The 57671-nt window shown below is 67.8% G+C and carries 51 protein-coding genes and 2 tRNA genes (2 of these 53 running past the window's edge); 23 read left to right on the plus strand and 30 right to left on the minus strand.

Annotated elements, in window-relative coordinates; all coding sequences use genetic code 11:
• The 8 genes from ACF1B9_RS09150 to pknB form a co-directional block, all read left to right on the plus strand.
• Positions 1 to 866, plus strand: the 3' portion of a protein-coding gene (locus ACF1B9_RS09150) for an FhaA domain-containing protein (RefSeq protein WP_391741328.1). The gene continues 7 nt to the left of window position 1, outside the view; 866 of the gene's 873 nt are visible here — the last part of the coding sequence; the start codon falls outside the window, past its left edge; it ends in the stop codon at positions 864 to 866.
• A gap of 10 nt (positions 867 to 876) precedes the next feature.
• A complete protein-coding gene (locus ACF1B9_RS09155) occupies positions 877 to 1392 on the plus strand; it encodes an FHA domain-containing protein (RefSeq protein ID WP_093895021.1) in 516 nt (171 codons plus the stop codon).
• 129 nt (positions 1393 to 1521) lie between these two features.
• Positions 1522 to 3006 carry a Stp1/IreP family PP2C-type Ser/Thr phosphatase gene (locus ACF1B9_RS09160; protein ID WP_391741326.1) on the plus strand — a complete coding sequence of 495 codons (1485 nt, stop codon included), beginning with the start codon at positions 1522 to 1524 and terminating at the stop codon, positions 3004 to 3006.
• Between the two features lie 23 nt (positions 3007 to 3029).
• The gene (locus tag ACF1B9_RS09165; RefSeq protein ID WP_391741325.1) at positions 3030 to 4439 is read left to right on the plus strand and encodes an FtsW/RodA/SpoVE family cell cycle protein; all 1410 of its coding nucleotides are present in this window, start codon (positions 3030 to 3032) and stop codon (positions 4437 to 4439) included.
• Entirely contained in the window at positions 4436 to 5893 is a 1458-nt protein-coding gene (locus tag ACF1B9_RS09170; protein ID WP_391741324.1) for a peptidoglycan D,D-transpeptidase FtsI family protein, read from the plus strand. The genes ACF1B9_RS09165 and ACF1B9_RS09170 overlap by 4 nt, the downstream gene beginning before the upstream one ends.
• Before the next feature lie 233 nt (positions 5894 to 6126).
• Positions 6127 to 6543, plus strand: coding sequence for a hypothetical protein (locus tag ACF1B9_RS09175; protein ID WP_376274357.1), 417 nt, complete (start codon positions 6127 to 6129; stop codon positions 6541 to 6543).
• Positions 6544 to 6696: 153 nt separating this feature from the next.
• Entirely contained in the window at positions 6697 to 7590 is an 894-nt protein-coding gene (locus ACF1B9_RS09180; protein WP_391741323.1) for a hypothetical protein, read from the plus strand.
• A gap of 184 nt (positions 7591 to 7774) precedes the next feature.
• Entirely contained in the window at positions 7775 to 9787 is a 2013-nt protein-coding gene (gene pknB, locus ACF1B9_RS09185) for a Stk1 family PASTA domain-containing Ser/Thr kinase (protein WP_391741322.1), read from the plus strand.
• A gap of 132 nt (positions 9788 to 9919) precedes the next feature.
• On the opposite strand, the gene ACF1B9_RS09190 is transcribed toward pknB, so the two are convergent.
• From ACF1B9_RS09190 to ACF1B9_RS09215, 6 genes are read right to left on the minus strand one after another with little or no spacing between them, the layout of a single operon-like run.
• Positions 9920 to 10648 (minus strand): class E sortase, encoded by a 729-nt coding sequence (locus ACF1B9_RS09190; protein WP_391741321.1) that lies wholly within the window; start codon positions 10646 to 10648, stop codon positions 9920 to 9922.
• Between the two features lie 27 nt (positions 10649 to 10675).
• On the minus strand, positions 10676 to 12115 hold the full coding sequence (locus tag ACF1B9_RS09195; RefSeq protein ID WP_391741320.1) for a class E sortase: 1440 nt from the start codon (positions 12113 to 12115) through the stop codon (positions 10676 to 10678).
• Complete coding sequence (locus tag ACF1B9_RS09200) at positions 12112 to 12750, minus strand: aminodeoxychorismate/anthranilate synthase component II (protein ID WP_376274372.1); 639 nt, start codon at positions 12748 to 12750, stop codon at positions 12112 to 12114. The genes ACF1B9_RS09195 and ACF1B9_RS09200 overlap by 4 nt, the downstream gene beginning before the upstream one ends.
• A complete protein-coding gene (locus tag ACF1B9_RS09205) occupies positions 12747 to 12929 on the minus strand; it encodes a hypothetical protein (protein ID WP_351072028.1) in 183 nt (60 codons plus the stop codon). The genes ACF1B9_RS09200 and ACF1B9_RS09205 overlap by 4 nt, the downstream gene beginning before the upstream one ends.
• Positions 12930 to 12986: 57 nt before the next feature.
• Complete coding sequence (locus ACF1B9_RS09210) at positions 12987 to 13685, minus strand: class E sortase (protein WP_391741319.1); 699 nt, start codon at positions 13683 to 13685, stop codon at positions 12987 to 12989.
• Positions 13686 to 13711: 26 nt separating this feature from the next.
• Complete coding sequence (locus ACF1B9_RS09215; RefSeq protein WP_391741318.1) at positions 13712 to 14479, minus strand: DUF881 domain-containing protein; 768 nt, start codon at positions 14477 to 14479, stop codon at positions 13712 to 13714.
• Positions 14480 to 14620: 141 nt separating this feature from the next.
• On the opposite strand from ACF1B9_RS09215, the gene crgA reads away from it, so the two are divergent.
• Positions 14621 to 14875 (plus strand): cell division protein CrgA, encoded by a 255-nt coding sequence (crgA, locus tag ACF1B9_RS09220; protein ID WP_391741317.1) that lies wholly within the window; start codon positions 14621 to 14623, stop codon positions 14873 to 14875.
• Positions 14876 to 15271: 396 nt separating this feature from the next.
• On the opposite strand, the gene ACF1B9_RS09225 is transcribed toward crgA, so the two are convergent.
• Together ACF1B9_RS09225 and ACF1B9_RS09230 are read right to left on the minus strand one after the other, a co-directional pair.
• Positions 15272 to 16174, minus strand: a complete 903-nt coding sequence (locus ACF1B9_RS09225) for a rhomboid family intramembrane serine protease (RefSeq protein ID WP_391741315.1) — start codon at positions 16172 to 16174, stop codon at positions 15272 to 15274.
• 155 nt (positions 16175 to 16329) lie between these two features.
• Positions 16330 to 16857 carry a peptidylprolyl isomerase gene (locus tag ACF1B9_RS09230; protein WP_391741313.1) on the minus strand — a complete coding sequence of 176 codons (528 nt, stop codon included), beginning with the start codon at positions 16855 to 16857 and terminating at the stop codon, positions 16330 to 16332.
• A 424-nt stretch (positions 16858 to 17281) separates the two neighbouring features.
• Between ACF1B9_RS09230 and ACF1B9_RS09235 the strand changes: the two genes are divergently transcribed.
• Entirely contained in the window at positions 17282 to 18016 is a 735-nt protein-coding gene (locus ACF1B9_RS09235; RefSeq protein ID WP_391741311.1) for a DUF5324 family protein, read from the plus strand.
• A gap of 66 nt (positions 18017 to 18082) precedes the next feature.
• Here ACF1B9_RS09235 and ACF1B9_RS09240 read toward each other — a convergent pair.
• A tRNA-Ala gene (locus ACF1B9_RS09240) sits at positions 18083 to 18155 on the minus strand.
• 170 nt (positions 18156 to 18325) lie between these two features.
• Here ACF1B9_RS09240 and ACF1B9_RS09245 point away from each other — a divergent pair.
• Positions 18326 to 18874 (plus strand): DNA-binding protein, encoded by a 549-nt coding sequence (locus tag ACF1B9_RS09245; RefSeq protein WP_189543011.1) that lies wholly within the window; start codon positions 18326 to 18328, stop codon positions 18872 to 18874.
• Positions 18875 to 19089: 215 nt separating this feature from the next.
• The gene (locus ACF1B9_RS09250; protein ID WP_391741309.1) at positions 19090 to 20442 is read left to right on the plus strand and encodes a serine/threonine protein kinase; all 1353 of its coding nucleotides are present in this window, start codon (positions 19090 to 19092) and stop codon (positions 20440 to 20442) included.
• Positions 20443 to 20530: 88 nt separating this feature from the next.
• Here the strand turns inward: ACF1B9_RS09250 and ACF1B9_RS09255 are convergent, their stop codons facing one another.
• The 3 genes from ACF1B9_RS09255 to ACF1B9_RS09265 form a co-directional block, all read right to left on the minus strand.
• The gene (locus tag ACF1B9_RS09255; RefSeq protein WP_391741307.1) at positions 20531 to 21916 is read right to left on the minus strand and encodes a hypothetical protein; all 1386 of its coding nucleotides are present in this window, start codon (positions 21914 to 21916) and stop codon (positions 20531 to 20533) included.
• Positions 21916 to 22851, minus strand: a complete 936-nt coding sequence (locus tag ACF1B9_RS09260) for a VWA domain-containing protein (RefSeq protein WP_391741306.1) — start codon at positions 22849 to 22851, stop codon at positions 21916 to 21918. The genes ACF1B9_RS09255 and ACF1B9_RS09260 overlap by 1 nt, the downstream gene beginning before the upstream one ends.
• A gap of 313 nt (positions 22852 to 23164) precedes the next feature.
• Complete coding sequence (locus ACF1B9_RS09265; RefSeq protein WP_003958712.1) at positions 23165 to 23299, minus strand: DLW-39 family protein; 135 nt, start codon at positions 23297 to 23299, stop codon at positions 23165 to 23167.
• A gap of 323 nt (positions 23300 to 23622) precedes the next feature.
• Here ACF1B9_RS09265 and ACF1B9_RS09270 point away from each other — a divergent pair, with 323 nt between their 5' ends.
• Positions 23623 to 23994, plus strand: coding sequence for a DUF6344 domain-containing protein (locus tag ACF1B9_RS09270; protein ID WP_391741305.1), 372 nt, complete (start codon positions 23623 to 23625; stop codon positions 23992 to 23994).
• Positions 23995 to 24494: 500 nt separating this feature from the next.
• Here ACF1B9_RS09270 and ACF1B9_RS09275 read toward each other — a convergent pair.
• The 9 genes from ACF1B9_RS09275 to dnaA form a co-directional block, all read right to left on the minus strand.
• A tRNA-Ile gene (locus ACF1B9_RS09275) sits at positions 24495 to 24571 on the minus strand.
• Positions 24572 to 24641: 70 nt separating this feature from the next.
• On the minus strand, positions 24642 to 25232 hold the full coding sequence (locus ACF1B9_RS09280) for a DUF3566 domain-containing protein (protein WP_391741303.1): 591 nt from the start codon (positions 25230 to 25232) through the stop codon (positions 24642 to 24644).
• Positions 25233 to 25325: 93 nt separating this feature from the next.
• Complete coding sequence (gene gyrA, locus ACF1B9_RS09285; RefSeq protein WP_391741302.1) at positions 25326 to 27959, minus strand: DNA gyrase subunit A; 2634 nt, start codon at positions 27957 to 27959, stop codon at positions 25326 to 25328.
• A 46-nt stretch (positions 27960 to 28005) separates the two neighbouring features.
• Positions 28006 to 30093 (minus strand): DNA topoisomerase (ATP-hydrolyzing) subunit B, encoded by a 2088-nt coding sequence (gyrB, locus tag ACF1B9_RS09290; RefSeq protein ID WP_391741300.1) that lies wholly within the window; start codon positions 30091 to 30093, stop codon positions 28006 to 28008.
• Between the two features lie 400 nt (positions 30094 to 30493).
• A complete protein-coding gene (locus ACF1B9_RS09295) occupies positions 30494 to 31066 on the minus strand; it encodes a DUF721 domain-containing protein (protein WP_391741299.1) in 573 nt (190 codons plus the stop codon).
• Positions 31063 to 32193: a DNA replication/repair protein RecF gene (gene recF / locus ACF1B9_RS09300; RefSeq protein ID WP_391741297.1), complete on the minus strand. Its 1131-nt coding sequence runs from the start codon at positions 32191 to 32193 to the stop codon at positions 31063 to 31065. The genes ACF1B9_RS09295 and recF overlap by 4 nt, the downstream gene beginning before the upstream one ends.
• Positions 32194 to 32279: 86 nt before the next feature.
• Complete coding sequence (gene gnd / locus ACF1B9_RS09305) at positions 32280 to 33158, minus strand: phosphogluconate dehydrogenase (NAD(+)-dependent, decarboxylating) (protein WP_351072263.1); 879 nt, start codon at positions 33156 to 33158, stop codon at positions 32280 to 32282.
• Positions 33159 to 33289: 131 nt separating this feature from the next.
• On the minus strand, positions 33290 to 34420 hold the full coding sequence (dnaN, locus tag ACF1B9_RS09310; protein WP_351072338.1) for a DNA polymerase III subunit beta: 1131 nt from the start codon (positions 34418 to 34420) through the stop codon (positions 33290 to 33292).
• Between the two features lie 1116 nt (positions 34421 to 35536).
• Entirely contained in the window at positions 35537 to 37339 is a 1803-nt protein-coding gene (gene dnaA / locus ACF1B9_RS09315) for a chromosomal replication initiator protein DnaA (RefSeq protein ID WP_391741296.1), read from the minus strand.
• A 381-nt stretch (positions 37340 to 37720) separates the two neighbouring features.
• Here dnaA and rpmH point away from each other — a divergent pair, with 381 nt between their 5' ends.
• The 9 genes from rpmH to ACF1B9_RS09360 all read left to right on the plus strand — a co-directional run bounded on the left by rpmH (position 37721) and on the right by ACF1B9_RS09360 (position 44589).
• Positions 37721 to 37858, plus strand: a complete 138-nt coding sequence (gene rpmH, locus ACF1B9_RS09320; protein WP_030930485.1) for a 50S ribosomal protein L34 — start codon at positions 37721 to 37723, stop codon at positions 37856 to 37858.
• 18 nt (positions 37859 to 37876) lie between these two features.
• Positions 37877 to 38248 carry a ribonuclease P protein component gene (gene rnpA, locus ACF1B9_RS09325; protein WP_351072269.1) on the plus strand — a complete coding sequence of 124 codons (372 nt, stop codon included), beginning with the start codon at positions 37877 to 37879 and terminating at the stop codon, positions 38246 to 38248.
• A complete protein-coding gene (gene yidD, locus ACF1B9_RS09330; protein WP_391741295.1) occupies positions 38245 to 38604 on the plus strand; it encodes a membrane protein insertion efficiency factor YidD in 360 nt (119 codons plus the stop codon). Before rnpA ends, yidD begins: the two co-directional genes overlap by 4 nt.
• Positions 38605 to 38607: 3 nt before the next feature.
• Positions 38608 to 39858: a membrane protein insertase YidC gene (gene yidC, locus ACF1B9_RS09335; protein ID WP_391741294.1), complete on the plus strand. Its 1251-nt coding sequence runs from the start codon at positions 38608 to 38610 to the stop codon at positions 39856 to 39858.
• A 14-nt stretch (positions 39859 to 39872) separates the two neighbouring features.
• A complete protein-coding gene (locus tag ACF1B9_RS09340; protein WP_114245516.1) occupies positions 39873 to 40382 on the plus strand; it encodes a R3H domain-containing nucleic acid-binding protein in 510 nt (169 codons plus the stop codon).
• 109 nt (positions 40383 to 40491) lie between these two features.
• Positions 40492 to 41208 (plus strand): 16S rRNA (guanine(527)-N(7))-methyltransferase RsmG, encoded by a 717-nt coding sequence (gene rsmG, locus ACF1B9_RS09345; RefSeq protein ID WP_351072276.1) that lies wholly within the window; start codon positions 40492 to 40494, stop codon positions 41206 to 41208.
• Between the two features lie 285 nt (positions 41209 to 41493).
• A complete protein-coding gene (locus ACF1B9_RS09350; RefSeq protein ID WP_376283908.1) occupies positions 41494 to 42570 on the plus strand; it encodes a ParA family protein in 1077 nt (358 codons plus the stop codon).
• Positions 42567 to 43667, plus strand: a complete 1101-nt coding sequence (locus ACF1B9_RS09355; protein ID WP_391741293.1) for a ParB/RepB/Spo0J family partition protein — start codon at positions 42567 to 42569, stop codon at positions 43665 to 43667. The genes ACF1B9_RS09350 and ACF1B9_RS09355 overlap by 4 nt, the downstream gene beginning before the upstream one ends.
• 304 nt (positions 43668 to 43971) lie before the next feature.
• On the plus strand, positions 43972 to 44589 hold the full coding sequence (locus ACF1B9_RS09360) for a GNAT family N-acetyltransferase (protein WP_351072282.1): 618 nt from the start codon (positions 43972 to 43974) through the stop codon (positions 44587 to 44589).
• A 75-nt stretch (positions 44590 to 44664) separates the two neighbouring features.
• Here the strand turns inward: ACF1B9_RS09360 and trxA are convergent, their stop codons facing one another.
• The 7 genes from trxA to ACF1B9_RS09395 all read right to left on the minus strand — a co-directional run bounded on the left by trxA (position 44665) and on the right by ACF1B9_RS09395 (position 54310).
• The gene (trxA, locus tag ACF1B9_RS09365) at positions 44665 to 44997 is read right to left on the minus strand and encodes a thioredoxin (protein WP_351072285.1); all 333 of its coding nucleotides are present in this window, start codon (positions 44995 to 44997) and stop codon (positions 44665 to 44667) included.
• Positions 44998 to 45043: 46 nt separating this feature from the next.
• Entirely contained in the window at positions 45044 to 46006 is a 963-nt protein-coding gene (gene trxB / locus ACF1B9_RS09370) for a thioredoxin-disulfide reductase (RefSeq protein ID WP_391741290.1), read from the minus strand.
• Between the two features lie 132 nt (positions 46007 to 46138).
• Complete coding sequence (locus tag ACF1B9_RS09375) at positions 46139 to 47092, minus strand: hypothetical protein (protein ID WP_391741288.1); 954 nt, start codon at positions 47090 to 47092, stop codon at positions 46139 to 46141.
• The gene (gene sigM / locus ACF1B9_RS09380; RefSeq protein ID WP_391741287.1) at positions 47089 to 47793 is read right to left on the minus strand and encodes an RNA polymerase sigma factor SigM; all 705 of its coding nucleotides are present in this window, start codon (positions 47791 to 47793) and stop codon (positions 47089 to 47091) included. Before sigM ends, ACF1B9_RS09375 begins: the two co-directional genes overlap by 4 nt.
• Before the next feature lie 167 nt (positions 47794 to 47960).
• The gene (locus ACF1B9_RS09385) at positions 47961 to 49673 is read right to left on the minus strand and encodes a protein kinase family protein (protein WP_391741286.1); all 1713 of its coding nucleotides are present in this window, start codon (positions 49671 to 49673) and stop codon (positions 47961 to 47963) included.
• 127 nt (positions 49674 to 49800) lie between these two features.
• Positions 49801 to 51963 carry a murein biosynthesis integral membrane protein MurJ gene (murJ, locus tag ACF1B9_RS09390; RefSeq protein ID WP_391741285.1) on the minus strand — a complete coding sequence of 721 codons (2163 nt, stop codon included), beginning with the start codon at positions 51961 to 51963 and terminating at the stop codon, positions 49801 to 49803.
• Between the two features lie 49 nt (positions 51964 to 52012).
• A complete protein-coding gene (locus ACF1B9_RS09395; protein ID WP_391741284.1) occupies positions 52013 to 54310 on the minus strand; it encodes a DUF6049 family protein in 2298 nt (765 codons plus the stop codon).
• Positions 54311 to 54493: 183 nt separating this feature from the next.
• On the opposite strand from ACF1B9_RS09395, the gene ACF1B9_RS09400 reads away from it, so the two are divergent.
• Positions 54494 to 55936: a CCA tRNA nucleotidyltransferase gene (locus ACF1B9_RS09400; RefSeq protein ID WP_391741283.1), complete on the plus strand. Its 1443-nt coding sequence runs from the start codon at positions 54494 to 54496 to the stop codon at positions 55934 to 55936.
• Between the two features lie 161 nt (positions 55937 to 56097).
• Here the strand turns inward: ACF1B9_RS09400 and ACF1B9_RS09405 are convergent, their stop codons facing one another.
• Both ACF1B9_RS09405 and ACF1B9_RS09410 read right to left on the minus strand, forming a co-directional pair.
• Entirely contained in the window at positions 56098 to 57366 is a 1269-nt protein-coding gene (locus ACF1B9_RS09405) for an MFS transporter (protein WP_391741282.1), read from the minus strand.
• A 123-nt stretch (positions 57367 to 57489) separates the two neighbouring features.
• On the minus strand, positions 57490 to 57671 hold the end of the coding sequence (locus tag ACF1B9_RS09410; RefSeq protein WP_351072308.1) for an inositol-3-phosphate synthase. 901 nt of this gene lie beyond the right edge of the window; the window shows 182 of its 1083 coding nt (coding positions 902-1083); its start codon lies off the right edge, out of view — the gene reads right to left on this strand; the stop codon is at positions 57490 to 57492.

The raw sequence follows: 57671 nt of genomic DNA on the forward strand, positions 1-57671 counted from the left end.
TCATGAAGCGTTTCGAGCAGCGTCTCGAAGGTCTGGTCAACGGCACCTTCGCCAAGGTCTTCAAGTCCGAGGTCCAGCCGGTCGAGATCGCGGGAGCCCTCCAGCGCGAGTGCGACAACAACGCAACGATCTGGAACCGCGAGCGGACCGTCGTCCCCAACGACTTCATCGTCGAACTCAGCACCCCCGACTACGAGCGACTCAGCCCGTACTCCGGCCAGTTGGGCGACGAACTCTCCGGCCTGGTCCGCGACTACGCCAAGCAGCAGCGGTACACCTTCATGGGCCCCATCAAGGTCCATCTGGAAAAGGCCGACGACCTCGACACCGGGCTCTACCGGGTACGCAGCCGCACCCTGGCGTCGAGTTCGTCACAGCAGCAGGAGCCCCAGGGCCGGCCGGGGCAGCAGGGCCAGCCCCCATACCCGGGCCCGGGGCGGACCCCGCAGTCCACCGGCGGCTACGGCTACCCACCCAGCTCCGCCCCGCCCATGCCCGCGGCTCCGCCGCCGGGCGCCGGCAGGCCCGGAGCACCCAGTTCCGACCGGCACCCGCCGGCCGGACCCAGCCCCCTGCCGAACGCGCAGGTGCGGCGCTGGATCGAGATCAACGGCACCCGCCATCAGATCTCCCGCCCGACGCTGGTGCTGGGACGCAGCACCGAAGCCGACGTGCGGATCGACGACCCCGGCGTATCGCGTCGGCACTGTGAGATCCGGACCGGAACGCCCTCGACGATCCAGGATCTCGGGTCCACCAACGGCATCGTGGTGGACGGGCAGCACACAACCCGCGCTACGCTCCGCGACGGCTCGCGGATCGTCGTGGGCAGCACCACCATCGTTTACCGGCAAGCCGAAGGGTGAAGCGGGGGCAATGTCAGAGCTGACCCTGACGGTCATGCGGCTAGGTTTCCTGGCTGTTCTGTGGCTGTTCGTGATCGTGGCCGTCCAGGTCATCCGCAGCGACCTGTTCGGAACGCGCGTCACGCAGCGCGGCTCACGCCGCACCGCGACCGACGCACGACCGCCACAGGCGCGCCAGAATGCCGCGGCACCGCCGCAGCAGCGCCAACAGCCCGGCCGCCAGCGCCGGGGGGCACCCACAAAGCTGGTCGTCTCCGAGGGCACGCTCACCGGCACCACGGTGGCGCTCCAGGGACAGACCATCACGCTGGGCCGGGCCCACGACTCAACGATCGTCCTGGACGACGACTACGCGTCCAGCAGGCATGCCAGGATCTACCCCGACCGTGACGGCCAGTGGATCGTCGAGGATCTCGGGTCCACCAACGGCACGTATCTCGACCGGACCCGACTCACCACCCCGACACCTGTTCCGCTGGGCGCGCCGATCCGGATCGGCAAGACCGTCATCGAGCTGCGGAAGTAGTACGACAATGAGCGAGCGGAGCGAGCGAGTCGCGGCGGCCCGGGCAACGGACCCGGCCCGGCTCCCGACCGGAGGGTGGGCAGTGTGGCTCGAGACCGGCTGTACCCCGAGCCGACGGGCGAGGTGCGTATGAGTCTTTCCCTGCGCTTCGCCGCCGGATCGCACAAGGGCATGATCCGGGAAGGCAACGAGGACTCCGGCTACGCCGGTCCGCGCCTTCTCGCCATCGCCGACGGCATGGGCGGCCAGGCAGCCGGCGAGGTCGCCAGCTCCGAGGTGATCTCCACGCTCGTCCAGCTCGACGACGACGTCCCGGGCTCGGACATCCTCACTTCCCTCGGTACGGCGGTCCAGCGTGCCAACGACCAGCTGCGCATGATGGTCGAGGAGGACCCCCAGCTCGAAGGCATGGGCACCACGCTCACCGCCCTGCTCTGGACCGGCCAGCGCCTCGGCCTCGTCCACGTCGGCGACTCCCGCGCGTACTTGCTGCGCGACGGCGTACTCACCCAGATCACCCAGGACCACACCTGGGTGCAGCGGTTGGTGGACGAGGGCCGGATCACCGAGGAAGAGGCCACCACGCACCCGCAGCGCGCCCTGCTGATGCGTGCGCTGGGCAGTGGCGACCATGTCGAACCCGATCTCTCCATCCGTGAGGTCCGGGTCGGCGACCGCTATCTGATCTGCTCCGACGGGCTCTCCGGTGTCGTGTCCCACCAGACGATGGAAGAGACCCTCGCCAGTTACCAGGGCCCCCAGGAGACCATCCAGGAGCTGATCCAGCTCGCCCTGCGCGGCGGCGGCCCGGACAACATCACCTGCATCGTCGCCGACGTCCTCGACGTCGACGGCAACGACGCCCTGGCCGGACAGCTCAATGACACCCCGGTCATCGTCGGCGCGGTCGCCGAGAACCAGGCCGCCCAGCTGAACGACGGCGGCGCCATGCAGACCCCCGCCGGACGAGCGGCCGGCCTCGGCCGCCCCGTCCAGCCGCCCGCGGGTGGCTTCGGCCCGCCCGGAAGCGGCGACGACGTCGGCTACGACGGGGTGCCGGACGGCTCCTTCGACGCCTACACCGACGATGACTTCGTCAAGCCCGGTGGCGGCCGCAAGTGGCTCAAGAGGTCCTTCTACATCGTGCTCACGCTCGCCGTCCTCGGCGGTGGTCTCTACGGCGGGTACCGCTGGACGCAGAACCAGTTCTACGTCGGCGCGAAGAACGAACACGTGGCGCTGTTCCGCGGCATCAGCCAGGACCTGGCGTGGGTCTCGCTCTCGGAGGTCGAGAAGGACCACCCCGAGATCGAACTCAAGTACCTCCCGCCCTACCAGCGCAAGCAGGTCAAGGCGACCATCGCCGAGGGCGACGTCGCCTCCGCCCGCGAAAAGATCAGCGAACTCGCTCTCCAGGCATCCGCCTGCAAGAAGGACGCCCAGCGACGTGCGGCCGAGAAGGCCAGCTCCGACGAGGGCCAAGCCCGGGGTACCGGCTCGGACGTCACCAAGACGTCCGGTGCCACCAAGACCAAGCCGACCGAAACTCCCACTCCTGGTCCCAGCCTCTCGGAGGAAGAGAAAAAGCTGGTCCCGCAGTGCGGTAAGCAGTAAAGCCGTAGGGGGCCTTCAGCACCATGAGCGTTGTCACCAACACGACCACGATCGGCGCGATCGACGCACCGAGCCGCCGCAACACCGAGCTTGGACTGATGGTCTTCGCCATCGCCATCTCGGTGTTCGCGTACGCCAATGTCGGACTCGCCATGGACGGCAAGCTCCCGTCCGGCATGTTCGGATACGGAGGCGGGCTCATCCTGCTCGGCGGCGTCGCCCACCTCGTGGTACGCAAGTTCGCGCCGTACGCGGACCCGCTGCTGCTGCCGCTGGCGACCCTGCTGAACGGCCTGGGGCTGGTGCTGATCTGGCGGTTGGACCAGTCACCGAGGCTGATCCAGCGTGCGGAGTATCTCTACGGGGCGTACAGCCCCGACGCCCCCAAACAGCTGCTCTACTCGGCGATCGGCGTCGCTTTCTTCGTAGCCGTGCTGGTGATCCTGAAAGACCACCGCATCCTCCAGCGCTACACCTACATCTCGATGGCCGTGGCACTGGTCCTGCTGATCCTGCCGATGTTCTTCCCCGCGGTGAACGGCGCGAAGATCTGGATCAGCCTCGGCCCGTTCACGATCCAGCCGGGGGAGTTCGCCAAGATCCTCATCGCGGTGTTCTTCTCCGGCTATCTCATGGTGAAGCGCGATGCGCTGGCCCTGGCCAGCCGCCGCTTCATGGGGCTGTATCTGCCGCGTGGACGCGACCTCGGCCCGATCATCACCATCTGGGCCCTGTCGATCCTGATCCTGGTCTTCGAGACCGACCTCGGCACCTCCCTGCTGTTCTTCGGCCTCTTCGTGGTGATGCTGTACGTCGCCACGGAGCGGACCAGCTGGATCGTCTTCGGTCTGCTGATGTCCGCGGTGGGCGCGGTGGGTGTGGCGTCCTTCGAGCCGCATGTCCAGCAACGGGTGAACGCCTGGCTCGACCCGTTCGCCAAGGCGACGATGGCGCAGAGCGACCAGATCGCCCAGTCGCTGATGTCTTTCGGTTCCGGCGGCACGCTCGGCACCGGACTGGGCCAGGGCCACTCGGACCTGATCATGTTCGCCGCCAACGCCGACTTCATCCTCTCCACCGTCGGTGAGGAGCTGGGCCTGGCCGGGATGATGGCCGTCCTGCTGATCTACGGCCTGATCGTCGAGCGGGGCATCCGCACGGCACTCGCCGCCCGTGACCCCTTCGGCAAGCTGCTCGCCGTCGGGCTGTCGGGGGCCTTCGCCATCCAGGTCTTCGTGGTCGCGGGCGGAGTGATGGGGCTCATCCCGCTCAGCGGTATGACCATGCCGTTCCTTGCGTACGGCGGCTCGTCCGTGCTGGCCAACTGGGCGCTGATCGCCATTCTGATCCGGATCAGCGACACCGCCCGTCGCCCCGCCCCGGCCCCCGCCCCGTCCTCCGACGCCGAGATGACCCAGGTGGTCCGACCTTGAACAAGCCCCTCCGCCGGATCGCGATCTTCTGCGGCGTCCTCATCCTCGCCCTGCTCGTGCGGACCAACTACCTGCAGTACGTCCGCGCCGACGAACTGAACAGCCGGGACGAGAACCGCCGCGTCCGCATCGAGCGTTACGCGCACGAGCGCGGCAACATCATCGTCGACGGCAACCCCGTCACGGGTTCCGTCGAGACCAAGGGCAGCGACTTCAAGTACAAGCGGGTCTGGAAGAACGGCCCGATGTGGGCCCCTGTCACCGGTTACTCCTCGCAGGCCTTCGACGCGACACAGCTCGAAAACATCGAGGACGGCATCCTCACCGGCAACGACGACCAGCTCTTCTTCGACCGCACGCTGTCGATGTTCACCGGCGAGAAGAAGCAGGGCGGCAATGTCGTCACCACGCTCAACGGCGACGCTCAGAAAGCCGCCTTCAAGGGGCTCGGCAACAAGAAGGGAGCGGTGGTCGCCCTCGATCCACGGACCGGTGCGATCCTCGCGCTCGCCAGCACCCCCTCGTACGACCCCTCGGTCTTCGCGGGCAACTCCGACAAGGACAGCAAGGCGCGCCAGCAGCTCCTGAACGACAAGGACAAGCCGATGCTCAACCGGGCATTGCGCGAAACCTACCCGCCCGGTTCGACCTTCAAGGTCGTGACGGCCGCCGCAGCCCTGGAGAACGGCCTCCATTCCGACATCGACGCCAAGACGGACTCCCCGCTGCCCTGGCGGCTGCCGCTGTCCACCGACAACCTCGCCAACGAGGGCAACATCCCGTGCGAGAACGCTTCGCTCCGCGAGGCGCTTCGAATCTCCTGCAACACCGTCTTCGGCAAGATGAGCGACGACCTCGGCAACGACAAGATGATCGAGGAAGCGAACAAGTTCGGCTTCAACAAGGAGATCTTCACTCCGGTCCGCGCCGTCGCGAGCGTCTACCCGAAGGACAACCGGCCGCAGAACGCCATGGCGGGCATCGGCCAGGCCTCCAACCGTGCCACCCCGCTCCAGATGGCCATGGTCGCCGCCGCGGTCGCCAATGACGGCAAGCTGATGCAGCCGTACATGGTCGCCCAGCGCCAGGCACCCAATCTGGACGTGATCTACACCCACGAGAAGGAGCAGTTCAGCCAGCCGCTCTCGGCCGAGAACGCTCAGAAGCTCCAGCAGATGATGGAGACCGTGGTCCAGAACGGCACCGGCCGCAACGCGCAGATCCCCAACGTCACGGTCGGCGGCAAGACCGGTACCGCCCAGCACGGCCTCAACAACAGCGAGAAGCCGTACGCCTGGTTCATCAGCTACGCCAAGACCAAGGCGGGATCTCCTGTCGCCGTGGCCGTCGTGGTGGAGGACGGCGCCGCGGTCAGCGATGACATCTCGGGTGGTGGCCTGGCCGCGCCGATCGCCCGGGACGTGATGAAGGCAGTCCTGGCACGCAGCAGGTAGGCCTTCCGCACCCTGCCCGCCCACTCGCACCCGGTCGTCGTACGCGTACGGCCGGGTGCGAGTGCGTGCGCGCATGATCTCCGTCACACCGAGTGTGGACTCCTTACCCTGCGGGGTCGGGCTGGTTACGCTCCCAAGATCAACCGGTTGAGATGGACACGGCAAAGAATTCCGTTCACAAAAACGGTCGGCGCTTTCCATCGGAACTGGCCAGTCCAGGGAGGGGTACCCACATGAAGAAGGCATTTTCCCTGCTCATAGCCGGCGTTTCCGCGGCTGCGGCCGTCACCATTACGACGGCCACTCCGGCCGCTGCCGACACCTGCATGTCCGGAGCGGACAAGGGCGGCTACGAGCTCTACTTCAACTCGAACCAGAGCAGCGCATGGCAGGGGTGGGCCTGGAACGACCCCAGCTTCGGTGACGACTACTTCATGTGCCGGGGCAACGGCAGTGGCTACACCCAGATCGTGAAGAACAACGCGGCGTACGTCGTGAACTGGAACAACTCCAGCAGCGTCCGCATTTACTACAACTCGAACTACCAGGGTGCGTACCAGACGTTCGGCAAGGTGTTCAGCAGCTCCTACGCCGGCCCGCTCAACAGCACGCTGAAGAACAACAACGCGTCCGCCCAGTACGTTTCGTAATGCCCGTCGGCGAGTTGCCGCCGGCCTCGGCGGCAACTCGCCGTCCCCATCCAGCGACCGGGACACGAATCAGAAATGCCACGCTCAGCTCCAGCAGGATGGTCCACCGCGCGTCCGGCCGTCACCCGGCGGATCGCCGCGACCCTCGTTCTCATGGTCGGTGCGGCGGCGTGCGGCAGCAGCGGCGACGCGGAAGGCCCGGCCCAGCCCACGCGAAGGGCCTCATCGGTCGTCGAAGAGGCGGATCCCGCGCCGGTACGGGCCATCCCCGAGAATCCAGTGGCACGGGACCTGAAACTTCCTCTCGACGCCTACATGATCGACAGTGCCCGGTCCCGGCAAATTTTCCTGGCAACCGAAGAGCTGAAGCAGAAATGCATGCGGGAGCAGGGATTCGACTACGTTCCCGAAAAACCCATCCCCCCAGCCGGACCACTCGGAAACGAGCTGCGCTACGGAAGCGCTGACGCGAAGATCGCCGCCACGTACGGGTACCGGTTGCCACCGGAACGTGATCCGAGCGCCCAGAAGAAGCCGCCGACCGAGAACAAGGGGCTCTCGGACAAGGCATTCAAGGCGCTCACCGGACTCAAGCCGGGAGAACGCCCGAAGGCGACCACTCTCGGAAACTCCGACCGCGGTTGTGTGGGCACGGCGGAACGAAAGCTGGCGGAGGGTGCCCCGGACATCGGCGATGGAATGGCCGCGCAAATCCTTTCCCAGGAAAGCTTCATACGGTCCATGGACGACCAGCGCGCCAAAAAGGTCTTCGCTTCCTGGTCCGGGTGCATGAAGAAAAAGGGCTTCGACTTCAAGACGCCCATGGACCCCGCGAAGGAATTCACCGCCGCGGGACCGCCGACCACCGTCGAGAAATCCACCGCGACGGCAGATGTGGAATGCAAGCAGAAGTTCAATGTCGTGGGTGTCTGGTATGCAACGGAGACGGCCTACCAGAACGGCTCAATCCGTAAGAATGCCAACCAATTGGACAAATTGCGTATATACAACGAGGCCATAGTGAAAGCCGCATCATCTCTGAACTGACATGGTCAGAGCCGCTGCACGGCCCGTGCGGACGTCACAGGACCCGCACCCGCCAACGCCCGCCGAGCAGGACCGTTTGTACCGGTCGCGTATCGGCTCCGGGCAGCGCCGGGTTTGATTTGCCTCGACGGGTACCGTATTCCAGGCACCCGTACGTGGACGGTTCAGGGAGAGGTCTACCGCTATGGAAGAGCCGCGTCGCCTCGGCGGCCGGTACGAGCTGGGCTCGGTGCTCGGTCGTGGTGGCATGGCCGAGGTCTACCTCGCACACGACACCCGGCTCGGCCGCACCGTAGCTGTGAAGACGCTGCGGGCCGATCTGGCCCGCGATCCGTCCTTCCAGGCCCGGTTCCGCCGTGAGGCCCAGTCCGCCGCTTCGCTCAACCACCCGGCGATCGTCGCGGTCTACGACACCGGCGAGGACTACGTCGACGGGGTCTCCATCCCGTACATCGTGATGGAGTACGTCGACGGGTCGACGCTCAGGGAACTTCTGCACTCCGGCCGCAAGCTGCTGCCCGAGCGCACCCTGGAGATGACCGTCGGCATCCTCCAGGCGCTGGAGTACTCGCACCGCGCGGGCATCGTCCACCGTGACATCAAGCCGGCGAACGTCATGCTGACGCGCACCGGCCAGGTCAAGGTCATGGACTTCGGTATCGCCCGCGCCATGGGCGACTCCGGTATGACGATGACCCAGACCGCGGCAGTCATCGGCACCGCCCAGTACCTCTCCCCGGAGCAGGCCAAGGGCGAGCAGGTCGACGCACGCTCCGACCTGTACTCCACCGGCTGTCTGCTCTACGAGCTGTTGGCGGTCCGGCCGCCGTTCGTCGGTGATTCCCCGGTCGCGGTGGCCTACCAGCACGTACGCGAGGAGCCTCAGCCGCCGAGCAACTTCGACCCCGAGATCACGCCCGAGATGGACGCGATCGTGCTGAAGGCCCTCACCAAGGACCCCGACTACCGCTACCAGTCGGCCGACGAGATGCGCGCCGACATCGAGGCGTACCTGGACGGCCGGCCGGTCGCCGCCACCGCGGCGATGGGCGCACCTGGTTACGGCGGCTACGAGGGGTACGGCAACGACCAGCCCACCACCGCGCTGCGCGCCGCGGACCAGAACGGCGCGCCCACGTCCATGCTGCCCCCGGTCAACCCGGACGACGGCGGCTACGGCCACGACGACCGCCCGGACCGGCGTCGCCAGAAGAAGAGCAACACCTCGACGGTCCTGCTGATCGTCGCCGGCGTCCTGGTGCTGATCGGCGCGATCCTGATCGGCCGGTCGGTGTTCAGTGACAACAAGGGCGACGGCGGCAAGGTCGATGTACCGAACATGGTCGGCTCGACCCTGAAGGAAGCACAGAAGCTCGCGGACAACTCCGACGTCGTCCTCAAGGTCGGCTCGCGCGAACCCTGCGAGGATCAGCCCAAGGGCAGGATCTGCAGCCAGACACCGACCCCGGACCACAAGATGGCGGAGAAGGACACCGTCACGGTCGTCGTCTCCACCGGCGCCCCCAAGGTCGAGGTCCCGGACGTCGTGGAGAAGACGGAGGACACCGCCCGCAAGGACCTTGAGGCCAAGGGCTTCACGGTGAACGTCACCACGGTCGAGTCCGAGAAGACCGCGGGTACGGTCGTCAAGCAGGACCCCGACGGTGGTGCGAAGGCCGAGAAGAACTCCGAGGTCACGATCACGGTCGCCAAGGAGGCCACCCAGAAGGTGCCGAACGTGGCCGAGCGGGAATACGACGCCGCGGTGGCTCAGCTCAACGGCGTGGGCTTCAAGAACGTCTCCAGGACCGACGTCGATTCGGAGAAGCCGGCAGGCCAGGTGATCAGCCAGAACCCGCCCGCGGACTCGATGCAGCCGCTGACCGCCCAGATCGTGTTGACGGTCTCGAAGGGCCCGCAGCAGCCGGCGCAGGTAGCGGTTCCCGAAGTCAGGGCCAAGAGGGTTTCCGAGGCCAAACAGCTTCTGGCTCAGGCCGGCTTCACGAACATCCAGTTCGCGAACGGCAGTTCCCCGGACGACAACGCCATCGTCTCCGGCATCGACCCACAGCCGGGTACCCAAGTGGACCCAAGCACTCCCGTCACACTCACGACAGTGGGTGGCAACGGCAACGGGAACGGCAACGGGAACGGGAACGGCAACATCTTCGACGGCCTGTCCGGCGGGCGGCACTGACCCCCGAACCGCACCGACCGCCATCGGGCCCCGGCACCTCAACGGTGACCGGGGCCCTTTGCCGACCCGGCAGACCACGACAACCGCGTCGTTACGTTCGGATCGAGCCGGGCGTGATCCGAACGGGAGGCCCTAACGCAGCTCCGCCGGCTTCGTGCGGTCCTTGTCCACCTTCTCCGTACGCACCAGCTCGCCCCACACGATGTAGCGGTACTTCGACGTGTAGACCGGCGTACAGGTCGTCAACGTGATGTAGCGGCCGGGCTTCTTCGCTCCCGAGCCCTTCGGCACCGCCTGCAACACGTCGACGTTGTACTTCGACGTCTCGGGAAGCTCCTTGAAAACCTTGTAGACGTACCAGGTGTCCCGGGTCTCGAAGACGACCGCGTCCCCCGTCTTCACCTTGTCGATGTTGTGGAACTTGGCACCGTGCCCGTCGCGGTGTGCGGCCAGGGTGAAGTTGCCCTTCTCGTCCCAGGGGAGAGCCGACTTCACCGGGTCCGTGTAGTAGCCCGCGATGCCGTCGTTGAGGTTCTCCGTGTCGGTGCCCTTCTTGACCAGCACCTCGCCGTTCCTCATCGACGGGACGTGCAGGAATCCGATGCCGTCCTTGGTGTCCAGCGCGCCCGGTCCACCGGCCCAGCGGTCGCGGACGGTGTGGCCCTGTTTGGTGGCTTCCCGGTCGGCGAGCACGTTCGTCCACCAGAGGGAGTAGACGACGAAGAGACCCAGCACCAGGCCCGCGGTGATCAGGAGTTCACCGAAGAAGCTGACCGCGGTCGCGAGGGGATGGCGGTCGCTGCGCCGTGGTGGGAGCCCGGATTCACCGACTCGCTCTTCGTGCTCGGTCCTCGCTGTCACCGCACCCGCCCCTGTCGTGATGATGTTTCAGCCGACGAGCGCGTCGGGCTTTCCCTTGCTGCGCGGTCGTTCGTCGACCATCTTGCCCCAGACGATCAAACGGTACGTACTCGTGAATTCCGGCGTACAGGTCGTCAGCGTGATGTACCGGCCAGGCCCGGTGAACCCGGAACCGGGCGGTACCGGGCCGATCACCGAGACATTGGACGGAGATGTCTGCGGAAGAGTTTTCGTCGCCTTGTACGTGTAGTACGCATCCTGCGTCTCGACCACGATCAGGTCACCGGGGCGCAGCCGGTTGATGTAGCGGAACGGCTCGCCGTGCGTGTTGCGGTGGCCCGCCAGTGCGAAGTTGCCCTGCTTGGCCGACGGCATCGCGGTGCGCAGCGCGCCCTCGTTGTAGTGGCCGACCATGCCACGGTCGAGGACCTTCTCCTTACTGATGCCCTCGGCGATCGGAGCGACCACGTCCAACTTGGGGATGTGGATGATGGCGAATCCCTGCCCCGCTTCGAACACACCGGGATTGCGGTCGCCCTTCGCCCAGTCGTCCTGGATCTTGTGCGTCTCCTTGCCGGCGTACTGGTCGGCACGCACATTCGTCCACCACAGCTGGTACGTGACGAACAGCAGCATCAGTACACCGAGAGTGATGAACAGCTCCCCGGTGACCCGGCTGGCGACCACGGCCGGGCTGTCCTTGGCCGCGCGCGCCGCCCGCCGTGCCTCGACGCGCGACATCGGCCTCCCGGCCGGCGCAGTGGTCGGCCCCGTGGTGCCCGGGCGCGCTTCGGCACGCCGGCGGCCGCGCCCCTTCGCAGCACGTCGGCGCTCGGCGCGGCCTCCGGTGCGCGGTTCCGGATCGGTCCCCTCGTGCACGGCACCCGGTTCCGCGAAGCTCTCCGCGTCGCTCGCCGCCCCCGGCTCGGGTCCGAACCCGGAATCCGGCCCGGGGGTCGACCGCTGGGGCGCCACCGGCCGACCGGCCGGGCTCCGGGGAGCCGCCGCCCGCGGACCGACCGTCGCGTCGTGCACCGGGGGTGGCGCGAGGGGCTGAGAGACGGGCTCCGCCACGGGTACGGCGGAGGGCGTCGGGGAGGGCGTCTGCTGCCCGTACCAGTCCCGTTCGAACCCCTCGGGGTCGTACCACTCCCGCGGGGTCTCCTCGGGGCTCCGCGCCCCCTGAGGAGCCGGTGCCGGTGCCGGTCCCTGCGCCTGCGTCTGCGCCTGTGGCTGCTGATCCGGGGCCCGGTGCTGCCCTCGGCCCCGCCCCGCGGCCTGTCCCGCCCCCTCCGGCGGGATGTTGCCCGACCGGAACCACGGTGAGACATGCTGCCCCGGCAGGGGATCGTTCAGCGGATCCGCCAGCCGGTCGACCGCCGCCTCGAACGCGCCCGCAGCCTCGTACGCTCCTTGCTCGTACGGGCCGTCCTGTCCGGCGTCGTGCTCGGGGCGGAGTGCGGTCACGCGGCGGCCTTGCCCACCACCGGCGCGAGCCCCGCCGATCTCGCCACGGCCTCCGTGTCGCCGCAGCGCGCCAGCCAGTTGGCCAGCATCAGATGGCCGTGCTCGGTCAGCACCGACTCCGGATGGAACTGCACGCCCTCCACCGCCAGTTCACGGTGGCGCAGCCCCATGATGATGCCGTCGGCTGTGCGCGCCGTCACCTCCAGCTCCGGCGGAACCGTGTCGGGTTCGGCGGCGAGCGAGTGATAGCGGGTCGCGGTGAAGGGGGACGGCAGGCCGGTGAAGACCCCGGTGCCCTCGTGGGTCACCAGCGAGGTCTTGCCGTGCAGCAGCTCGGGGGCCCGGTCCACCACCCCGCCGTACGCCACCGCCATCGACTGCATTCCGAGGCAGACCCCGAAGACCGGGACGCCCGTGGCCGCGCAGTGGCGGACCATCTCGACGCAGACACCCGCCTGCTCCGGGGTCCCCGGGCCGGGCGACAGCAGGACGCCGTCGAAGCCGTCCTGGGCGTGTGCCGTGGTCACCTCGTCGTTGCGCAGCACTTCGCACTCGGCGCCGAGCTGATAGAGGTACTGGACGAGGTTGAAGACAAAACTGTCGTAGTTGTCCACGACAAGGATGCGGGCACTCACTGGCCGGCCCCCGTCCCGGTCGAGCCGTCGACCGTCACATCGCCGAACGGGAGCAGCGGCTCCGCCCACGGGAAGACGTACTGGAAAAGCGCGTAGACGACAGCCAGCACCAGCACGAGCGAGATGAGCGCACGCACCCATGCGTTGCCCGGCAGATGCCGCCAGATCCAGCCGTACATGCTGTCCCCTCCATTCGGTACGGGACCAGACTAAAGGGCCGGGGCAGAAGGCGTGGGTCAGCTGTGGAAAGCTGCCGGCCTGCCGTCGGTCACAGGCTGGGTCGCGTCGAGGTGCGCCCAGGCGATCAGCCGGTGGCTGCTGCCCCATTCGGGGTCGCAGGTGGTCAGCGTCAGATAGCGGCCGGGGCCGTCGAAGCCGGATCTGCGGGGGACGGGATCGATGACCCCGATGTCGCTCGGCACCGTCCGGTAGGGCTTCTTGTCGATGCGGTACGTGAACCACGTCGTCCCGTCCGTCAGCACCACCGGGTCGCCCGGCCGCAGCTTCGGAAAGTCCTTGAACGGGTCCCCGTACGTACGGCGGTGTCCAGCCACCGCGAAATTGCCCTGCGCACCGAGACGGGCGGTTCCGGTGTAGTGGCCGAGCCCCTTCTGCAGGGTCCGGACCTCGGTGTTCTCCAGAACGGGCCACTCCCAGCCCTTGCCGAAGCGCGGAATGTAGAGCATCGCGAACGGCTTGCCGTCCCGGTACGCCGCCGGGGCGGGCGGCGCCGTCGGCTTCGGAGATCTGTCCGGTGCGGGGGCGGTCACGGGTCCCTGGGACCACTGGTTGCGCAGGGTGTCGATCTGTCCCTCGGTCGCGTCGGCGGCCTTCACCCCGGTCCAGAACAGCACGTACACCACGAAGAGCACGATCAGGGCACCGACGGTGATGCAGAGTTCACTGAACGTCCTCACGACCAGTCGCACCGACACCGTGTCGGCCTCCCCACTGCTGCTCGCTACTGCACCGGCTCCGCATGGTGGAGATCCACTGTGCCCGAGTAGCCGGGAAGAGTCACCGCCTCGTTCTCGTCGACTTTCCAGCCGAGCCCGTACGCCTTCACATAGAGCAGGTAGTTGCTGATCGCCGGGGAGTCGTTGAGCGCCTGCTTGAGCTTGCCCGGGTCGCCGACCGCGGTGATCTTGTACGGCGGGGAGTAGACCCGGCCCTGGAGGATCAGCGTGTTGCCGACACAACGGACCGCGCTGGTGGAGATCAGCCGCTGGTCCATGACCTGGATGCCCTGGGCGCCGCCCTGCCAGAGGGCGTTGACGACCGCCTGAAGGTCCTGCTGGTGGATGACCAGGTCATTGGGCTGCGGGTCGGGGTAGCCGGGGTTGGCGGTGGCATTGGGCGGGGCGTCGTCGAGGGTGACGGCCACGGACCGCCCGGAGAGCTCCGCCGTACCCGCGGCGCGCTCCAGTGCCTTGAGCCGCGCATCCTCGGCCTTGGTGCTGCCGTCGTCGCGCCGGACGAGGGAGTCGATGTCCTCGCGGACGGATGCGGTGGTCTCGTCCAGTTCCGCGTTCTTGCCGCTGCGCTGCTGGATGAGGTCGGAGAGCTTCAGCAGCGAGGAGTCGGTGCGGATATTGGTGCCCTTGGCCGTGTTGGCGCTGGTGACGAAGATCAGTCCGGCGAGGGCGAAGACGGCAGCCGTCAGCACCCGGGCCGGGTGCCGGACGGTGCGCCGGACCGGTCCTTCGGGGGAGTCGGCAGAATTGCTCAACGTACCCTTATCTCCTTCGGCGCCACGGAAGCACTACGCTAACGGACGCCCGGGGGAGTCAGCATTCCCCCTCGGTCCCTGCCCCGGCGCCAGCCACAGTTCCCTGCGCGGTCACGCAGCGCATCGACAGGAGAGTTCCTCGTGCCGAAGTCACGTATCCGCAAGAAGGCCGACTTCACGCCTCCTCCGGCGAAGCAGGCAACCAACATAAAGCTGACCAGCCACAGCTGGGTGGCGCCGGTGATGCTGGCGCTCTTCCTGATCGGCCTGGCCTGGATCGTCGTCTTCTATGTGACCGACGGCGATCTGCCGATCAAGTCGCTGGGCAACTGGAACATCGTCGTCGGCTTCGGCTTCATCGCCGGCGGCTTCGGTGTCTCCACGCAGTGGAAGTAGCGCCGCGGAGCAGGTGACCTCACGGCCGAGCCCGGTCCGGCAAGCCTTGCCCCGAGTTACCCACAGCGTTATCCACAGGCAGGGGAAAAGGTCAGACGATCTGTGGATAACTCCCTGGTCATTGACGCCGATGTGACTGCAGCCTGCCTCATCCAGGGGCGGCACGCCCCTTGTCCCTGCTGGAAAAACCCAGCTCAGCGACAAGGGGCACAGTTGTTCCCACAGAATGCACAAGATTCGATACACGCTGTGGACAACTGGTGCTGTGGACAACTGACCGAGGGAACAACCGGACATCGGCGCCCCCGGCCACGTCAGCGTCGGCACCCACGGCCGTGACCGTTTCGGCGTCCACAGCCACCGCATCCGCAGGCCTGTGCCCGCGGCTCCGTCGGCTCAGGTAAGCGCTGCTGTTCTGGCGAGGACGATGACGACCACGGCCGCCAGGACCAGGGCGCAGGTGCCGTACTGCACCAGTGCGCGCCGCTCTCGGGGTGCGTGCACCATGCCGATCGCGATCAGCGTGCCCGCGATCAGCCCGCCCACATGTGCCTGCCAGGCGATTCCGCCCCAGGGGTTGAAGGTGATGACCAGGTTCACCGCGAGAAGCACGAAGACCGGGCGCATGTCGTAGTTGAGCCGACGCATGAGCACAGCAGTAGCACCCAGCAGACCGAAGATCGCCCCGGAGGCACCGAGCGAACCCTGATCGGGTGCGGAGAGCCAGTAGGTGAGCGCGCCGCCCGCCAGGCCGGAGAGCATGTAGAGCGCGAGGTAGCGGGCACGGCCGAGCGCCGCCTCCAGCGGGCCGCCGAGCCACCACAGCCCCAGCATGTTGAAGACGATGTGCCACATCTCCTGATGCAGGAACATCGACGTCACCAGCCGGTACCACTGGCCCTCGGCGACGCCCTCCAGCGGGCCGCCGGAGTGCGTCGGGGCGCGGCCGAACAGCACCAGCTCGTTGACCAGCGCGTCGCCCTTCACCAGCACGGCGATGTACACGGCGACATTGATACCGAGAAGGATCTTGGTGATGAGCCGGGGATCGGCCGTGATGCTGCCGCCCGCGACGGTGCGCGGCGTGTTCGCGGCCGGGCCGTGTCCCGTACCCGACCCCTGACGGACGCAGTCCGGGCACTGGAAGCCGACCGAGGCGTTGACCATGCACTCGGGGCAGATCGGCCGGTCACAGCGGGTGCAACGGATATGCGTCCCGCGGCCGGGGTGGCGGTAGCAGCTGAGCGAATCGTCCGTGGCGGCGGTCCGGTCCCGGTCTCCCGGCGGCTGCTGGTCCATCGGTCCCCTCACTTCCCGGCCCCTTCGGTCCTCGTCGTGGCGGCAGTACGCACAACGCAGCCCTGCTCGTCCGCTATGTAACAAGTACGGACGAGCAGGGCTGTTGGTTCCCCGAAAGGACAATCAGGGCGTGATCACGTGACGACCACTGGTGATCAACGGTTCTCGATGACGACCGACTCGATCACGACGTCCTGCAGCGGGCGGTCGGTGCGGGCGTTGGTCCGGGTGGCGGCGATGGTGTCCACGACCTTCTGGCTGGCAGGGTCGACGACCTCACCGAAGATCGTGTGCTTGCCGGTCAGCCAGGCGGTCGGGGAAACGGTCACGAAGAACTGCGAGCCGTTGGTGCCCGGGCCGGCGTTGGCCATGGCCAGCAGGTACGGCTTGTTGAAGCTGAGGTCGGGGTGGAACTCGTCACCGAACTCGTACCCCGGGCCGCCGGTGCCGTTGCCCAGCGGGTCGCCGCCCTGGATCATGAAGCCGCTGATGACGCGGTGGAAGACGGTGCCGTCGTACAGCCGTTCCGTGGACTTCTTGCCGGTCTCGGGATGCGTCCACTCGCGCTCGCCCTTGGCGAGCTCGACGAAGTTCTTGACCGTCTTGGGCGCGTGGTTCGGCAGAAGCCGGATCTCGATGTCGCCCTGGTTGGTCTTCAAGGTGGCGTAAAGCTGCTCAGCCACGATCTGCCTTCCGTAAGTCTTCGGTGACGTTAAGTCTTCGATGCCGTCCACCGATCCTCGCACGGGCCGCCCGCTCCGGCGCCCGGCCGCCACCCCGAACGCGCCTCGCTCACCTTCTTGCCCGATTCCGCGCCCCGTGCACCGAAGCCGGCTCCGCCCCGCTCGCCTGCGACGTGTCCGAAACCCTTCCGTCCGCTCGCTGCAGGAACAAATGCGGCCAAGTGCGTGACGCCGCGGCGCGGGCTGAGCCGAACCGTGGCATTGTCATCGGCAAGCTCCCCTTGCACCGCATTGCCCCAAGGCATCACTCATGGGCCGAATGACCCGGATGCCCGCCCCGCATGCCGTACGGGTCTCCGGCGGGCATGATCTCGAAATGGGTGGAAAGGCGGAGTGCCAACCCGCCACCAAGGAGGAGGATCCCGTGACCCGCATCGACAGCGTGCGCGCCGCAACCGACTCGGCCAAGGACAGCGTGCAGCACGCCGCGGAAGTGGTGGCGCCCTACGCCGACACGGCCAAGGACCAGGCCGCGCATCTCGCGTGCGAGGCCCGCGCGCGGCTCGCGCCGAAAATGTCGAAGGCAGCCCATCAGGCCCGCATCCAATACGACGCGCATCTCGCACCACGTCTCGAACTGGCCCGCGCTCATGTGCCCCCCAAGGTCGACGTGGCGGCCCAGCGTGCCGCGGTCCGTACCCGCCGGGCCGCCCGTACCGCCGCCGACTACACCGTCCCGCGCGTCGGCCACGCGATGTCCGTCGCCCAGCCCCTGGCCGAGGAGGCCTCGGCGCGCAGCGCCGCCGCGCTGGCCGCCCTGCGCGGGCAGGTCACCGCGAAGGAGATCAGGCAGCTGGCCAGAAAGCACGAGCGGCGGGCCAAGGCCGGTCGGCTGTTCAAGGGCCTCCTCGTGGTCGGCATCGTGGCGGGCGGCGCCTATGCCGCGTGGCGGTGGTGGGACAGGCAGGCCAATCCGGACTGGCTGGTCGAGCCGCCCGCTCCCACGGAGGTGTCCGACCGCCCGCCGCTGTCCTCGGTGGACGGCAGCGGCCCGACCCCGCTCGACCCCGACGCCCAGGCCGGGCAGACCGACAGGGAGGCCAGGGGGACGGACGGTCCGGGGGGCGTGGACGGCACCGATCTCGACGACGGGCGCTGAGCCGACCCGTACAAGGAAGCGGGCGCCGGAAGACCTTGAGTCTTCCGGCGCCCGCCTTTTGTTTTGTGGAGCCTAGGAGATTCGAACTCCTGACATCTGCCTTGCAAAGGCAGCGCTCTACCAACTGAGCTAAGGCCCCGAAAAGGGGACAGCACCGGACGCTTCGACGTCTCGGCAACCGTCGCAGACCAGAGTACCGGGTACCCCACGGAATCCTGCAAAAAGATGGGGACTCCCGGTGGACGACCACTCTCCGTAAGATGCTCGTCGAGGTTCGCAGCAGCGAAGCCGCAGCGAAGGGGAGACGCCATGGACGCAGCTCAGCAAGAGGCAACGGCAAGAGCCAGGGAGCTTCAGCGCAGTTGGTACGGAGAACCTCTCGGGGCACTCTTCCGCCGGCTGATCGATGATCTCGGCCTGAACCAGGCTCGGCTCGCCGCGGTCCTCGGGCTGTCCGCCCCCATGCTCTCCCAGCTGATGAGCGGCCAGCGGGCGAAGATCGGCAATCCCGCGGTCGTCCAGCGCGTCCAGGCGCTCCAGGAACTGGCTGGTCAGGTCGCCGACGGCAGCGTCAGCGCGGGGGAGGCAACCGACCGCATGGAAGAGATCAAGAAGTCTCAGGGCGGCTCCGTCCTCACCGGCACCGGCCAGACCTCCACCACCGGCGGCGCCCCCACCGTCCGGCGCGTGGTACGTGAGATCCAGTCGCTGCTGCGGTCGGTCGCGGCCGCCGGCGACATCATCGATGCCGCCGACTCCCTCGCCCCGACCCACCCGGAACTGGCAGAGTTCCTCAAGGTGTACGGCGCGGGGCGCACCGCGGACGCGGTGGCGCACTACGAAGGACACCAGAGCTAGGCCCCGTCGTTCGGATCGGGCGGGATCAGCGAGCGGGGCCCGGTGCCGTGGAGGCGGAGGGGGAGTCATGGGTAAGTCATGGCGACCCGACGACGACGCGGCGAGGCGCGGTGCCTGAGCACGCGAGCCCGGCATGATCCGAACGAGAGGCCCTGGGGCACTACCGCCGAGAGCCGGGCACGAGCCGAAACAGGAACTGGAGCGGGCGCAGCGCAATGGGTGAGGTCTTCGCCGGTCGGTACGAACTGATCGATCCGATCGGACGTGGTGGAGTCGGCGCCGTCTGGCGCGCCTGGGACCACCGGCGCCGCCGTTATGTGGCGGCCAAGGTCCTCCAGCAGAGCGACGCACACACGCTGCTGCGCTTCGTCCGCGAACAGGCGCTGCGGATCGAGCATCCGCATGTGCTCGCCCCGGCCAGCTGGGCCGCGGACGACGACAAGGTCCTGTTCACCATGGATCTGGTGAGCGGAGGTTCACTGGCCCATGTCATCGGCGACTACGGGCCGCTGCCGCCCCGTTTCGTCTGCACGCTGCTCGATCAGCTGCTGTCCGGGCTGTCGACGGTGCACGCGGAGGGCGTCGTGCACCGGGACATCAAACCCGCGAACATCCTGATGGAGGCCACCGGCACCGGGCGGCCGCATCTGCGTCTGTCCGACTTCGGCATCTCCATGCGCAAGGGGGAGCCGCGTCTCACCGAGACCAACTACGTGGTGGGGACGCCGGGTTACTTCGCGCCCGAGCAGATGATGGGGGCGGAACCGGATTTCCCCGCGGACCTGTTCGCGGTCGGTCTCGTCGCGCTCTATCTGCTGCAGGGGAGGAAACCGGACGCGCAGGCCATCGTCGAGCACTTCGCCTCGTACGGAACTCCCGGCGCCCCGGAGGGGATTCCCGAACCGCTGTGGCAGGTCCTCGCGGGGCTGCTGCAGCCGGATCCCCAGGTCCGGTTCCGTACGGCGACAGGCGCGCGCAAGGCGCTGACCGCCGCGGTCGACATGCTGCCCGAGCCCGGTATCGACGACGAGCCGGTGGAGGTCTTCGACCAACTCGGCCCGCTGCCCGACGGCTTCGGCCCCGCCGGGCCGCTCACGGCCCCCCGGACGGCCGCGCAGGACTCACGGTCGGCTCACACGGACCAGGCGGCCCAGCAGCCCCTGGAGCAGCCCCAAACCCAGCCACCGATGCCGATGTCGGAGACGGGCAGTTTCCATCTCCCACCGCCTCCCCAGCAGTCCACACCGCTGCCCCGACCGACGCAGTCGTCCACACCTGCCACTCCCCTCCCCGCCCATACGGCCGCCCCCTTCCACGCGCCCGCGCCGGATCCCTCACAGGCCCCCACGGCCGCGGTGCAGCACGAACCGGCCCTCACCCGCGCCTACACCGCCGGGCAGCCGCAGATTCCCGCCCCCGGACCAGGGGTTTCCCCGCACCTCTCGGCCACTGTTCCGGCGCAGGCTCCGCAGAAGCGTCCGGGACCGTCCACGAAGGTGGCGGTCCCGGTCCTGCTGCTGGCGCTGATCTGTTTCGCCGTGGGCATCTGGGCGCTGACCCAGAGCTGAGCCGGCGGGCAGGAGCCCGCGTCGTTGCCCTGAACTGAGCATGGCGGGGCCGGAGCCGCCGCCGTGTACGGCAGCGGCTCCGGCCCGTTCACCAGGTCTGTGTCGGGCCTCCGTACGGCGGTCGCCCGCCCCCGGCCGGGCCTCCCACGACCGGGCCGTCAGAACCGACCGGACCCGCCGGGGCGGTCACCGAGGCGGTCACGGCGCGGCGGCGCGCCAGCAGCGTCCACACGCCCAGTCCGAGCACCAGCACCGCTCCTGCGCCGATCCCGGCCACACCGACCATCCTCATGGTGTCGCTCCTGGCCGCCTCGGGGTCGCTCTTCCCGCTCCTCGCCATGTCCTTGTCGTTCTGCGTGACCGAGAAGATGCCGGTGTCACCCGTGTAAGGCGACTTCACCGCCGTCCCGTCCACTTTGACCTTGAGGATCATCGGAATCCCCTTGTCGCCGTACGACTTCGCGACTTCCGGGCTGAGCGCGACCGACAGGTAGTACCAGCCGGCGAATCGCATGGCGCTGACGCTGCTGGTGGAGTCGAACCGGTTCTCGTACGCCACCGGCGGCAGCGGATCCAGCGATACGGACGCCGACTTTCCGGAGTACGACAGCGGCGTCGCGCTGTCGACATGGCCGTGTGCCGGATTGTCGAGGGAGAGTGCGAGCGCGCTGCCGATGAATTTGTCCGAGGCGTTGTTGTTGCCCAGGTCGACGGTGGCGAAGAGCTGCTGACCCCAGTCCACCGGCACCCGGTAGAAGCGCGTCTGCCCGGGTGCGATGGTGTCGTGCCACTCGCCGGTCTGCAGGCTGGTCGCGTCGTAGTAGCTGGTGCCGCCCGACCGCCTCTGCGGGGCGTCGGTGGGCGGCGCGGGCAACACCGACGGCCAGTTGTCCGGCGCCTCGGTCGGCGTCGAGCCGCCCTGCTTCAGCTGCGGCTCCGACTCGTAGCGCAGTTCCAGATCCCACGCATCGGGCGTCGAGGTGGCCTTGCTCTCGCGCTCGATCAGGACGTTGTACGTACCGGCCTCCTGGCAGGTACTGCTGTTCTTGTCCGCGATCCGGTAGGCGTACGCCGCGATCGGACGTGGGAACTCCGCCGACTCGAACCGCGCGTACTCCGAACTGCACTGCAGGTCGGCGCTGTCCCTGATGCTGACCTTGATGCCGTCCCCGTAGGCGACCTGTCCGCCGCCCCTGGGCACGACCACCGCCGATACGTACCCGTTGGTCTTCGCGTCCAGGTTCAGCCGGTAGTAGAGCTTCTCGCCCCGCTCGATCGAGCTCTTGTAGACCGATCCGGGCGCGAGCGCCGTCGCCTCGGTGCTGACCTCCGCGCCACCGACCGACTTCGCCCCGGGATCGAAGGTGTACGCAGCGGGCTCCCCGGCCGCGTACGCCTGCCCCGGCAGCGCCGCCGCCGCGCAGATCACCGCAGCCGCGGCCAGCGCCACCCGGCCCCTGTTGCGCTGCCTCATCACGCGCTTCCCCTCGTCGTCTGTGCGGCCCGCCCGCGACGCCCGCGTAGGACGACGAGCCCCGCCATCACCACCACCACGGCGCCCGCCCCGGCAGCGGCCACGATGCCGGTCCATCCTGCCCCGCCCGTACCGCCGCTGTCTGCGGCCCTGGTCGGATTGCCGCCCTTGTCCACCTTCTTGGCCGCGACAGGAGCGTTGTGCTCGGGTCCGGTCAGTTCGTCGCCGAGCACCGACACCCGCAGCACCACGCCGATCTGCGGGTTCTCCGCGATATCGGCGGCACCCGCCCCCAGCGTCACCGAGACGTAGAAGCAGCCGCCCGCGGCGTGCACGGGCCGGACGTGGGAGCGGTACTCGTAGCGACCGCCCCGCACGTCCCGGGGGTCACCGGTGGGCGGCACCGCGTCCTTGCCGCCGTCGCCGTACTCCGGCCGCGACCCGGCGGGCGTGACGCCCTTGTCCAGCGGCGCCCCCCACCCCGTAAAGGAGCTCCAGCGGCCATCGACGGTGTCGATCCGCAGCCCGATCCCTTCCCTGCCGAGCTCCGCGGCGACCTCGCAGGGCCGCGGCGTACCGCAGTTGTCCTCGCCGTCGGAGATCAGCAGGATCGTGCGCGTGCCGATGGCACCGCCCGCGGGCCGGGGAAGGTCCTCGGCGGCCTTGCGCAGCGACAGTCCGATGGGGGTGTCACCCTTGGGTTCCGCGGCCGCCACGGCCCGCTTCACGGCCGCCCGGTCGAGTCCGTGCACCGGCTGGACGAGCCTGGTGTCCGCGCAGCCCCGGGGACGATCGGCGCCGTACACCCGCAGCCCGGTCGGATACCCGTCGGGAAGGCCGTCGACGACAGTGCCGACGGCCGTACGGGCACTCTCCATCCGGGTACGTCCCGTACCGTCGTCGTCCGCCATGGAGCCGGACGAGTCGAGCACCATGACCAGGCTGCCGGCCGAAGCGCGGCCGGGCGCCTCCGAAGCGGCGGGCGCACCGCCCGTGCCACCGCCACGGCCGGCATCGCGCCCGCCACCAGGGCGAGCAGCGCCCCGCCGATCCATGTCCCCGCAGCAGCACTGCGCCGATGGTGGTCCCGTGCCTTCACCCGTGCCCCCTCGACCGAAAAACCGGCCTTTTGCTCCCGCAACCTAATGATTTGCTTAGGTGAACTCAAGAGCACAGGCGTCACGGTCCCGCAACAGCACGAAGCCCCGGCCGCTCAGCGACCGGGGCCCGCAATCAGGCTGTTCTGTCTCACACACCCGAACCTGCGGGCACGGAGTCGGTCGCCTCCGTCCACAGATCCTGCTCGGCGCGATCCGCCTGGATCTGGCGGTACACGAGGAGCCCGCCGATGGCGGCCAGTGCGACCAGGAGAAGCTTCTTCACCGCGCGACCTCGTCTTTCCTTGACGTAGGGGACTTCTGCCGCCCGACTATACACACCGACCGATATCGATCGGTGACCTGCCCGCGACCCAACTGGCGCCCGGAGAAGAGCGATCTCCCGGAGCCGTCACGAGCATCGCTCCGACCGACGGGCCCGTTCACGCCGTTCGTCCCGGGCAGGGCAAGCCCGTCAAGGCCGGTTGAACCATACGAGTGGTGTTCATCTGAAGATCGACCGATCTGCGGCGTCGGTCCATGAAATCGCGAGCGACGTCCACATCATCGGAAAGGCAAGCAAACCGGACCACCTGAAAGCGAGGGGCCATGAGCACCTTCAAGCCCAAGAGCATCTGGACCGCCTTCGTCACCGCCTTCTTCGCCCTCCTCGCCGCACTGGGGCTCATGAGCAGCCCGGCGGCGGCCACGGAGCAGAGCGCCCCGGAGCCGACGACCACGAACCAGAAGCACACGGGTGCGACCGCGGCAACCGCGACCACCCCGTCGGTGCGATGGACCCTTCCGCGTGACCGGGCGCTGCCACCCACGATCAAGCAGCGCATCCGGGCCGAGGCACACGGCTCCACGCCCGCCGCCTGGCAACTGTCCACGGACACGACGAACGCCATGGACACCAGAAGCGCCGCCCGCGCCACCCACAAGGCCCCGGCGGGGGACGTGTCCCTCCTGCCGCCGTGAGAGCGGCGCAATTGACGCACAGAGCCCCCAGGGCCGGTTCGCACCGGACGGGGGCTTCTTCGTACGCTCGGGCCCCGCCCCGCCCGTCCCGGCACGGGAGCCGGGCGCACCCCCTCTCGGCATTCTCCAAGAACGGGCCCTGCGGCAAGAACGGGCCCTGCGGCCGGCCGATCACGAAGCCGCCCCACCGACGTGGCCGATGGCCAGGAGCCCAACTGCGATGACGGCGACGGTCGGTGACCAGAAGGCACCGACTACGAGCAGCAGGGCACCGGCTCCCCACACCCCTGTCGAGCCACACCCCGATCGCTTGAAGGTGCCTCCCGAGGTCGCGCCGACGAACCTGCGGCACCCTGCCGGCCTTCCTGACCCATGCGGTGGGCGACGGGAGCGGGAAGCCGTGGCGATGCTCGTGGAGCTTCTGGAAGATCCGTTGACCGGCTGATGTCAGCCGCAGATGCCGAAGGCCCCCCACCGTTTCCGGTGGAGGGCCTTCGTGCTGGTGGGGCTAACAGGATTTGAACCTGTGGCCTCATCCTTATCAGGGATGCGCTCTAACCAACTGAGCTATAGCCCCGCCGCGCTGCGCGCTGACTTCTGAAGATTAGCGCACGTCGGGGCCAGTCCCAAAATCGATACTCCGAGCCCTACTCGTCCTCGGCCAGGGTGAGCTCGACGCCGCCCACGAAACCTGCCGACAGGTTGTAGATGAAGGAGCCCAGCGTCGCCAGCGCGGTCGCCAGCACCACGTCGATCACCGCGATGACCGAGGTGAAGATGAGGACCCGCGGAAGCGACAGGAACGACTGAAGGTCGAAGCCGTTGTTCTCGTTCGAGCCGGTGGCCTCGCTGATCGTGCCGCCCACGGTGGTGAAGACGCCCATCGCGTCCATCACCATCCACAGCACCGCGGCCGCCACCACCGTGCAGATGCCGAGCGCGATGGAGAGCAGGAAGCTCACCTTCATCACCGACCACGGATCGGCCTTGGCCACCCGCAGACGCGCCTTGCGGGTACGCGGAGTCGTCCGCGCCCCCGTCCGGGGTCGCCGGGCCGCCTGCGCGGCGCCGCCGCCCTGCGTCCTGCCGCCCTGGGTCCCGCCCGCGGGCGAGGGATACGCCTGCGGCGGGTGGTACGGCCCGCTCGCCTGCCCAGGTGCGGGCTCCCGCTCACCGGGCAACGGCCCGGTCGCGTAACCCTCGTACTGGGGCGGCTGAGGCCCCCGGGTGTCCGTCACAGTGCCCCCTTGGGAGTCCGTGGCAGGGCCACGGGCACCGTTCGCTCCAGCTCCGGAAGCGGCCGAACCGGCGCCCGTGGCTCCACTCACGCTCTACTCCTCGTGCTCCCCGGCCGAAGGCGACGTGCCTTCGACATTGCCCTCGACCGTGCTCTCGGCAGCCTCCGCCGTCGCGATCTCGGCGTCCTCGGACCCCTCGACCTCTTCGGCCTCACGGCCGGCTTCGGCGTTGCGGGCGATGCCGACGACGGCATCGCGCTTGCCCAGATTGATCAGTTGGACGCCCATGGTGTCACGGCCCGTCTCCCTGACTTCATTGACTCGCGTACGAATCACACCACCGCCGAGCGTGATGGCGAGGATCTCGTCCGACTCCTCGACCACCAGCGCGCCGACCAGCGAGCCCCGGTCCTCCACGATCTTGGCGGCCTTGATGCCCAGGCCGCCACGACCCTGAACGCGGTACTCGTCGACGGCGGTCCGCTTCGCGTAACCACCGTCGGTGGCAGTGAACACGAACGTACCCGGCCGGACAACATTCATCGAGAGCAGTTCGTCGCCTTCGCGGAAACTCATGCCCTTCACACCCGAAGTGGCACGGCCCATCGGACGCAGCGCATCGTCCGTCGCAGTGAACCTGATCGACTGGGCCTTCTTGCTGATGAGCAGCAGATCGTCCTCGGCCGACACCAGCTCCGCACCGATCAGCTCGTCGGCCGTGCCCTCGGCGCCGTGGTCCATCTCCCGGAGGTTGATGGCGATGACGCCACCGGACCGAGGTGAGTCGTAGTCCTTCAGCGCGGTCTTCTTCACCAGACCGCCCTTCGTGGCCAGGATCAGATACGGCGCGGCCTCGTAGTCACGGATCGCCAGGATCTGCGCGATCCGCTCGTCCGGCTGGAAGGCCAGCAGGTTGGCGACGTGCTGGCCACGGGCGTCACGGCCGGCGTCCGGGAGCTCGTACGCCTTCGCCCGGTACACCCGGCCCTTGTTCGTGAAGAACAGCAGCCAGTGGTGCGTCGTCGACACGAAGAAGTGGTCGACGATGTCGTCTTCCTTGAGCTTCGTGCCCCGCACGCCCTTGCCGCCGCGCTTCTGCGAGCGGTAGTCGTCCGTCTTCGTACGCTTCACATAGCCGCCGCGCGAGATCGTGACGACGATGTCCTCCTCGGCGATCAGGTCCTCGATGGACATGTCACCGTCGAAGGGCACCAGCTTGGAACGCCGGTCGTCGCCGAACTTCTCGACGATCGCGCCCAGTTCCTCACTGACGATCTGCCGCTGGCGCTCCGGCGACACCAGGATCGCGTTGTACTCGTTGATCTTCGCCTGGAGCTCGTCGTGCTCGGCCGTGATCTTCTGGTGCTCCAGCGCGGCGAGCCGGCGCAGCTGCATCTCCAGGATCGCGTTCGCCTGGATGTCGTCGATCTCCAGCAGGCCCATCAGGCCCTCACGCGCCACCTCGACCGTCTGGCTGCGCCGGATGAGGGCAATGACCTCGTCGATCGCGTCCAGCGCCTTGAGCAGGCCACGCAGGATGTGGGCCCGCTCCTCCGCCTTGCGCAGACGGAACCTCGTACGGCGGACGATGACCTCGATCTGGTGCGTCACCCAGTGGCGGATGAACGCGTCGATGGAGAGGGTGCGCGGCACACCGTCGACCAGCGCCAGCATGTTGGCGCCGAAGTTGGTCTGCAGGTCGGTGTGCTTGTACAGGTTGTTCAGCACGACCTTGGCGACCGCGTCCCGCTTCAGCACGACGACCAGACGCTGCCCCGTCCGCGACGAGGTCTCGTCACGGACGTCCGCGATCCCGCCGATCTTGCCGTCCTTGACCAGGTCGGCGATCTTCTGCGCGAGGTTGTCCGGGTTGGTCTGGTACGGAAGCTCCGTCACGACCAGGCACTGCCGGTTCTGGATCTCCTCGACCGCGACGACCGCGCGCATCGTGATCGAGCCGCGGCCGGTGCGGTACGCCTCCTCGATGCCCTTGCGGCCCACGACGAGCGCGCCCGTCGGGAAGTCCGGCCCCTTGATCCGCTCGATCAGCGCGTCCAGGAGCTCCTCCTGCGAGGCCTCCGGGTGCTCCAGGTACCACTGGGCACCGGCCGCGACCTCACGCAGATTGTGCGGCGGAATGTTGGTCGCCATGCCGACCGCGATCCCCGCCGAACCATTGACCAGCAGGTTCGGGAAGCGCGCCGGCAGAACCGTCGGCTCCTGGTTGCGGCCGTCGTAGTTGTCCTGGAAGTCGACGGTCTCCTCGTCGATGTCCCGGACCATCTCCATGGACAGCGGCATCATCTTGCACTCGGTGTACCGCATGGCCGCGGCCGGGTCGTTGCCCGGAGAACCGAAGTTGCCGTTGGAGTCCACCAGCGGCATGCGCATCGACCACGGCTGCGCCAGTCGCACCAGTGCGTCGTAGATCGACGAGTCGCCGTGCGGGTGGTACGTGCCCATGACGTCCCCGACGACACGGGCGCACTTGTAGAAGCCCTTCTCGGGCCGGTAGCCGCCGTCGTACATCGCGTACAGCACCCGGCGGTGCACGGGCTTGAGCCCGTCCCGTACGTCCGGCAGCGCACGCGAGACGATCACGGACATCGCGTAGTCGAGGTAGGAGCGCTGCATCTCCGTTTCGAGCCCCACGGGCTCGACACGCATGCCCACACCGGCGGTGGTGGGCTCCTCTTCAGGTGTCACAGGGGTGTTCTCGTCGGCCATTGCTGGTCAAAGTCCTTTCGAGCGGCGGCTTGCTGGTGCGGCCGACTCAGATGTCGAGGAAGCGGACGTCCTTGGCGTTGCGCTGGATGAACGAGCGCCGCGCCTCGACGTCCTCGCCCATCAGCACCGAGAAGAGGTCGTCGGCCTGCGCCGCGTCGTCCAGCGTGACCTGGCCGAGGACCCGGTGGTCGACGTCCATCGTGGTGACGCGCAGTTCCTCGGCGTTCATCTCGCCGAGGCCCTTGAAGCGCTGGATCGAGTCTTCCTTGATGCGCTTGCCGTTCTGCTTGCCCAGCTCGACCAGAGCGTCGCGCTCACGGTCCGAGTACGCGTACTCGAAGTCGTCCCGGCCCCACTTGATCTTGTAGAGCGGCGGGCGGGAGAGGTAGACGTGCCCGGCCTCGACCAGCGGACGCATGAAGCGGAAGAGGAACGTCAGCAGCAGGGTGTTGATGTGCTGACCGTCGACATCGGCGTCCGCCATCAGAATGATCTTGTGATAGCGGAGCTTCTCGATGTCGAAGTCCTCGTGGACCCCGGTACCGAAGGCCGAGATCAGCGCCTGGACCTCGGTGTTCTGCAGGATCTTGTCGACCCGGGCCTTCTCGACGTTCAGGATCTTGCCCCGGATGGGCAGGATCGCCTGGTACATCGGGTTGCGGCCAGACTTCGCCGAACCACCGGCGGAGTCACCCTCGACGATGAAGATCTCGCACTTCGTGGGGTCGTTGGACTGGCAGTCGCTCAGCTTGCCCGGCAGCGAGGCGCTCTCCAGGAGCCCCTTGCGACGGGTCAGATCGCGCGCCTTGCGGGCCGCGACACGAGCCGTGGCCGCCGCGATCCCCTTACGGATGATGTCGGCCGCCTCATTGGGATTGCGGTCGAACCAGTCCGTGAGCTGCTCGTGGACGACCTTCTGGACGAAGGTCTTCGCCTCCGTGTTGCCCAGCTTGGTCTTCGTCTGCCCCTCGAACTGCGGCTCGCCCAGCTTCACCGAGATGATCGCCGTCAGACCCTCACGGATGTCGTCACCGGTGAGGTTGTCGTCCTTCTCGCGCAGCAGCTTCTTCTCACGGGCGTACTTGTTGACCAGCGTGGTCAGCGCCGCACGGAAGCCTTCCTCGTGCGTACCGCCCTCGTGCGTGTGGATCGTGTTCGCGAAGGAGTAGACCCCCTCGCTGTACTGCGTGTTCCACTGCATGGCGATCTCGGCCGAGAGGAGACGCTCCTTGTCCTCGGCCTCGATGTCGATCACCGACTGGTGGATGACATCGCCCTTGCGGGAGTTCAGGTACTTCACGAAGTCGACGATGCCGCCCTCGTAGTGGTACGTGACCGTGCGAGCCTGCTCCGCCTCGGCGCCCTCGGCCACCTCGGCGACTTCGGCACCCAGCGTCGCCTTCGCCGACTCGCGCTCGTCGGTGAGCTTGATCGTCAGGCCCTTGTTGAGGAACGCCATCTCCTGGAAGCGGCGCGACAGGGTCTCGAAGGAGTACTCGGTGGTCTCGAAGATGTCCCCGTCGGCCCAGAAGGTGACGGACGTCCCCGTCTCGTCGGTGGCCTCGTTGCGGGCCAGCGGAGCGGTGGGGACACCGAGCTTGTAGTCCTGGGTCCAGCGGTAACCGTCCGTCCGGACCTCGACCGAGAGCCGCGACGACAGCGCGTTGACCACGGAGACACCGACGCCGTGCAGACCGCCGGAGACGGCGTAGCCGCCGCCGCCGAACTTGCCGCCGGCGTGCAGCACCGTCAGCACGACCTCGACCGCGGGCTTCTTCTCCGACGGCACGATGCCGACCGGGATACCTCGGCCGTTGTCGATCACACGGACCCCGCCGTCGGCGAGGACCGTGACGTCGATCGTGTCCGCGTGCCCGGCCATCGCCTCGTCGACCGAGTTGTCGACAACCTCTTGCACGAGGTGGTGAAGGCCCCGCTCACCGGTCGAGCCGATGTACATGCCAGGTCGCTTACGGACCGCGTCCAGGCCCTCAAGGACGGTGATCGCGCTGGCGTCGTACGAGGCGGAGACCTCGTTTGAGGCGATGACCTCGCCGCTCTCACCGGGGGTGGACGGAATGTTCTCGTTGGGGTTGCCGGAATCGGCCACGAAGCGCCCTTTCTGGCACAGCACAGGCCGTTCTCCGGGCAAACGGGAGCGGCTGCGTCGTTCGGCTTGTATCGACGACTCCCGCAGGTATGCGGGATTGTCGACCAGTCTACCGGTAGCACTGACACGAATGGGGGTTTGCGGGTACCTGAGTACGCATGTGCCGCCCTGAACCAGCGCCTGACGACTCCCCATATTCAGGAAGGGCCCCCAAGACGTTCAAGCGGGCATTGAGCGCTTCGGCCTGTCAACCTCCCGCTACCGTGAGGGACACCCCACTCTTCCCGTCCGGTTGCAACTACCACATATCGTCACGACTCGGATGCGACGGACAGCACCGCCGAGAAGCCCGGACAGGGCCGGCGCTCCACCCGGAACACCGCCCCACCGCGCTCAGAAACGGGAAGAAGCCCAGCTCACGCCCTCAGCCGTACGTATCGCCGGGCCCCGTGCTCCCCGGCGCCCGCAAGGGCCCGAACCGACGCTGCGGGCCCCCCGGCCCCAACACCTTGATCAACCTGACCGTGCCCTGCCCCAGATCCGCGTTCAGCCGGGCCACCAGCTGAGGCGCCAGCAACCGCAGCTGCGTCGCCCACGCCGTCGAATCGCACTGCACCGTCAGCACCCGCTCGTCCGGATCCTCGTCGTACCGCAACGGCACACAGTGATTGGCCAGATCCACACCGACGATCTGCGGCCAGCGCCCCATCACCCCACCCACCGCCGCAGGCGTCTCCCAGCCACGCTCAGTGATCAGACGATTGATCGCCGCGCCCAGCGGCAGCGGATCACGCCCATCCGCCCGCGCCCCCGAACGCAGCCCACCGCCCCGTCTGACCTGCTTCTTCTGCTGCGCAGCAGCTCCACGCGCCCGTGCCTGCTCCTTCGCCGCCCGCAACGCCACCCGTGCCAGATCGACACCCGACGGCTCCGGCTGCCGGCCTTCCTCCGGCCGAGCCTGCGCCGGCTCCCCGGACGCCTCACCACGACCGCTCACAGCCGCTCCACCTCACCTGCGGACACCGCATACCGCGTCCCCGCCAGAACCCCCGGAACGTCGTCGTCCACCGCTGCCGTCACCAGCACCTGCTCACCCGGAGCCACCAACTCCGCCAACCGCTCACGACGACGCGCGTCGAGCTCGGCAAAGACATCGTCCAGCACCAGCACCGGCTCGTTGCCCTCACCGCGCAACAGCTCGTACGAGGCCAGCCGCAGCGCCAGCGCGTACGACCAGGACTCACCATGGCTCGCATAGCCCTTGGCGGGCATGCCGCGCAGCCCCAGCAACAGATCGTCGCGGTGCGGGCCGACCAACGTCACACCCCGCTCGATCTCCTGCTTGCGGACCTCCGCCAGGGCCGCGATCAGCTGCTCGAACAGCTCCTCACGGGTACGCGCCGAATCCACCCCCGCGCCGACCGAACTCCGGTACTCCAACGCCACCGGACCACCCCCCGGCGCCACATCCGCGTACGCCTTGTCGGCCAGCGGCTGCAGAGTCGCGATCAGATCCAGGCGCTGCGCCAGCAACTCCGCACCGACCCGGCCCAAATGTTGATCCCACACATCGAGCGTGGACAGATCCATCGACCGGCCACCGTGCCTGCGCGCCATCGCCGCCGACTTCAGCAGGGTGTTGCGCTGCTTCAGCACCCGCTCGTAGTCCGAACGCACACCCGCCATCCGCGGCGAACGCGCCGTGATCAGCTCGTCGAGAAAGCGCCGACGCTCCCCGGGATCCCCCTTGACCAGCGCCAGGTCCTCCGGGGCGAACAGCACCGTACGCACGATCCCCAGCACATCACGTGGCCTGACCTGCGACGATCTATTGATCCGGGCTCGATTGGCCTTGCCCGGGTTGAGCTCCAGCTCGACCAGCTGCGAACGCTCGCCCTGTGTGACAGCGGCTCGGACGACAGCCCGGTCCGCACCCATCCGCACCAGCGGTGCGTCGGAGGACACCCGGTGGCTGCCGAGCGTCGCGAGATAGCCGACGGCCTCCACCAGATTCGTCTTGCCCTGGCCGTTGGCCCCCACGAAAACGGTGACGCCCGGATCGAGAGGTACCTCGACCTGGGCGTACGAGCGGAAGTCGGCCAGCGAGAGATGCGTGACATGCATGGGTGTACGCCGACCTTCCCGGCTTCCTGCTCCGTGCTCCGTAGTACGGGTCGGACGCCTCGGCCCGGCCCGCTCCTCGTTGCGGGCTACTTCTTGCTCTCGACCGCGTGGCCACCGAACTGGTTGCGCAGCGCGGCGATCATCTTCATCTGCGGGGAGTCGTCCTGGCGCGAGGCGAAACGCGCGAAGAGCGACGCCGTGATCGCGGGCAGCGGCACCGCGTTGTCGATCGCGGCCTCCACCGTCCAGCGGCCCTCACCGGAGTCGGCGGCGAAACCACGGAGCTTTTCGAGGTGCTCGTCGTCGTCCAGTGCGTTGACCGCCAGGTCGAGCAGCCAGGAACGGATGACCGTGCCCTCCTGCCAGGAGCGGAAGACCTCGCGCACATCGGTGACGGAGTCGACCTTCTCCAGGAGCTCCCAGCCCTCGGCGTAGGCCTGCATCATGGCGTACTCGATGCCGTTGTGGACCATCTTCGCGAAGTGACCGGCGCCGACCTTGCCCGCGTGGACGGAGCCGAAGTCGCCCTCGGGCTTCAGCGCGTCGAAGACCGGCTGGACCTTCGCCACGTTCTCGGCGTCGCCGCCGTACATCAGCGCGTAGCCGTTCTCCAGGCCCCAGACACCGCCGGAGACTCCGCAGTCCACGAAGCCGATGCCCTTGATGCCGAGCTCGACCGCGTGCTTCTCGTCGTCCGTCCAGCGGGAATTCCCGCCGTCCACGACGATGTCACCGGGCGAGAGGAGCCCGGCCAGCTCGTCGATGGTGGCCTGGGTCGGGGCACCGGCCGGAACCATCACCCAGACGACCCGGGGGCCCTTCAGCTTGCCCACAAGCTCTTCGAGGCTCTGGACATCCGAGACGTCCGGGTTGCGGTCGTAACCGATGACGGTGTGGCCTGCGCGGCGGATGCGCTCGCGCATGTTGCCGCCCATCTTGCCGAGGCCGACGAGACCGAGCTCCATCAGAGATTCCTTAAGCGTTGTGCCGATTCGTACCCACAGTCGAGCCTACGCCCGGCCGGGGACAGACCGACGGGCATGCTCGGCGCTGAGCGTGCCCGTCGGGACCTGCCGTTGCGGGACCGGTGGCCGGATCAGCCGGAGAGACGCACCGGCATGATCAGGTACTTGTACGTGTCGTCCGCCTCGGCATCCACGGCCGGGCGGCCGCTGAGCAACGCGGGCTTGGTGGATGTCGTGAACGAGAGCTGGGCGACCGGGGAGTCGATCGCACTCAGCCCGTCCAGGAGGAAGGTCGGGTTGAAGGCGATCGAGATGTCGTCGCCCTCCAGCACCGCGTCGACCCGCTCCACAGCCTGTGCGTCGTCGCTGGACCCCGCCTCCAGGATCAGCACACCCTGCTCGAAGCTGAGCCGCACCGGGGTGTTCCGCTCGGCGACGAGGGCCACACGCTTGACGGCCTCGACGAACGGAGCGGTCTCGATGACCGCGACCGAGTTGAACTCGGTGGGGAACAGCGTGCGGTACTTCGGCAGATCGCCTTCCAGCAGTCGCGTGGTCGTACGCCGGCCCGCGCCCTCGAAACCGATCAGCCCCTCACCGGCGCCCGAGCCGGAAAGCGCCAGAGTCACCGTGTCACCGCTGGTCAGCGCCTTGGCGGTGTCCAGCAGCGTCTTGGCGGGCACCAGGGCGACGGCCGAGGCATCCGGGTTCTCCGGCTTCCAGAGGAACTCGCGGACCGCGAAGCGGTAGCGGTCGGTGGAGGCCAGGGTGACGGTCTCGCCCTCGATCTCGATGCGCACACCGGTCAGGACCGGCAGCGTGTCGTCGCGGCCCGCTGCGATGGCGACCTGGGCGGCGGCCGAGGCGAAGACCTCACCGGGGACCGTGCCGGTCGCGGTCGGCATCTCCGGCAGCGCCGGGTACTCCTCCACAGGAAGGGTGTGGAGGGTGAATCGCGAGGAGCCGCAGACCACGGTCGCCCGTACACCGTCTGTGGAAATCTCCACCGGGCGGTTGGGGAGGGCACGGCAGATGTCGGCGAGCAGCCGGCCGGAGACCAGCACCGTGCCGTCCTCCTCGACCTCGGCGTCCACCGAGACCCGGGCCGAGACCTCGTAGTCGAAGCTGGAGAAGCTGAGGGCGCCGTCCTCAGCCTTCAGCAGAAGGCCCGCGAGAACGGGCGCCGGCGGACGGGCCGGGAGGCTACGGGCCACCCAGGCCACAGCCTCCGCGAGTACATCGCGCTCCACCCGGATCTTCACCGGAACCGCCTCCTGCTGTTGCTCGCTCGCCCTGCTGGCCTTCGTCGTCTGATCGGGTCGCCCCGCCGATGAGAGCGGGAGGACGCCGGGGACCAGTCTGACGTACGGCACCGACACTCGGTGCTGCTCGGGGTCAAGTCGCGACAAGAGCTTCGGAGCGCTCCGGCGCCGAGTTGTGCACAGGCCCCACTTCGAAGCGGATTCCGGGCTAACTCTAGGTGGCAGTAGTAGTAGGGCCTGTGGAAACCGTGGATAACGTCGTTTTCCCAGGTCAGGCCCAGTTTTTTGTCCACCGACCCTGTGGGTGGCACCGGTGGACAACCCGGTGGTTCTGTGGACACGCGAAAGTTCTGCACACCCGGTGCACAGGGCAGGGGGGTTTCTCCCCAGGGCTGTCCCCAGCTTTACCCAGGTTCCCCACAGCCCAACCGACCTTCCTGATGTGACGCCTTTCACTCTGCGCGGTGAAAGGCGGTGTTGTGTTGCCGAACAGTGGACAGAGGTGTGGAGAAGCTCAAACAAGCTGGGGACAACAAGGGCCGGGCTGTGGGTCGCCGGTGGACAACAGCATCGGCTCCTTGTGGACGAGGATGTTGTCCACAGCCTGTGGATCACTGTTGGCCACAAATCCCCAAGGCCTTGACCTGGCCTGATGGAGTATCGACAGTCGCCCCTGTGGAAGCAATATGGACAACTTCCGAATCCCCAGGCTGTGGAGGGGGGATTCTCCCCAGATCTGTGGAGAACGGACGGTCGACGGCGGGTATTCGAACACCGCGACCGCGCCGGAGGCCCGGGAACAGGCTTCGGAGGGGTCCAGCGACGAGGTTCGGGGGGCTCCGGAGGGCGTTTCCGGGGCTCGGGAGGGTCTCAGGAAGCGGCCTGAGGTGCCGAGGGGGCCTTCACGCGGGTTCCGTGGCGGCGCCCGATGGTCCCCGGGGCGGATCTCGGGCGGCTCAGGGAAAGCTGGGGGAAGCCCCGGAGCCGCACGGGGAGTTCCAGGAAGGCTCTGGACTGGCTCCGGACAGGCTCCGGACAAAGCGGAAGGGCGCTCGGAGAGCCCTGTGAGGGATCTCCGAGCGCCCCTGTGGCGCGTACAGAGCGTGTACTGCCGTGTCAGCCGTTCTTGATGCGGTTGGTGAGCTCGGTGACCTGGTTGTAGATGGAGCGTCGCTCCGCCATCAACGCACGGATCTTCCGGTCCGCGTGCATCACCGTCGTGTGGTCGCGACCGCCGAACTGTGCCCCGATCTTGGGCAGTGAGAGATCGGTCAGCTCCCGGCAGAGGTACATGGCGATCTGGCGGGCCGTCACCAGCACGCGGCTGCGCGAGGTTCCGCAGAGGTCGTCCACCGTCAGACCGAAGTAGTCCGCGGTCGCCGCCATGATGGCCGTCGCCGTGATCTCCGGAGCCGAATCCTCGCCCCCCGGAATCAAGTCCTTCAGCACATGCTCGGTCAGCCCGAGGTCCACCGGCTGACGGTTCAGGCTGGCGAAGGCCGTGACCCGGATCAGCGCCCCCTCCAACTCCCTGATGTTCCGGGAGATTCGGGACGCGATGAACTCCAGGACCTCCGGCGGGGCGTTGAGCTGCTCCTGTACCGCCTTCTTGCGGAGGATCGCGATCCGCGTCTCCAGCTCCGGCGGCTGCACATCGGTGGTCAGGCCCCACTCGAAGCGGTTCCGCAACCGGTCCTCCAGGGTCACCAGCTGCTTGGGCGGCCGGTCGGAGGACAGCACGATCTGCTTGTTCGCGTTGTGGAGCGTATTGAAGGTGTGGAAGAACTCCTCCTGTGTCGATTCCTTGCTCGCCAGGAACTGGATGTCGTCGACGAGCAGGATGTCCACGTCGCGGTAGCGCTTGCGGAAGGTGTCGCCCTTGCCGTCGCGGATCGAGTTGATGAACTCGTTGGTGAACTCCTCGGAGCTCACGTACCGCACCCTGGTGCCCGGGTAGAGGCTGCGGGCGTAGTGCCCGATGGCGTGCAGCAGGTGGGTCTTGCCGAGTCCGGACTCCCCATAGATGAAGAGCGGGTTGTACGCCTTCGCGGGTGCCTCGGCCACCGCGACCGCCGCGGCGTGCGCGAACCGGTTGGACGCACCGATGACGAAGGTGTCGAAGAGGTACTTCGGATTCAGCCGTGCCGCCGGCTCACCGGGGCCGGGTGCGGGGGCGGGCTGTGCGCCCATCGGCCCGGTGCCGCCGCCGGGCCGGCCGGTGCCCGCGCCGCCCTGCCGGTGCTGGGGCTCCTGCATGTCGTGGTGCTCGGGGCGCTGCTGTTCGTAGCCCTGGCGCTCGGGCGGCTGCGGCCGGTAGTCGTGCTGCGGCTGCTGGGGGCGGCCGCCGGCGTACGGCTCGCGCCACTGCTCCGCGGAGGTGTCGCGGTCCTGGAATCCACCGAGCCGCGGCTGCTGCCAGGAGAGGTCCTCCTGGGTGCGCGGCCACGCACCGGGGTCGGGGCGCTGCTGCTGGTAGTCGGGGTAGGCGGGACGCGCGGTCGGCATGCCGTCGTCGGAGGGCCGGTGCCCGTATCCGTCGTACGCGTCGTTGTGCTGACGCTCGTCGTGCTGCGGTCCCGGATAGCGGTGCTGCTGGGGCTGATGGGACTGGTGCATCGGAGGCGCGGGCGGGCTCGGAGGCTCGCCCGCGGAGTCGTCGACGGTGATCGCGATGCGGATCGGGCGGCCGCACTCCCGGCTCAGCGTCTCGCTGATGAGCGGCGCGAGCCGGCCTTCCAGGACGCGCTTGCCCCATTCATTGGGAACGGCGAGCAGCGCCGTGTCGGCGACCAGTGCGAGCGGCTGGCAGCGCTCGATCCACTGTTTGTCCTTCGGCTCGATGCCCTGCTGGCCCTCTCCGAGGAGTTGCTCCAGCACGCGTGGCCACACTGCGGCAAGATCGGCAGGTACATCAGCCACAAGGCACGCTCTCTCGCTGGTCCCACGAATGTGTGGTTCTCGGGACGGGATGGGTCGGGATGGGTGGGGACCGGCAGGCAGGAAGAAAAGGAACCGGAGTTCAGCCACGGTAGTCAGGCCGACCCGCGTGGTTCAAGTCGTTGTCCACAGGCTGTGCACAGTGCGGGGTGCTGCGGAGCCGGTTTGACCGGATGGCGCAGCCGCGCGTACCGTGACCAGGTCGAGTTGTCGATGGCTGCTGCCGCCTGCCTCCGATGGGCAAAGATCACGATCTGTGATTGTGAAGCGGTGCACTAGAGCGTTTACGCGAGTTCCTCGTGGGCGCACGGTGACAGCCAGGCGATGTCCCGCCAACACACGAGTCATTTCTGGAGCCCCCGAGTGAGCAAGCGCACCTTCCAGCCGAACAACCGTCGTCGCGCGAAGACCCACGGCTTCCGGCTGCGTATGCGCACCCGAGCCGGCCGCGCGATCCTCGCGTCCCGCCGTGGCAAGGGTCGCGCCAACCTGTCCGCCTGATCGCCTACAGGTCATGACGTGCTGCCTACCGAGAATCGGCTGAGGCGGCGCGAGGACTTCGCGACCGCAGTACGTCGAGGACGCCGGGCCGGCCGCCCGCTACTCGTCGTTCATCTACGCAGCGGTGCAACGGACCCGCACGTGACTGGGGAGAACGCTCCCCCGCCGCGTGCGGGTTTCGTTGTCAGCAAATCCGTGGGTGGAGCGGTTGTGCGCACAGCGGTGAAGCGCAGGCTTCGCCACCTGGTCCGCGAACGACTGGCCCTGCTGCCCCCCGGTAGCCTGGTTGTCGTACGAGCGTTGCCCGGAGCGGGCGACGCCGACCATGAACAGCTGGCCCGAGACCTGGACGCCGCTCTGCAGCGGCTGCTGGGAGGTGGCGCGCGATGAAGTACCCGCTGCTGGCTCTTATCAAGCTGTACCAGTGGACGATCAGCCCACTTCTCGGGCCTGTCTGCCGTTACTACCCGTCGTGTTCCCACTATGGATATACGGCGATCGACCGGCACGGAGCGATCAAGGGAACCGCGCTGACGGCTTGGCGCATCCTTCGGTGCAATCCGTGGTCACCCGGTGGCGTGGACTATGTCCCACCGCGCAAACGTCCGCGTTGGCACGAACTGCTGCGTAATGCCATGCGCGGTGGCAAGGGCGGGGACTCCGCCGCTGATGTGCCTTCCCGGGGGTCGGATTCCGAACCCCCGAGCCCGGCCGCAGAGACTTCGCCCAATGCTCAAGGAGCTTGATTAGTGGACACGATTGCCAGTCTGTTCAGTTTTATCACCTGGCCCGTTTCATGGGTCATCGTCCAGTTCCACAAGTTGTACGGAGCGATCTTCGGCGATGACACGGGTTGGGCCTGGGGCCTGTCCATCGTGTCCCTGGTGGTGCTGATCCGGATCTGCCTGATCCCGCTTTTCGTGAAGCAGATCAAGTCGACCCGGAACATGCAGGTGCTCCAGCCGAAGATGAAGGCGATCCAGGAGCGCTACAAGAGCGACAAGCAGCGACAGTCCGAAGAGATGATGAAGCTGTACAAGGAGACGGGCACCAACCCGCTCTCCTCGTGCCTTCCCATCCTGGCGCAGTCGCCGTTCTTCTTCGCTCTGTATCACGTGCTGTCGGCCATCGCCTCGGGCAAGACGATCGGGGTCATCGACCAGCCGCTGCTCGACAGCGCCCGTAAGGCACACATCTTCGGTGCTCCGCTCGCTGCCAAGTTCATGGACAGCGCGTCGGACGTCACCGCTCTCGGCGCCTCTCTGGTCGATGTCCGGGTCGTCACCGCGGTCATGATCGTGATGATGTCGGCGTCGCAGTTCTTCACCCAGCGCCAGCTGATGACGAAGAACGTCGACCTGACGGTCAAGACGCCGTACATGCAGCAGCAGAAGATGCTGATGTACATCTTCCCCGTGATCTTCGCCGTCATGGGCATCAACTTCCCCGTCGGTGTCCTCGTCTACTGGCTGACCACCAACGTCTGGACCATGGGTCAGCAGATGTACGTGATCAACCAGAACCCGACGCCGGGCAGCAAGGCGCAGGACCAGTACCTGGGACGCCTGCTGAAGAGCGTCACCGCCCACGGTGAGGTCCGTGGCAGGACCAAGCGCAATACGGTGAAGCGGATCGTGTCCAAGGGACCGGACCGCAATGACATCGAGCGGAAGTTCATCACGGGCCTGGCCAAGCTGGGCCTCGCCGCCCAGGAGGACGGCACGGTGATCAAGAGCGACACGGCTCTTGCCGAGGCCGAGGGCGGAGCCGCGGGGCGGCGTCAGCAGCCCAAGCGCCAGACCAAGGCCCAGCGTCAGACCGGTGGCGCCAAGGACGCCGGCTCCACCGAGTCGGGATCCAAGACCTCCCTGCAGAAGCAGGACGGATCGCAGGACGACAAGCCCAAGCCGGAGGGCAAGTCCGCGTCCGGCTCCTCACGCCAAGCCAAGTCCGGACAGCGCAAGGGTCCGCAGCGGCCCAAGCACCCGTCCAAGAAGTAAGAAGGAGTCCATCCGTGACGGAAGGCACCACCTCCACGGCCGCTGAGGGCAGCGACACCTTGACCCGCCTTGAGCAGGAGGGCGAGATCGCAGCGGACTATCTTGAGGGCCTGCTCGACATCGCCGATCTCGACGGCGACATCGACATGGACGTCGAGGCGGACCGGGCCGCGGTTTCGATCATCAGCGATTCGGCACGTGATCTGCAGAAGCTCGTGGGCCGCGACGGTGAGGTGCTGGAGGCGCTCCAGGAGCTGACGCGGCTTGCTGTGCACCGGGAGACCGGTGACCGTAGTCGGCTGATGCTGGACATCGCCGGCTTCCGGGCCAAGAAGCGGGCCGAGCTCGCCGAGCTGGGCGCCAAGGCCGCTGACGAGGTCAAGAGCACCGGTGAGCCGGTGAAGCTGGACCCGATGACGCCGTTCGAGCGCAAGGTCGTGCACGATGCGGTCGCGGCCGCCGGTCTGCGCAGTGAGTCCGAGGGCGAGGAGCCGCAGCGCTTCGTCGTCGTTCTCCCGGCCTGACCGGACCCTTGTTCTGTCGGCCCCGTCTGTTCGCAGGCGGGGCCGATCTTTGTCAGCCTGATAGTCAGCCACCCACAGCGCGGTAGTGCGGTATGGAAGGACGGTTCCCGTGACGGCGGAAGTAGAGCTTCCCCAGGCGCCCGAAGGGGCACGGGCGGTTTTCGGTGATTTCTTCCCGGAGGCTGTCCGGTACGCGGAACTGCTGGCAGATGCCGGGGTGAAACGCGGGCTGATCGGCCCGCGTGAGGTGCCGCGCCTGTGGGAGCGGCATCTGCTGAACTGCGCGGTGCTTTCCGAGGTCGTGCCCGAAGGGGTCACGGTCTGCGACGTGGGCTCGGGGGCGGGTCTACCGGGTATCCCCTTGGCGCTGGTGCGTCCGGATCTCAAGATCACTTTGTTGGAGCCCCTGCTCCGTCGGACGAACTTCCTCCAGGAAGTCGTCGAACTGTTGGGGCTGGACCATGTGACGGTCGTGCGTGGCCGGGCCGAGGAGGTCCTGGGAACGCTGCAGCCGGTCCACGTGGTGACTGCTCGAGCCGTGGCGCCGCTCGACCGGCTGGCCGGCTGGGGCGTTCCGCTGCTGCGTCCGTACGGAGAAATGCTGGCGCTCAAGGGGGATACCGCCGAGGAGGAGATCGCCGGTGCGCGTGCGGCCCTGAGCAAGCTCGGTGTGGTGGAGACCGAGGTGCTGCATGTCGGAGAGGGCATTGTCGATCCGATGTCCACAGTGGTGCGCGTGGTGGTCGGGGAGAGCCCGGGCGGTGTGAGGTTCGCCGCGAAGAGGGCCAAGGCCGCGAGGACCAGCCGCACGAGACGCCGCCGCTGACACGCTTGGTCACGCTCGGTCGCTGCGTACGGTCTGTGCAGTCTGTTGGTGATGATCCCGGGAAGCGGCCATACATACCCCATGCGGAGTGTCGTGCCCCTGTAGCTACGCTGCAGGGGCATCGTGTTTCACGTGAAACGTCGCTCTCTGCTGCATGGGATCATCAGCCGCGGTCGTGCGGCCGCCGCGCCGCGGCTTCGCGGGCCCGATAGGGCTACGGAGTTGTCCACAGAAGTGGATTCATCCACAGAAGAGCGGGCCTCGCTGGTTCACGACCCCGAAAGCATGGCAGGCTCTGTTCATTGCGAGCCTGAAGTCGAGGAGAGTGAATCCTTGCGGTCCGACGCCAACATCGCGGGACCGATGACCGATCCGGTCCCCGGTCCCCGAACCGAATCGGCGGGGGAGGGTGTTTCACGTGAAACACCGCCGCCGATGGACGACACACCCATCGGTCGCGCGGCCCAGCTGGCGGTCGAGGCCCTTGGCCGCGCCGGCGAGGGCCTGCCTCGTCCTGACCGGACGCGCGTCATGGTGGTGGCCAATCAGAAGGGCGGGGTAGGTAAGACGACCACGACGGTCAACCTTGCCGCCTCGCTCGCGCTCCACGGAGCGCGCGTTCTGGTGGTCGATCTTGACCCGCAGGGCAATGCCTCTACGGCTCTGGGCATCGATCACCATGCCGAAGTTCCCTCCATCTATGACGTCCTGGTGGAGAGCAGGCCGCTCTCCGAGGTGGTCCAGCCTGTCCCGGACGTCGAAGGTCTCTTCTGTGCCCCCGCCACCATCGATCTCGCCGGTGCGGAGATCGAGCTGGTGTCGCTGGTGGCGCGGGAGAGTCGACTGCAGCGGGCGATCCAGGCATACGAGCAGCCGCTGGACTACATCCTGATCGACTGTCCGCCTTCGCTCGGTCTGCTGACGGTCAATGCCATGGTCGCCGGTGCCGAGGTGCTGATTCCCATCCAGTGCGAGTACTACGCCCTGGAAGGGCTGGGGCAGCTGCTGCGCAATGTGGACCTGGTGCGGGGTCATCTCAACCCCGCTCTGCATGTGTCGACGATCCTGCTCACCATGTATGACGGCCGGACCAGGCTCGCTTCGCAGGTCGCGGAGGAGGTGCGCAGTCACTTCGGCAAGGAGGTGCTGCGGACGAGCATTCCGCGGTCGGTGCGAATTTCGGAGGCACCGAGCTACGGGCAGACCGTGCTGACCTATGACCCGGGTTCGAGTGGGTCGCTCTCGTACCTCGAAGCGGCGCGTGAGATCGCCCTGCGGGGTGTCGGGGTGCAGTACGAGGCCCAGCATGCCCACACGGGCACTGGGAACAGCCAGCAGAGCATTTCGGAGGGGATTCAGTGAGCGAGCGTCGAAGAGGGTTGGGGCGTGGGCTGGGTGCCCTGATTCCCGCCGCTCCCCAGGAGAAGCAGGTGCCGTCCATGGGGGCGGGTTCAGCGTCTCCTGGGGCGGGTCCTGTCTTGACGGCAGAGCGGGGGGTGGCCGCTGCGAAGGTGACCGCTCTCGCGTCCGCGGCGGTTGTGCCCGAGCCGAGTGTGCCGGATACGGCACCCGACGCCGGTGCGGAGTCGGCGGGAGCTGCCGGTGCGTATTTTGCCGAGGTTCCGCTCGGCTCCATCACCCCGAATCCGCGTCAGCCCCGTGAGGTGTTCGACGAGGACGCACTTGCCGAGCTGGTCACCTCCATCAAGGAGGTGGGTCTTCTCCAGCCCGTCGTTGTACGGAAGACGAGTCCGGACCGCTATGAGCTCATCATGGGTGAGCGTCGCTGGAGGGCCTGCCGTGAGGCGGGTCTGGAGCGGATCCCGGCCATCGTCCGGGACACGGACGACGAGAAGCTTCTCCTGGACGCACTCCTGGAGAATCTTCACCGGGCTCAGTTGAATCCCTTGGAGGAAGCGGCTGCGTACGACCAGCTGCTCAAGGACTTCAAGTGCACGCATGACCAGCTGGCCGACCGGATCGGGCGTTCGCGCCCTCAGGTGTCCAACACGCTGCGTCTGCTGAGGCTGTCACCTCCGGTTCAGCGCAGGGTTGCGGCCGGGGTTCTGTCGGCCGGTCATGCGCGGGCGCTGCTGTCCGTGGACGACTCGGAGGAGCAGGACAGGCTGGCGCATCGCATCGTGGCCGAAGGGCTGTCGGTGCGGGCTGTCGAAGAGATCGTGACCCTCATGGGGTCCAGGTCCACGAGTCCCACCAAGTCCAAGGGGCCGCGAGCCGGTGGCCGGGTGTCGCCCGCGCTGACTGATCTTGCCTCCCGACTGTCGGATCGCTTCGAGACCCGGGTGAAGGTCGACCTCGGACAGAAGAAGGGAAAGATCGTCGTCGAGTTCGCGTCGATGGAGGATCTGGACCGCATCCTCGGCAGCCTGGCACCGGGTGAGGGGCGGGTGCTGGATCAGGGACCGTCCGACGATCCCGCTGACGGTGACGAGGGCTGACCTCTGCCGGATGGGCTGAGGGGGCGGGCTGTGTCCGGGTGCATACCGGAACACGGCCCGCCCTTTGCTTTCTCTCGGTGTCCGCTTCATCTCTGGGTGGATACGATGCGTTCTGGTATGGCACATCCGGCTTGAGTCAACTCGGCGGAGGGAGGGCCATGCGATCAGTGAGCCGCAGCCGACTGGCGACAGTAGGGCTGGGCCTGGGGGCTGTCGGAGGGTTCTTCGGCAGCCTGCTCCTCGAACGGAGTGCACTGACTGCCGTACGCGATACGGCGGGCGAAGAAAGCGAGGAACAGCCTTCATGGGGCGTCGGCTCGTACCGCTCACACTGGACAACCTTTCCGATCTCCCCAGACGCTGCCGCTCGTGTGTCTTCTGGGAGCTTGATCCGGTCAGCGGGGACGCTGCGGTAAAGGCAGGAAGGCCCGAGCTGGAGAAAGAGGCCTGGATCTCGGCCGTTCTGCTGGAGTGGGGCTCCTGCGGTCGCGTCGTCTATGTCGACGATGTGCCGGTGGGGTTCGTTCTCTATGCACCACCGGCCTATGTGCCGCGCTCGACGGCTTTCCCGACGAGTCCCGTCTCCTCCGATGCCGTGCAGCTGATGACTGCCTGGATCGTGCCGGGTTACCAGGGGCAGGGTCTGGGGCGGGTCATGGTGCAGACCGTTGCCAAGGATCTCCTGCGTCGGGGATTCAAGGCGATCGAGGCCTTCGGGGATGCCCGGTGGAAGGAACCCGCCTGTGTGCTGCCCGCGGATCATCTGCTGGCGGTGGGCTTCAAGACCGTACGGCCGCATCCCGCTTATCCACGGCTGAGACTGGAGCTGCGTACGACGCTTTCCTGGAAGGAAGACGTTGAGCTGGCGCTGGACCGGTTGCTGGGTGCCGTCCAGAAGGAACCGGCGCTGCGGCCGCTGTGACCGAAGGGCAAACGTGAAACGGGTCCATCCCCCCGAGGGATGGACCCGTTTCACGTGAAACAGAGGACCGCGGTCCTACTCACCGATGAAGCCTTCGAGGTCGCGGAGGATCGCGGCCTTCGGCTTGGCGCCGACGATGGTCTTGGCGACCTCGCCGCCCTGGTAGACGTTCAGGGTCGGGATGGACATGACGCCGTACTTGGCGGCCGTGGCCGGGTTCTCGTCGATGTTGAGCTTGACGATCTCGATCTGGTCGCCGTGCTCGGCAGCGATGGCCTCCAGTGACGGCGCGATCTGGCGGCAGGGACCGCACCAAGCGGCCCAGAAGTCCACCAGGACGGGCTTCTCGCTCTTCAGGACGACCTCGTCGAAGGAGTCGTCGGTCACGTTCTTCAGGGCGCCGGCCACGGCGGCCTCCTTAACTACTTGGGGTGTGGGGTCAGAAAGTCTTGGATCAGACGGTGGCCGCAGCGGCCTTCTCGTCATCGGCGAGCGCAGCGAGGAAGCGTTCGGCGTCGAGAGCGGCCGAGCAGCCCGTGCCGGCAGCGGTGATGGCCTGCCTGTAGGTGTGGTCGACTACGTCACCGGCGCCGAAGACACCGGTCAGGTTGGTGCGCGTCGAGGGGGCGTCGACCTTGAGGTAGCCCTCGTCGTCGAGGTCGAGCTGGCCCTTGAAGAGCTCGGTGCGCGGGTCGTGGCCCACAGCGATGAACAGGCCGGTCACCGCGAGCTCCGATGTCTCGCCGGTCTTGGTGTTCCGCAGGGTCAGACCGGACAGCTTCTGCTCGCCGTGGACCCCGGCAACCTCGCTGTCCCAGGCGAACTTGATCTTCGGGTCGGCGAAGGCGCGGTCCTGCATGGCCTTGGAGGCCCGCAGCGAGTCACGGCGGTGGACGATGGTGACCGACTTGGCGAAGCGGGAGAGGAAGGTCGCCTCCTCCATCGCGGTGTCACCACCGCCGACCACGGCGATGTCCTGGTCCTTGAAGAAGAAGCCGTCACAGGTGGCACACCAGGAGACGCCTCGACCGGAGAGGGCGTCCTCGTTGGGCAGGCCGAGCTTGCGGTGCTGGGAGCCGGTCGTCACGATCACGGCCTTGGCGCGGTGCACCGTCCCGGCCGTGTCGGTCACCGTCTTGATGTCTCCGGAGAGGTCCACGGAGATGACATCGTCGGGAACGAGCTCGGCGCCGAAGCGCTCCGCCTGGGCGCGCATGTTGTCCATGAGCTCGGGGCCCATGATCCCGTCCTGGAAGCCCGGGAAGTTCTCCACGTCGGTGGTGTTCATCAGCGCGCCACCGGCGGTGACGGCGCCCTCGAACACCAGCGGCTTCAGCGAGGCGCGTGCGGTGTAAAGGGCGGCCGTGTAGCCCGCAGGGCCGGAGCCGATGATGATCACGTTACGGACGTCGCTCACGGGTTTCTTCCTCGTCTCTGCAGACTGCCTACTGTCCACGCCTACTGGGGCCGGTTCAACGACTCTCACCCCACCCAACGGATCCTACGGGGGATGCATTCCCGCCGTGCCGGGCGGCGTACGGCACGATTCTCAGGGGCGGGCGTAGGCGCGGGTCAGCAGCAGTTTCCCCTTGGCAGCGGGCTTCTCCCCGACGCAGGCCGCGTCGACGACATACGCCTGGACACGCGTCGCGTCGGACGGGTGCGGCAGCACGACCAGGAAGGCGTGCTTTCCTTCGTAGCTGCCTTCTTCCATGGCGAGGGCCGCAGTCGTCCGCCCGATGCCCTGCTCCACACAGGGCGGGACGGGCACGGTGGGCGCGCGCAATGGCATTCGAGGCGACTCGGACGCCGGGGAGTCGCTCTTCGGCGTCGACTGCTCCTCGACGGATGGCGCCTTCTTCTCCGTGTCAGCACTGTCCGAAGTCGAGGGCTTCGCGGCGGCACTCGCAAGCAGCGTGTGCACCTGGTCTTCGAGCGTCGATTCCGAAAAGCCCCCCGCGCTCTTTGCCGTGGAGTCGGAGCTTCGGTCCGCCGCCTTGAGGCCGGCAGCCTCCTGGGACGGCTGAAGGCTCTGCAGTATGAGAACGCTCACACCGACCACGGCCGCACCGAGGGCGGTGCCGAGGACGGCTGCGCGGCGGCGACGTCCGGCCGGTCGGCGTCCAGGGCCGGTCGCTGCCCTTGAATGCCCCGCAGGGCGGTTCGAGGGGCCGGTGGGCTCCGTGCTCGGCTTCTGCGCCACGGAGCGTTCTGTTTCACGTGAAACATGTGCCGTGTCGGCAGGTGCCGTGGTGCGGAGAGCTTCGGCGGCGAGCGCGGCGTCGATGCGGTCGGCGACATCGTCGGGCATGGGCTGTGGTTCTGGCACGGTGCCGAGCAGCCCTCGGATCTCAATGAGGGAGGCATGGACATCACCGCAGAGTGCGCAGCCGTCCACATGACTGCGTACCTCTGCCCCCCGTGACGGTGGGAGCAGCCCTTCCGTGAGGTCGGAGATCTCCGAGACATCCGGGTGCTGGGTCGTGTCGGTCGTTGATGTCATGCGCGCCCACCTCCGCCCTTCACTGCAGCAGGATCGCTTGTCCCGGTGTCTCTCGGCCCCGATGCCGGTGGGACGGACGCGCGTGGCGTCCGGTTCCTTTCCGCGGTGGCTTCATCGGTCTCCGCACTCTCACTGCGGAGGTGAGTGAGCAGAGGGGCCAGCCGGGCCCGGCCCCGGGCACAGCGGCTCTTCACGGTGCCGGTCGGTACGTCGAGGATGCGTGCTGCCTCGGCCACGGGGTACCCCTGCATGTCCACGAGGACGAGTGCGGCACGTTGCTCGGTGGGGAGAGTGGCGAGTGCGGCCAGTAGCTCGCGGTGCAGATCCTGGCGCTCCGCCGGTGCCTCGGCGGACTCGTGCGGGTCGAGGAGCTGCTCGAACCGTTCGGTGTCATTGACCGGTGAGGTCTTGCGGGTGGCTGCCTTGCGGACCCGGTCGAGGCAGGCGTTGACGGTGATGCGGTGCAGCCAGGTGGTGACGGCGGACTGGCCGCGGAAGGTGTGGGCGGCCCGGAAGGCGGAGACCAAGGCGTCCTGGACGGCGTCGGCGGCCTCCTCGCGGTCACCCAGGGTCCGGAGTGCCACGGCCCACAGCCGGTCGCGGTGGCGTCGTACGAGCTCGCCGAAGGCGTCGGGTTCACCGGCCACATGGCGAGCGAGGAGGTCTGAGTCGCTGAGCGGCTCCGACGGCTCGACGGCCACCTCCCCCTCCCTCCCTGTCTCTGCGTCAAGGTGCGTCTGTCTATCACGATTCGTGGGAGCAGGGCAGAGGGCGGAAGATGCACGGCCCGATGTGAGGGTGTGAAGGTGTGCCGACCGGGCCGATGGTGCGAAAGGCCGGTGGGAGGGGCTCCCACCGGCCTGCTGCGTCAGCTGAGCACGGAGATCTCCGAGATCCCGCCCCGGTAGCCGTCGGACGTTCCGTCCGACGGGAGTTCGGTGATGTGGATCAGCACGTAGCGGGTCCGTACGGGCTTGTCCAAGGTCGTCTTCAAGTCGCTGCCCACGGTTTCGAGCTTCGTGAGGCGCTGGGGGAAGTCCGAGAGGGACGACGGGGCGGAAGCGTCGGCATCGGCTGCGAGCACTTCGGCCTTCTGCCCGCTGCGGTACATCGTGACCTTGATTCCGGCGACTCTCTGCACGCTGCCCAGGTCGACGACTATGCCGCTGCCGTCTCTGCGATTCGGAAGGTTGCCGAAGTTCGCGTAGCCCTCGTAGCGCGGAGTGATCCAGGCGGTGCTTGCGTCGCCGTCGATGGCCTTCGGCGCCAGCTCCTGCTTTATCCCCGAGCCATTGGGCATGAACTCTTCGGCACCGGCGATACGCAGCGGCTTGAGCGGGGCCGAGGGCTTGTCGCCGCTTTCCGGGGTGGTCTGTGTGGTGTCGTCGGTCCCCGAGTCCTTGCCTTGGTTCAAGAGCGTCTCGGCGAGTTGCCAGCTGCCGAGGCCCAGGGCGGCAATGAGCAGTGCGGACACCGCCCACTTGAGGACCTTGCCGGTGCGGCTCTGGAGCGGGGCCGGCGGCACGGCGATCACGGGCTGCGTGGCGCCGGGGCTTGCGGTCGGACGTCCGTAGGTGCCCTGCTGGTAGGTCGTGCGCTGATACTCCGGAGGCGCCGTGAAGGTGGGCTCCGGAGGACGGATGCGGGGCATCGCGGCAACGGCCTTGGCCAGCTCGTCCGGGGTGGTGCACGGTTGCTCCTGCCGTGAGGCAGTGGCGCCGTCGTTGGCGAGTGCGCGCATGGAGAGCTCGGACAGGCCCCGATGCACACCGGCCCGCACCTGGTCGGGGGCGATCAGCCCCATTCCCTTGGGCAGCCCGGACAGGCCGTAGGCGTCGGTCTCGTACGGCCAGCGCTGGGTCAGTGCGGCATAGAGCAGGGCACCGATCGCCTCGGTGTCCGCACGCTGGGGGCTTTCGGAGGTGATGCCCCGCAGGGCGGCGTTCACCGCGAGTCCTCGGATGCGGTACTGGCCGGTCGAGCTCCGCAGCACCGCCCCGGGCGTCAGCCTCAGATGCGCGAGCCCTTCTCGGTGCGCGGCTGCCATGGCCTGGGAGACCTGGCTGACGAGCTGGTACGCGTCGTGCGCTTCCATCGGCCCCGAGGCCAGCAGAGAGGTGAGCTCGGTGGCGTCGGGGAGCCACTCGTGGACGACGTAGACGAGGTCGTCCTCCTCCACCGCGTCGAGTACCTGCACGAAGCGCGGGTCGCCGAGCAGGGCGGAGGATCTGGCGGCGGCCAGCACGGAGCGGGCGCGGGGGTGATCGGCCGGGAGCAGATGAACGCCCACCGCGCGGCGCAGTTTCTCGTCGACAGCACGCCAGCTGCTGAATCCGTCCAGACGGGTGACGCACTCCTCAAGCCGGTAACGTCTGGCAAGTTTGTGCCCACTGTGCAGATCAGGGGTCGGCAGGGTGGTTTCGGAGCTGATGCGCTCTCCGTCCGTGTCCTGCGGCTCGGTGCCCGTCGTGTCCTGAGCTTCTGCCGTCCCGTCGGTCGTGGCCTCGTCCGCCTTGGCGGTCAGCGGTTCATCACCGCTGTTGTCGGCCACGTCGACGGCAGCCGTGCTACGTTCCGCCACCGTCGTTCCTGCCTCCCCATCCGTTGCGCGATGCCAGCCAGCTCTGCACAGTCACGCCAATTGTGCCCACACTCCGGCGCTATGCACGACACGCCAGGGGCGGTGATGGTTGTGCGGCCGGTGATCCTCAGCGCCCGAGGCGTCCTCGGACCATGCCGACCATGCCGTTGATCTCTTCGATCCGCATCCGCTTGGCTGCCACGAAGAAGACGCCCAGCAGAACGGCCCCACCACAGATCAGCGCGACGAGTGACCCGAAGGCTCCTTCGCCGAGGCCCAGAAGAACCGCGAAGCCCACGCCACCACCGAGTACGGCCGCCGGGACGGCGGCCAGGCACAGGCGGGCGTAGGTGCGTACGACGTGGGCGCCGTCCAGGTCGCCGCCCAGCCGGTTGCGCAGCCGTCGCCAGGCGATGCCCACACCGACGGCGTAGGCGAGTCCGTACGAGGCGGCCATGCCGACCACGGCCCACTGGGCCGGCAGAACCACGTAGCAGAGGGCCGAGGCGGCCGCGTTGACCGCGGCGACGATGACGGTGTTGTAGAAGGGCGTCCGGGTGTCCTCGTAGGCGTAGAAGCCACGCAGCACCACGTACTGCACCGAGTACGGGATCAGGCCGAGACCGAAGGCCATGAGGATGTAGCCCATGGAGCGAGCGGCTTCGGTGCCCGCGGAGGCGTACAGCAGGGTGCACATCGGCAGGCCGAGGGCGAGGAACGTGAAGGCCACCGGCACGATCGCCACGGCGGAGTTCCGCAGCCCCTGGGAGATGTCGTCGCGGACGGCGCCCGGGTCGTCGTCATGGGCGGCGCGGGAGATGCGGGGAAGCAGGGCCGCCATGACCGACACGGTGATGATCGCCTGCGGCATGCCCCAGATGAGCTGGGCGTTGGAGTACGCGAGGAAGCCGGTGCCGTCCTTGCCGGACAGCTTGCCCGCCGATGTCGCGAGCTGGGTGACGACGATCACCCCGGCCTGGTTGGCCAGGACGAACAGGACGGTCCACTTGGCCAGCTTGACCGTTTTGCCGAGCCCGTGTCCCTTCCAGTCGAAGCGCGGGCGGAAGCGGAAGCCGGCCTCGCGCAGATACGGGATCATGGCCAGGGCCTGGACGATCAGACCGAGCAGGGTGCCGATGCCCAGGAGCCGGACGCCCTCCGGCGGGATCGTCTGCACACCCATCTGGGATTCGGCGGAGGTGCCGTAGACCCAGATGAACATGCCGAACGTGAAGATCATGACGATGTTGTTGAGGACCGGGGTCCACATCATCGCGCCGAACCTGCCGCGGGCGTTGAGGATCTGGCCCATCACGACGTGCACGCCCATGAAGAAGATGGTGGGCAGGCAGTACCGGGCGAACGTCACGGCGACGCTGTTGGCGGCCGCGTCCCCGGCGATCGTCGGCGACATCATGTGGATCAGCCACGGAGCGGCGAAGACGGCGATGGCGACGATGACACCGAGCGCGACCATGACCAGGGTCAGCAGCCGGTTGGCGTAGGCCTCGCCGCCGTCCTCGTCGTCCTTCATGGAACGGACGAGCTGGGGAACGAAGACCGAGTTCAGCCCGCCACCGACGGTGAGGATGTAGATCATCGTCGGCAGTGTGTAGGCGATGGTGAAGCTGTCGCCGAGCAGGGCAGCACCGAGCGCGGCGGTGATCACCAGGCTGCGGACGAAGCCGGTGAGCCGGGACACGAGCGTGCCGGCCGCCATCACGGCACTGGACTTCAGCAGGCCGGATGCCCGGCCGCCGGACTTCGGCGGTGCGGGTGCCGGGGCCGGCTCGGGCTCGGCCGGAACGGACGGCGGTCCGGCCGGACCCTCCTGGTCCCGGAACAGGTGCGCGAAGGCGTCCTGCTGCTCCCGGTCGTCGTCGGATGCCTGGCTGACGAGGTCGTCGACCCCGACGAACTGGGTGGTCGCCGGGTTGTCGCCGTACGGCAGGTGCCGCGACGGCCCGTCGGGCTCGGGCGGCGGGGTCTGCGCCCAGATGCGCGGGTCGGGTGCGTACTGCGCCGCGGGCGGCTGCTGGTACAGCGGCTGGGGCTGCTGGTAGGTGCCAGGAGGCGGCGGCGGGTGCGCGGCGCGGTCGTACAGCGCCTCGTTCACCGGGTCCTGGACGGACAGATCCTGGGCCCGGTAGGGGTCGTAGTCGTACGCGGCCTGCAGGTACGGATCGGGCGTCGGCGGAACCTGGCCCTGTCCGGGAGGCGGCGCGGGCCCATCGCCAGACCCGGCTCCGCCCGCACCCTGACCGCGGTCACCGTCGTACGGCGCGTTCATCGAAACCCCACCTCATCGTCCCCGGCCGACCGGCCACGACAGACATCGCTCAACGTTCCACTTTCTCACCCGGGCCCGACGGCGCCCCGCTTTCCGGACCGGTGTCCGGCGTCGGGTCACTCGGCTGCTCTGGTCCGCTGCCGTTGTCCCCGGCCGCACCGCCCGCGTTGGCACGCTTGCGGTGGGTGTACATCCTGATGCCCGCGAGAACCAGAAGCAGCAGCCCGCCGGCGATCACCAGCAGCACGGTCGGGGTGAGCTCGGAGACCTTCACGGTGAAGGTCATCTCTTCGCCGTACGGCGTGCCGTCCTCGGTGTAGAGCTGTGCGGTCATCTGCACCTGGCCGTTGACATTGGCCGCGGCGTCGAACTTCACGGACTGGCTGTGACCGCCGGCGATCCGGATCGGCTGCTCCGCCACGGCTCCGCCGCTGTTCAGCTTGAGCCGTGTGGCGTTCTCCGACTTCAGCCGGAGGACCAGATGGTCCACACCCTGCAACAGCCGGTTCTGCACCGTTACCGGGATCGTGGCGCTGCGGCCGGACAGGGTGACGTCCGACTTCGAGATGAGCTGGACCTCGTTGACGAGACCCTGCAGATAGGTGCGTACCGAGTCCCGGTACTGCTGGGCCTTCAGCGGGCTGCCGCGCCACGACGTCGACATGGACCGGTTGATCGCATTGCCGAAGGGGGTGACCACCCGCTCGGGGTGGGTGAGGATGACCTGAAAGTCGTTGAGCGAGACCTGGGTGGACTTGATGTCCTGGAACGCCTGGGTGGGCAGTTCCTGGCTGCGGAGCTTCTTCGGATACTGGAACGACCCGGGGACGCCGGTCGTCGCGTCCGCGTCGGGCTTCGCCTCGGCCGCGTCCACGAGCCCGAGGGGCTGCGTCCAGCGCTCGTCGTCGAGGGCGTGCAGGGCGCCGGCCATCGACTGGGCCTGGGCGACCGTCGGCATCCGCTGCGGTGCGACGACGATGCTCCGTTCCGTGTCGGTGTCCTGTTCCGTCAGAGCGAGGGTCAGAGCGAGGAACTTCTGCACGGCGAGGGTGGAGTTCCCCGCCGTCGACATGTTGCCCTGGAAGGCCGTGGAGAGCCGGGCGTCCGAGACCACCGCGGTGGTGCCGCCACCGATCGGACGGGCTGCGGTCGGCGTGTACGGCAGACCGCCGGTCTCCTGGAGGCTGTCGCTGCGGGCGATCACCTTGTGGGCGCCGGCCGAGGTGGCGACATCGACGATCGACGGGTCGATCGCCCCGTCGACGGGCCAGGCGAAGTCCGTCGACGGTTTCACGTGCAGGATGGTCTCCACCGTCGTCCCAGCCACCTCGGTGGCGGTCTGCAGGTGGCTGAGGGTGCCCGACACATTCTTGCCGCGGTGCGCGATGGACGCGAGATCGGGGTCGCCGAACGGCAGTGCGACGACCTTGCCGTCCGACACCGCGGCCTCCAGCGAGGCGAGCCATTTCTTGGCGACGGCCTGGTTCTTCCCGGCGACGGTGGTGTCGCCGGACTTGACGCGGTAGTTCCGCGCCATCGCGTCGACACTGGCCAGCAGATCCGGGTCGATGACCCACGTCACGGGCAACTGGCTGCCCAACGAGACCATCTGTTCGAGACGGCCGCCCGGGGCGAGCTCGGTGGCCAGTTCGTCGTCGGCGAACACGGGGGTCTGCTGATCGTCGGAACCGGTCTCCGCAGTGACATGGGCCGACGCGATGAGCGGCCAGAGATAGGTGATCTTCGTCCTGGAATCGCGCTGCTCCTCCTGCCAGGGCAGGAAAGTGCGCTGGATCCCCAGCACATGGTCGTAGCGGGCCCGGGAGGTCTGTCCCGACAGCGAGACACCGAGCTCGTAGACGCCGTCGTCGCCGAGCCCCAATTTGTCGACCGGGACGGACAGCGTGAAGTCCTGGCTGATTCCGGCAGGGAGCTTGGCGAACTTCACCGTGTACTTCCCGCCGAGCGGAGCGGGCTCGGTGCCGGGGACGTACCCGGTGTGCTTGGCGGCGGTGTCGATCGACGCCCTGCTGTAGAGCTTCGGGCCCACCCGCAGGTCGACCTCCGCCTGCGTGATCGTCTCCTTGCCACGGTTGGTCACGGTGCCGGAGACGGTCAGGGTGTCCCCCTTCACCGGTGCGCTCGGAGCGAGGGAGTCCAGGGAGACCTTCACCGTCTCCGAGCCGGTGGGGGCCCGGGTCGTCCCGTCGGCCGGTGCGGCGGGCGCCGCCGTACCGGCCAGCAGTGCGGCGACGAGCGGCGCCCCGATGATCAAGGAGGCTGTGCGCCGCAGCCATCGACGGGCAGGAGACGGACCGATCTCCTGGATGTCTGCCGCCTCGGCCACGCGCCTACCCGTCCCTCGTCGTCGTCGGTTGGTGTCGATGGTTGTCGGTTGCTGCGTCCCCGCATGGTAACGATGTGCGTGGGCACCAAGTGCTGCGGAGTCCGCTACATGATCGGAAGAGTCTCGCAGGGCGGGACGAAACCAGGGCGACCGGGCCGGTCCGGGCACGTACCCTTTTCTGTTGTGTCGAACGCCAAAGAAGACAGCCCCAGTGCCCTGACCCAGGTGCAGCACCGCGCAGTCAGCGAACTGCTGCGGGTGTCACCGGTCGCCGACGACCTCGCACGCCGTTTCCAGGATGCCGGATTCAGTCTCGCCCTGGTCGGCGGCTCGGTCCGCGACGCACTCCTCGGCAGGCTCGGGAACGACCTGGACTTCACTACCGACGCCCGCCCCGAGGCGGTGCTGAAGATCGTCCGTCCGTGGGCAGACTCGGTATGGGAGGTCGGGATCGCCTTCGGCACGGTGGGCGCCCAGAAGGACGGCTACCAGATCGAAGTGACGACATACAGGTCGGAGGCGTACGACAGGACCTCGCGCAAGCCCGAGGTGTCCTACGGCGACTCCATCGAGGAAGACCTCGTCCGTCGTGACTTCACAGTCAACGCGATGGCCGTCGCGCTCCCGCAGAAGGACTTCATCGACCCTCACGGCGGTCTTGAGGACCTGGCCGAGCGTGTACTGCGCACTCCCGGCACACCCGAGGAGTCCTTCTCGGACGATCCGCTGCGCATGCTGCGTGCTGCTCGCTTCGCGGCGCAGCTGGACTTCGACGTCGCCCCCGATGTGGTCACGGCGATGACGGAAATGTCCGGGCGTATCGAGATCGTCTCCGCCGAACGGGTCCGGGAGGAGTTCAACAAGCTGCTTCTGTCCGCTCGCCCCCGCAAGGGGCTGGCGCTGCTGGTCGACACAGGGCTGGCACAGCACGTACTGCCCGAGCTCCCCGCCCTTCGCCTGGAGAGTGATGAGCATCACCGTCACAAGGATGTCTACGAGCACTCGCTGACCGTCCTGGAGCAAGCGATCGACCTGGAGGAGGGCGGTCCCGATCTGGTCCTGCGTCTGGCCGCCCTCCTTCATGACATCGGCAAGCCGAGGACGCGACGCTTCGAGAAGGACGGGCGCGTCTCCTTCCATCACCACGAGGTGGTGGGCGCCAAGATGGTCAAGAAGCGGATGACCGAGCTCAAGTACTCCAACGACATGGTCAAGGACGTCTCGAAGCTCGTGGAGCTTCATCTGCGTTTCCACGGCTATGGCGACGGAGAGTGGACCGACTCCGCGGTGCGCCGGTACGTACGTGACGCGGGCCCCCTGCTGGAGCGGCTGCACAAGCTGACCCGATCGGACTGCACCACGCGCAACAAGCGCAAGGCCGCTGCCCTCTCAAGGATCTATGACGGGCTTGAGGAGCGCATCGCTCAGCTCCAGGAGAGGGAGGCGCTGGACGCCATCCGGCCCGACCTGGACGGCAACGAGATCATGAAGACCCTGGGGATCGGACCTGGGCCGGTGATCGGCAAGGCGTATGCGTTCCTGCTGGAGCTGCGACTGGAGCATGGGCCCATGGAGCATGACGAGGCGGTCGGGAAGCTCAAGCAATGGTGGGCCGGGCAGAACTGAGGCCGGTGGCGGTGCAGCCAGTGGCCGAACGGCGGCTGTGCTCATGTTTCACGTGAAACATGAGCACGAACGCGACCGGGACCCGGTATGACGAGGGGTGCTGTTTCACGTGAAACAGCACCCCTCGTCATCTCTGAACGTCGGCGCTGCGACCGGAACAACTAGAGCGTCCTATCGGCTCGGCTCCAGCGGAAGAGCAGTAGTGCGGCGACCGCATAGAGGACGGCCACGCCGGTCACCAGTACGGCCGACTGCCCATCAGGAGGCAGCATCAGGGCGGAGACTGCGGCGGCGCCCACGAACGCCACGTTGAACAGCACGTCGTAGAGGGAGAAGACCCGGCCGCGAAAAGTGTCGTCCACCCAGGTCTGCACCACCGTGTCCGTCGTGATCTTCGCCCCCTGGGTGACGAGTCCGAGGACGAACGCCGCCGCGAGTATCGGTGCGGGAACGAACCACAACCCCAGTGCGGGTTCGAGGACGGCCGCCGTCGCCGCGCACACGGCCATCCAACGGAACCGGCCGAGCCGCCCTACCGCCCAAGGCGTCACCACGGCCGCCGCGAAGAATCCCGCTCCGGAGATTCCCACCGCCAGCCCGAGGAGGGCCAGGCCCTCGGATTCGCTGTCGGACCAGGCGTACCGGCTCAACATCAACACCATCACGGTGAGCGCCCCGTAGCAGAAGCGGAGCACGGTCATGGCGGCCAGTGCCCGGGTGGCTTGCCTCCGCTCCGCCAGATGGCGCAGCCCGTCCGCAAGACCCCGGGCGGTGATGGCCAGCGCCTTCCCCAGCCGGATGCGGTGCCCGTCCTGATCCGGGCCCAGGAGCCCGGTGGCAAGGCTCAACGAGACCAGCGCCGAAGCGAGATAGAGCGCGGCGCCCAGCAAGACCACCGCCGCATCGGAATCGGCGAGTACCAGCCGCACGATGAAGGCGAGTCCGCCGCCGGCCGTGGCGGCGAGCGTGCCCGCGGTCGGTGAGAGTGAATTCGCCAGCACCAGCCGGTCCCTGTCGACGACTCGCGGCAGTGCGGCCGAGAGTCCGGCCAGCACGAAACGGTTGACCGCGGTGACGCACAGCGCCGAGGTGTAGAAGAGCCAGTCGGGTGCGGAGCCGAGGATCAGGAGTGCGGTGCAGCAGGCGAGTGCGGCGCGCAGCAGATTGCCGTACAGAAAGACCTGGCGTCGTGGCCAGCGATCCAGCAGGACGCCGGCGAACGGGCCGACGAGCGAGTAGGGCAGCAGCAGCACAGCCATCGCGGAGGCGATGGCCCCCGCCGATGCCTGTTTCTCCGGGGAGAAGACGACATGTGCCGCCAGCGCCACCTGGTAGACGCCGTCGGCCGACTGGGAAAGAAGTCGTACGGCGAGCAGACGACGGAAGTTCCGCAGGCGCAGAAGTACGCGCAGATCACCTACGACGGGCATGTGCTCAAGAGTCACATACGTTGAGGGTCCCTGGGCGGATTACCCAGGGACCCTCAACGGTTCGGAACGGGAGGAGCGTTGCCGCTCATCACCGTTCACGCCGACGCGCCGTGTCCGGTCGCGTCAGTTGGAGACCTCGCCCCTGATGAACTTCTCGACGTTCTCGCGGGCCTCGTCGTCGAAGTACTGGACCGGCGGGGACTTCATGAAGTACGAGGACGCGGAGAGGATCGGGCCACCGATGCCGCGGTCCTTGGCGATCTTCGCGGCGCGGACGGCGTCGATGATGACACCGGCGGAGTTCG

The organism is Streptomyces sp. NPDC014727 (assembly GCF_043083485.1).
Lineage (GTDB): Bacteria > Actinomycetota > Actinomycetes > Streptomycetales > Streptomycetaceae > Streptomyces.

Coding starts and splice junctions, on each gene's coding strand:
- ACF1B9_RS09255 (WP_391741307.1), bottom strand. CDS start 21,916: ATGAGGCAGCGCAACAGGGGCCGGGTGGCGCTGGCCGCGGCTGCGGTG.
- ACF1B9_RS09180 (WP_391741323.1), top strand. CDS start 6,697: ATGGTCGGTGCGGCGGCGTGCGGCAGCAGCGGCGACGCGGAAGGCCCG.
- ACF1B9_RS09225 (WP_391741315.1), bottom strand. CDS start 16,174: ATGGACCAGCAGCCGCCGGGAGACCGGGACCGGACCGCCGCCACGGAC.
- ACF1B9_RS09260 (WP_391741306.1), bottom strand. CDS start 22,851: ATGGTGCTCGACTCGTCCGGCTCCATGGCGGACGACGACGGTACGGGA.
- ACF1B9_RS09245 (WP_189543011.1), top strand. CDS start 18,326: ATGGACGCAGCTCAGCAAGAGGCAACGGCAAGAGCCAGGGAGCTTCAG.
- ACF1B9_RS09155 (WP_093895021.1), top strand. CDS start 877: ATGTCAGAGCTGACCCTGACGGTCATGCGGCTAGGTTTCCTGGCTGTT.
- ACF1B9_RS09175 (WP_376274357.1), top strand. CDS start 6,127: ATGAAGAAGGCATTTTCCCTGCTCATAGCCGGCGTTTCCGCGGCTGCG.
- ACF1B9_RS09270 (WP_391741305.1), top strand. CDS start 23,623: ATGAGCACCTTCAAGCCCAAGAGCATCTGGACCGCCTTCGTCACCGCC.
- recF (WP_391741297.1), bottom strand. CDS start 32,193: ATGCATGTCACGCATCTCTCGCTGGCCGACTTCCGCTCGTACGCCCAG.
- pknB (WP_391741322.1), top strand. CDS start 7,775: ATGGAAGAGCCGCGTCGCCTCGGCGGCCGGTACGAGCTGGGCTCGGTG.
- ACF1B9_RS09360 (WP_351072282.1), top strand. CDS start 43,972: ATGGGGCGTCGGCTCGTACCGCTCACACTGGACAACCTTTCCGATCTC.
- gnd (WP_351072263.1), bottom strand. CDS start 33,158: ATGGAGCTCGGTCTCGTCGGCCTCGGCAAGATGGGCGGCAACATGCGC.
- gyrA (WP_391741302.1), bottom strand. CDS start 27,959: ATGGCCGACGAGAACACCCCTGTGACACCTGAAGAGGAGCCCACCACC.
- ACF1B9_RS09205 (WP_351072028.1), bottom strand. CDS start 12,929: ATGTACGGCTGGATCTGGCGGCATCTGCCGGGCAACGCATGGGTGCGT.
- ACF1B9_RS09165 (WP_391741325.1), top strand. CDS start 3,030: ATGAGCGTTGTCACCAACACGACCACGATCGGCGCGATCGACGCACCG.
- ACF1B9_RS09375 (WP_391741288.1), bottom strand. CDS start 47,092: ATGACATCAACGACCGACACGACCCAGCACCCGGATGTCTCGGAGATC.
- ACF1B9_RS09250 (WP_391741309.1), top strand. CDS start 19,090: ATGGGTGAGGTCTTCGCCGGTCGGTACGAACTGATCGATCCGATCGGA.
- murJ (WP_391741285.1), bottom strand. CDS start 51,963: ATGAACGCGCCGTACGACGGTGACCGCGGTCAGGGTGCGGGCGGAGCC.
- ACF1B9_RS09405 (WP_391741282.1), bottom strand. CDS start 57,366: ATGCCCGTCGTAGGTGATCTGCGCGTACTTCTGCGCCTGCGGAACTTC.
- yidD (WP_391741295.1), top strand. CDS start 38,245: ATGAAGTACCCGCTGCTGGCTCTTATCAAGCTGTACCAGTGGACGATC.
- ACF1B9_RS09160 (WP_391741326.1), top strand. CDS start 1,522: ATGAGTCTTTCCCTGCGCTTCGCCGCCGGATCGCACAAGGGCATGATC.
- ACF1B9_RS09350 (WP_376283908.1), top strand. CDS start 41,494: ATGGCAGGCTCTGTTCATTGCGAGCCTGAAGTCGAGGAGAGTGAATCC.